Annotated in this window: 52 protein-coding genes and 1 pseudogene (2 of these 53 only partly in view); 44 read left to right on the top strand and 9 right to left on the bottom strand. The window is 64.0% G+C overall.

Annotated features, from left to right (window positions below; all coding sequences use genetic code 11):
• Positions 1-84, top strand: the end of a protein-coding gene (locus KZZ07_RS16715) for a LysR family transcriptional regulator (RefSeq protein WP_219515940.1). It extends 936 nt beyond the left edge of the window; 84 of the gene's 1,020 nt are visible here — the last part of the coding sequence; the start codon falls outside the window, past its left edge; the stop codon is at positions 82-84.
• An 87-nt stretch (positions 85-171) separates the two neighbouring features.
• Positions 172-1,152, top strand: a complete 981-nt coding sequence (locus KZZ07_RS16720; RefSeq protein ID WP_219515941.1) for a GNAT family N-acetyltransferase — start codon at positions 172-174, stop codon at positions 1,150-1,152.
• 36 nt (positions 1,153-1,188) lie between these two features.
• Here the strand turns inward: KZZ07_RS16720 and KZZ07_RS16725 are convergent, their stop codons facing one another.
• Both KZZ07_RS16725 and KZZ07_RS16730 read right to left on the bottom strand, forming a co-directional pair.
• Positions 1,189-2,478 (bottom strand): NAD(P)/FAD-dependent oxidoreductase, encoded by a 1,290-nt coding sequence (locus KZZ07_RS16725; RefSeq protein WP_219515942.1) that lies wholly within the window; start codon positions 2,476-2,478, stop codon positions 1,189-1,191.
• Positions 2,479-2,493: 15 nt separating this feature from the next.
• On the bottom strand, positions 2,494-3,159 hold the full coding sequence (locus tag KZZ07_RS16730) for a haloacid dehalogenase type II (RefSeq protein ID WP_219515943.1): 666 nt from the start codon (positions 3,157-3,159) through the stop codon (positions 2,494-2,496).
• A 217-nt stretch (positions 3,160-3,376) separates the two neighbouring features.
• Between KZZ07_RS16730 and KZZ07_RS16735 the strand changes: the two genes are divergently transcribed.
• From KZZ07_RS16735 to KZZ07_RS16780, 10 genes are all read left to right on the top strand, one after another.
• On the top strand, positions 3,377-3,745 hold the full coding sequence (locus tag KZZ07_RS16735; protein ID WP_219515944.1) for a cupin domain-containing protein: 369 nt from the start codon (positions 3,377-3,379) through the stop codon (positions 3,743-3,745).
• 14 nt (positions 3,746-3,759) lie between these two features.
• A complete protein-coding gene (argE, locus tag KZZ07_RS16740; protein ID WP_219515945.1) occupies positions 3,760-4,872 on the top strand; it encodes an acetylornithine deacetylase in 1,113 nt (370 codons plus the stop codon).
• Between the two features lie 134 nt (positions 4,873-5,006).
• Entirely contained in the window at positions 5,007-5,852 is an 846-nt protein-coding gene (locus KZZ07_RS16745) for a GNAT family N-acetyltransferase (RefSeq protein WP_219515946.1), read from the top strand.
• 17 nt (positions 5,853-5,869) lie between these two features.
• Complete coding sequence (locus KZZ07_RS16750) at positions 5,870-7,243, top strand: aspartate aminotransferase family protein (RefSeq protein WP_219515948.1); 1,374 nt, start codon at positions 5,870-5,872, stop codon at positions 7,241-7,243.
• A complete protein-coding gene (locus KZZ07_RS16755; RefSeq protein ID WP_219515949.1) occupies positions 7,243-8,154 on the top strand; it encodes a 2-hydroxyacid dehydrogenase in 912 nt (303 codons plus the stop codon). The genes KZZ07_RS16750 and KZZ07_RS16755 overlap by 1 nt, the downstream gene beginning before the upstream one ends.
• A 236-nt stretch (positions 8,155-8,390) precedes the next feature.
• A complete protein-coding gene (locus tag KZZ07_RS16760; protein ID WP_219515950.1) occupies positions 8,391-9,122 on the top strand; it encodes an HAD-IA family hydrolase in 732 nt (243 codons plus the stop codon).
• Positions 9,123-9,187: 65 nt separating this feature from the next.
• A complete protein-coding gene (locus KZZ07_RS16765; RefSeq protein ID WP_219515951.1) occupies positions 9,188-10,798 on the top strand; it encodes an ABC transporter substrate-binding protein in 1,611 nt (536 codons plus the stop codon).
• Between the two features lie 78 nt (positions 10,799-10,876).
• The gene (locus KZZ07_RS16770; protein WP_219515952.1) at positions 10,877-11,836 is read left to right on the top strand and encodes an ABC transporter permease; all 960 of its coding nucleotides are present in this window, start codon (positions 10,877-10,879) and stop codon (positions 11,834-11,836) included.
• On the top strand, positions 11,833-12,699 hold the full coding sequence (locus KZZ07_RS16775) for an ABC transporter permease (RefSeq protein ID WP_219515953.1): 867 nt from the start codon (positions 11,833-11,835) through the stop codon (positions 12,697-12,699). Before KZZ07_RS16770 ends, KZZ07_RS16775 begins: the two co-directional genes overlap by 4 nt.
• Positions 12,699-14,375, top strand: coding sequence for an ABC transporter ATP-binding protein (locus KZZ07_RS16780; protein ID WP_219515954.1), 1,677 nt, complete (start codon positions 12,699-12,701; stop codon positions 14,373-14,375). The genes KZZ07_RS16775 and KZZ07_RS16780 overlap by 1 nt, the downstream gene beginning before the upstream one ends.
• A gap of 26 nt (positions 14,376-14,401) precedes the next feature.
• On the opposite strand, the gene KZZ07_RS16785 is transcribed toward KZZ07_RS16780, so the two are convergent.
• The gene (locus KZZ07_RS16785; protein ID WP_219515956.1) at positions 14,402-14,896 is read right to left on the bottom strand and encodes an Lrp/AsnC family transcriptional regulator; all 495 of its coding nucleotides are present in this window, start codon (positions 14,894-14,896) and stop codon (positions 14,402-14,404) included.
• Between the two features lie 182 nt (positions 14,897-15,078).
• A complete protein-coding gene (locus KZZ07_RS16790; protein ID WP_219515957.1) occupies positions 15,079-16,185 on the bottom strand; it encodes an NAD(P)/FAD-dependent oxidoreductase in 1,107 nt (368 codons plus the stop codon).
• Positions 16,186-16,295: 110 nt separating this feature from the next.
• Here KZZ07_RS16790 and KZZ07_RS16795 point away from each other — a divergent pair, with 110 nt between their 5' ends.
• The 8 genes and pseudogenes from KZZ07_RS16795 (at position 16,296) to KZZ07_RS16830 (ending at position 27,159) form a co-directional block, all read left to right on the top strand.
• Entirely contained in the window at positions 16,296-17,192 is an 897-nt protein-coding gene (locus KZZ07_RS16795; protein WP_219515958.1) for a LysR family transcriptional regulator, read from the top strand.
• A gap of 99 nt (positions 17,193-17,291) precedes the next feature.
• A complete protein-coding gene (locus KZZ07_RS16800) occupies positions 17,292-19,346 on the top strand; it encodes a hydantoinase/oxoprolinase family protein (protein ID WP_219515959.1) in 2,055 nt (684 codons plus the stop codon).
• Positions 19,347-19,351: 5 nt separating this feature from the next.
• Positions 19,352-21,337, top strand: a complete 1,986-nt coding sequence (locus KZZ07_RS16805; RefSeq protein WP_219515960.1) for a hydantoinase B/oxoprolinase family protein — start codon at positions 19,352-19,354, stop codon at positions 21,335-21,337.
• Positions 21,334-21,648 (top strand): (2Fe-2S)-binding protein, encoded by a 315-nt coding sequence (locus KZZ07_RS16810; RefSeq protein WP_255564409.1) that lies wholly within the window; start codon positions 21,334-21,336, stop codon positions 21,646-21,648. The genes KZZ07_RS16805 and KZZ07_RS16810 overlap by 4 nt, the downstream gene beginning before the upstream one ends.
• Entirely contained in the window at positions 21,645-23,018 is a 1,374-nt protein-coding gene (locus KZZ07_RS16815; RefSeq protein WP_219515963.1) for an FAD/NAD(P)-dependent oxidoreductase, read from the top strand. Before KZZ07_RS16810 ends, KZZ07_RS16815 begins: the two co-directional genes overlap by 4 nt.
• Before the next feature lie 115 nt (positions 23,019-23,133).
• Entirely contained in the window at positions 23,134-24,597 is a 1,464-nt protein-coding gene (locus tag KZZ07_RS16820; RefSeq protein WP_219515964.1) for an aldehyde dehydrogenase family protein, read from the top strand.
• 34 nt (positions 24,598-24,631) lie between these two features.
• Positions 24,632-25,678, top strand: a pseudogene (locus tag KZZ07_RS16825) (tartrate dehydrogenase).
• Positions 25,679-25,680: 2 nt separating this feature from the next.
• Entirely contained in the window at positions 25,681-27,159 is a 1,479-nt protein-coding gene (locus KZZ07_RS16830; protein ID WP_219515965.1) for an NAD-dependent succinate-semialdehyde dehydrogenase, read from the top strand.
• A 319-nt stretch (positions 27,160-27,478) separates the two neighbouring features.
• Here KZZ07_RS16830 and KZZ07_RS16835 read toward each other — a convergent pair whose 3' ends face one another.
• Positions 27,479-28,252, bottom strand: coding sequence for a DeoR/GlpR family DNA-binding transcription regulator (locus KZZ07_RS16835; RefSeq protein WP_219515966.1), 774 nt, complete (start codon positions 28,250-28,252; stop codon positions 27,479-27,481).
• A gap of 246 nt (positions 28,253-28,498) precedes the next feature.
• On the opposite strand from KZZ07_RS16835, the gene glpD reads away from it, so the two are divergent.
• The 8 genes from glpD (at position 28,499) to glpK (ending at position 37,801) form a co-directional block, all read left to right on the top strand.
• Positions 28,499-30,097, top strand: a complete 1,599-nt coding sequence (glpD, locus tag KZZ07_RS16840; protein WP_219515967.1) for a glycerol-3-phosphate dehydrogenase — start codon at positions 28,499-28,501, stop codon at positions 30,095-30,097.
• 13 nt (positions 30,098-30,110) lie between these two features.
• A complete protein-coding gene (locus KZZ07_RS16845) occupies positions 30,111-31,199 on the top strand; it encodes an ABC transporter ATP-binding protein (RefSeq protein WP_219515968.1) in 1,089 nt (362 codons plus the stop codon).
• Between the two features lie 10 nt (positions 31,200-31,209).
• Positions 31,210-32,313, top strand: a complete 1,104-nt coding sequence (locus KZZ07_RS16850; protein WP_219515969.1) for an ABC transporter ATP-binding protein — start codon at positions 31,210-31,212, stop codon at positions 32,311-32,313.
• On the top strand, positions 32,313-33,182 hold the full coding sequence (locus tag KZZ07_RS16855; protein WP_219515971.1) for a carbohydrate ABC transporter permease: 870 nt from the start codon (positions 32,313-32,315) through the stop codon (positions 33,180-33,182). Before KZZ07_RS16850 ends, KZZ07_RS16855 begins: the two co-directional genes overlap by 1 nt.
• A gap of 3 nt (positions 33,183-33,185) precedes the next feature.
• A complete protein-coding gene (locus KZZ07_RS16860; RefSeq protein WP_219515972.1) occupies positions 33,186-34,037 on the top strand; it encodes a carbohydrate ABC transporter permease in 852 nt (283 codons plus the stop codon).
• Positions 34,038-34,142: 105 nt separating this feature from the next.
• Complete coding sequence (locus KZZ07_RS16865) at positions 34,143-34,415, top strand: DUF2160 domain-containing protein (RefSeq protein ID WP_043138128.1); 273 nt, start codon at positions 34,143-34,145, stop codon at positions 34,413-34,415.
• 88 nt (positions 34,416-34,503) lie between these two features.
• Positions 34,504-36,216 carry an ABC transporter substrate-binding protein gene (locus KZZ07_RS16870; protein ID WP_219515973.1) on the top strand — a complete coding sequence of 571 codons (1,713 nt, stop codon included), beginning with the start codon at positions 34,504-34,506 and terminating at the stop codon, positions 36,214-36,216.
• Positions 36,217-36,322: 106 nt separating this feature from the next.
• On the top strand, positions 36,323-37,801 hold the full coding sequence (gene glpK, locus KZZ07_RS16875; protein WP_219515974.1) for a glycerol kinase GlpK: 1,479 nt from the start codon (positions 36,323-36,325) through the stop codon (positions 37,799-37,801).
• Positions 37,802-37,860: 59 nt separating this feature from the next.
• On the opposite strand, the gene KZZ07_RS16880 is transcribed toward glpK, so the two are convergent.
• Together KZZ07_RS16880 and KZZ07_RS16885 are read right to left on the bottom strand one after the other, a co-directional pair.
• Positions 37,861-39,039: a nuclear transport factor 2 family protein gene (locus KZZ07_RS16880; protein WP_219515975.1), complete on the bottom strand. Its 1,179-nt coding sequence runs from the start codon at positions 39,037-39,039 to the stop codon at positions 37,861-37,863.
• Positions 39,040-39,111: 72 nt separating this feature from the next.
• Positions 39,112-40,188 carry an ester cyclase gene (locus KZZ07_RS16885; RefSeq protein ID WP_219515976.1) on the bottom strand — a complete coding sequence of 359 codons (1,077 nt, stop codon included), beginning with the start codon at positions 40,186-40,188 and terminating at the stop codon, positions 39,112-39,114.
• 219 nt (positions 40,189-40,407) lie between these two features.
• On the opposite strand from KZZ07_RS16885, the gene KZZ07_RS16890 reads away from it, so the two are divergent.
• The 16 genes from KZZ07_RS16890 (at position 40,408) to KZZ07_RS16965 (ending at position 55,844) form a co-directional block, all read left to right on the top strand.
• The gene (locus tag KZZ07_RS16890) at positions 40,408-41,646 is read left to right on the top strand and encodes an ABC transporter substrate-binding protein (protein ID WP_219515977.1); all 1,239 of its coding nucleotides are present in this window, start codon (positions 40,408-40,410) and stop codon (positions 41,644-41,646) included.
• 98 nt (positions 41,647-41,744) lie between these two features.
• Positions 41,745-42,773, top strand: a complete 1,029-nt coding sequence (locus tag KZZ07_RS16895; protein ID WP_219515979.1) for a carbohydrate ABC transporter permease — start codon at positions 41,745-41,747, stop codon at positions 42,771-42,773.
• A 13-nt stretch (positions 42,774-42,786) separates the two neighbouring features.
• The gene (locus tag KZZ07_RS16900; RefSeq protein ID WP_219515980.1) at positions 42,787-43,668 is read left to right on the top strand and encodes a carbohydrate ABC transporter permease; all 882 of its coding nucleotides are present in this window, start codon (positions 42,787-42,789) and stop codon (positions 43,666-43,668) included.
• 12 nt (positions 43,669-43,680) lie between these two features.
• Entirely contained in the window at positions 43,681-44,730 is a 1,050-nt protein-coding gene (locus KZZ07_RS16905; RefSeq protein ID WP_219515981.1) for an ABC transporter ATP-binding protein, read from the top strand.
• A gap of 2 nt (positions 44,731-44,732) precedes the next feature.
• Complete coding sequence (locus tag KZZ07_RS16910; RefSeq protein WP_219515982.1) at positions 44,733-45,230, top strand: ester cyclase; 498 nt, start codon at positions 44,733-44,735, stop codon at positions 45,228-45,230.
• Positions 45,227-46,558: a histidinol dehydrogenase gene (gene hisD, locus KZZ07_RS16915; RefSeq protein ID WP_219515983.1), complete on the top strand. Its 1,332-nt coding sequence runs from the start codon at positions 45,227-45,229 to the stop codon at positions 46,556-46,558. The genes KZZ07_RS16910 and hisD (KZZ07_RS16915) overlap by 4 nt, the downstream gene beginning before the upstream one ends.
• The gene (locus KZZ07_RS16920; RefSeq protein ID WP_219515984.1) at positions 46,555-47,310 is read left to right on the top strand and encodes an SDR family NAD(P)-dependent oxidoreductase; all 756 of its coding nucleotides are present in this window, start codon (positions 46,555-46,557) and stop codon (positions 47,308-47,310) included. Before hisD (KZZ07_RS16915) ends, KZZ07_RS16920 begins: the two co-directional genes overlap by 4 nt.
• Positions 47,310-48,326 carry a LacI family DNA-binding transcriptional regulator gene (locus KZZ07_RS16925; RefSeq protein ID WP_219515985.1) on the top strand — a complete coding sequence of 339 codons (1,017 nt, stop codon included), beginning with the start codon at positions 47,310-47,312 and terminating at the stop codon, positions 48,324-48,326. Before KZZ07_RS16920 ends, KZZ07_RS16925 begins: the two co-directional genes overlap by 1 nt.
• Positions 48,327-49,349, top strand: coding sequence for a nuclear transport factor 2 family protein (locus KZZ07_RS16930; RefSeq protein ID WP_219515986.1), 1,023 nt, complete (start codon positions 48,327-48,329; stop codon positions 49,347-49,349).
• On the top strand, positions 49,346-50,356 hold the full coding sequence (locus tag KZZ07_RS16935) for a nuclear transport factor 2 family protein (RefSeq protein ID WP_219515988.1): 1,011 nt from the start codon (positions 49,346-49,348) through the stop codon (positions 50,354-50,356). The genes KZZ07_RS16930 and KZZ07_RS16935 overlap by 4 nt, the downstream gene beginning before the upstream one ends.
• A 217-nt stretch (positions 50,357-50,573) precedes the next feature.
• Positions 50,574-51,539, top strand: a complete 966-nt coding sequence (locus KZZ07_RS16940) for a cupin domain-containing protein (RefSeq protein WP_219515989.1) — start codon at positions 50,574-50,576, stop codon at positions 51,537-51,539.
• 6 nt (positions 51,540-51,545) lie between these two features.
• The gene (locus KZZ07_RS16945; RefSeq protein WP_219515990.1) at positions 51,546-51,992 is read left to right on the top strand and encodes a hypothetical protein; all 447 of its coding nucleotides are present in this window, start codon (positions 51,546-51,548) and stop codon (positions 51,990-51,992) included.
• Entirely contained in the window at positions 51,989-53,110 is a 1,122-nt protein-coding gene (locus KZZ07_RS16950; protein ID WP_219515991.1) for a cobalamin-independent methionine synthase II family protein, read from the top strand. Before KZZ07_RS16945 ends, KZZ07_RS16950 begins: the two co-directional genes overlap by 4 nt.
• Positions 53,107-53,808: an alpha/beta fold hydrolase gene (locus KZZ07_RS16955; protein ID WP_219515992.1), complete on the top strand. Its 702-nt coding sequence runs from the start codon at positions 53,107-53,109 to the stop codon at positions 53,806-53,808. Before KZZ07_RS16950 ends, KZZ07_RS16955 begins: the two co-directional genes overlap by 4 nt.
• Positions 53,801-54,496 (top strand): RraA family protein, encoded by a 696-nt coding sequence (locus KZZ07_RS16960; RefSeq protein ID WP_219515993.1) that lies wholly within the window; start codon positions 53,801-53,803, stop codon positions 54,494-54,496. Before KZZ07_RS16955 ends, KZZ07_RS16960 begins: the two co-directional genes overlap by 8 nt.
• Position 54,497: 1 nt before the next feature.
• Positions 54,498-55,844, top strand: coding sequence for an amidase (locus KZZ07_RS16965; RefSeq protein WP_219515994.1), 1,347 nt, complete (start codon positions 54,498-54,500; stop codon positions 55,842-55,844).
• Here the strand turns inward: KZZ07_RS16965 and hisD (KZZ07_RS16970) are convergent.
• Both hisD (KZZ07_RS16970) and hpaR read right to left on the bottom strand, forming a co-directional pair.
• On the bottom strand, positions 55,826-57,121 hold the full coding sequence (gene hisD, locus KZZ07_RS16970; protein WP_370631196.1) for a histidinol dehydrogenase: 1,296 nt from the start codon (positions 57,119-57,121) through the stop codon (positions 55,826-55,828). The genes KZZ07_RS16965 and hisD (KZZ07_RS16970) overlap by 19 nt on opposite strands.
• A gap of 163 nt (positions 57,122-57,284) precedes the next feature.
• Positions 57,285-57,671, bottom strand: the 3' portion of a protein-coding gene (hpaR, locus tag KZZ07_RS16975; protein WP_219515996.1) for a homoprotocatechuate degradation operon regulator HpaR. Its footprint extends 90 nt past the window's final position; the window shows 387 of its 477 coding nt (coding positions 91-477); its start codon lies off the right edge, out of view — the gene reads right to left on this strand; the stop codon is at positions 57,285-57,287.

A 57,671-nucleotide genomic window follows, 5' to 3' on the forward strand; every position in this document is an offset into this window, starting at 1 on the left:
GACGCGGTGGCCGCTATGGGGGCGGGACCAAGGGTCATGCAGCAGGCGCAGCAGATTGTGTGGGATGGCCCGGGTATTCGGTAGAAAAAACCAATGTTCCCGTCGCATATTGAGAGTGTCGCGGTCCACGGCCGCCTTGCGCGTTAGAATGCTAGACAGAAAGTGTGTTTCATGCAGTCCGGGAACGGCGATGTCAGAGTTGGACCAGGCAGCCTGTTCGAAGGCGCTGCTGACAGCGCGAAACGCTATGCAAACTTCATGGCGAAATCGACTCCGGAAGATGAAGAGCGGTTCCGGATCGACGCCTACGACGCGACGATCCGCGAGATCACGCCAGATGACCGGGCCTTGCTGCACGAATTGACGCTTTCGGTCTTCTGGCGGCACCGGGCGCGCGATCTGGACGAGTTCATCGCACTCGGCAAAGGATACATCGCCCTGGACGAGATCGGCCGTCCGCTGGGATCGGCGATGTATTTTCCCGTGGGATCGGATTTTGCCATGTGCGGGATGATGGTCACCACGCCACGCCTGCAGGCGCTTGGGGCCGGTCGCCGGTTGCTGCGCCGTATCCTGAGGGATTGCGAAGGCCGGGACCTGCGGCTTTCGGCCACGAAATCCGGTTATTGGCTGTATGACTCCGCCGGGTTCATCCCCGTGTCGACCATCTGGCAGCAAGAGGGGGTCGCCCGCCCCCTCCGCGTCCCGGATCCCGTGCCCGGGTTGACCGTTCGTCCCCTGGACCCGTCCGACCGCGATGCGATTCATGCGCTGGACACACAGTCCTATGGCGCGCATCGGGCAGAGATTCTGGACAGGATGCTGGAGCTGTCCGAGGGCGTCGTTGCCGACCGCGACGGAGAGGTGTCGGGCTTTGCCCTGATGCGCCCCTTTGGCCGTGGCTGGGTCATCGGACCGATCGTGGCCGAGGATGACCAGATGGCGATGCATCTGTGCACGCCGCTGGTCCAGCGGCGTGAGGGGCAGTATCTGCGCGTGGATACCCCCCGGCAAGACGAGCAGTTCAAGGCCTTCCTGTCCGCCGCCGGACTGGGGGTCGTCGATACCGTGACCGAAATGCGCATCGGCCCTGTCCGCCGGTCGACGGACGGGGCCATGCTTTACGGGCTGGCAGCGCACTCTCTGGGGTGATCGGGGCCGCAGCGGGTCCCGATGTCAGGCCCGATTTCAGGACAGGCGATCCTTCAGCCCGAACCAGAGCCCGACAAGCGGAAGAAACCAGGGCTTGCCACTGTGCAGCGGAATCCGCGGCCAGTCCAGCCCGGCCAGCGGGTTGCTGTCGGGTCGTCCCATCGCAATGTCGGCCAGAGACTGGCCGATCAGGGTCGACATCTGCGCACCGTGGCCGGAATAGCCCATGCCGTAGATCATGCCGTCTGCCTCGCCCGCGCGGGGGAAGCGATCCTTGGTCATGCCGACAAGCCCGCCCCAGCAATAGTCGATGTCGACATCGGAGAGCTGCGGAAAGATCCGGTTCAGAGATTGTCGCAGGATCGCGCCCGACTTGGCATCGGATTGCTGGTCAGACACCGCAGAGAACCGTGCGCGACCGCCAAAGATCAGCCGGTTGTCGGGGGACAGGCGAAAGTAGTTCCCGATGTTCATCGAGGTGACGCAGGTGCGGTTCCCGGGCATCGTGGCGGCGATTTCCGCCTCTGTCAGCGGGCGTGTCGCGACGATGAAGGACCCGACGGAAATGATCCTGCGGCGGAAGTAGGACAGGGGGGCGCCGGGATAGGTCGCCGAATAGGCCCCGGTTGCGGCGATGACCCGCTCTGCCCGGATCGTGCCCTTTGGCGTGGTCAGCTCCCAGCCGGTTCCGCTGCGCGTGCGTCCCGTGACGGGGGCATCTTCCCAGATCAGCGCGCCGTGACGATGTGCGGCGGTTGCAAGGCCCTGGACGTAGCGGCCCATGTGCATCATCGCGGATTTGCCATAGAGCATCGCGCCGTGGAACGCCTCCGAGCCGATTTCCCCTTTCAGATCGGCCTTGTCGATCCAGCTTGCATCCGGGTCCACCTCACGGTTGAGCAGGTCGGCGCTGGCCCGCATCCCGGCCACATGCGAGGGTTTCGAAGCCAGCTTGAGCTTGCCCGAGCGGCGAAAATCGCAGTCAATTCCCTCTTCTTCGATGACCCCTTCGATCATGTCGATCGACCGGTCGTAGGCCTTGTAGAGCGCATGGGCCCGTTCGGCGCCGAAATGGGACTTGGCCTCGGCATATCCGTGGGCCATGCCGTTGTTCAGATGGCCGCCGTTGCGCCCCGATCCGCCCGCGCCGATATGCTGCGCCTCCAGCACGGCGACGCTGACACCCTCGCGGGCCAGTTTGCGCGCCGCGTTCAGGCCGGTGAACCCGCCGCCGATCACGGCAACGTCGACCCGGCCCGTGACCGGGCCGGCTTGTGCATCCGCGAAAGGCGTCGCGCTGTCATGCCAGTATGACATGTACTTCATGGGGAAATCCGATCCTTACAGGCCGACGAGCGCCGCCAGACCAGAGACATCCTTCATCTCGGTATAGCCGTAGTAGGGGTTGGCCGGTTCATGGCCACGGTTGACCCAGACCTTGTTCCGTATCCCCAGATCATGCGCCGTCATCAGGTCATAGCGAAAGCTGGACGACACGTGCAGCACGTCTTCGGGACCGCAGCCCAGCATGTCGAACATATACTCAAAGGCCCGCATCTGCGGCTTGTAGGCCTGGGCGCTTTCGGCGGTATAGACATGGGCGATCGGGGCGCCCAGCTTGGCGATGTTGTACGGGATCTGCTCGTTCATCGAGTTGGTCAGCGCCACCAGCGGGATCTTGTCGGCGATCTTGGCCAGTCCGGCAGGCACGTCCGCGTGAGGGCCCCATGTGGGCACGCGGTTGTAGATCTCGACGGCAATTTCCGGGTCAAAGGCGATGCCGTTGCGTTTGCAGGTCCGTTCAAGCGCGTTGTGCACCAGATCGGCATAGGGTTTCCACGCGCCCAGGACTTCATCCAGCCGGTAGGCCGTGAAATCGGCGATGAAGGTGGTCATCTGCTCTTCGGTCAGGATGTCGGCGTAATGCGCACGCGCAGCGCCCGCCATGTCGAAGTTGATCATCGTTCCGTGGCAGTCGAAGGTTATGAATTTGGGGCGGAAGGTCATCTTTGTCTCCAGGTACTGTGTTCCCATCTTTGCCGGGTTTTGACCGAAGCGCTTGCCGCGTTTGCCGAATAAAGAGCACGAAATGGCGTATCGCAGGGGGCATGCGGCACGACCTGCCGCCTGCGCGGCATCTTCGGTCCCGGCGGATGGGCGCGTGCGGGCAGACTGTTGGCAACGACCACCGCGCGCCGCTGGCGCCCTACCGGAAGGCCCTGACATGTCCCAATTCGGTCCGATCGACCACGCCCCTGCATTCGAGCCGCGCCGGGATGTCGCCGCGCCAGACCGCCTGATCGAAGGGACGCCCGCCTTTCAGACCTGGGAGCTGGATACCGCGCTGGCGGAGGCCGGGAAATGGGGCAAGATCCGCACCGGCATCTGGGAGGCGACACCAGGCACGACCCGGTCGATGAAGGGAGAAACCTTTGAATTCTGTCACATTCTGTCGGGTCGCGTCGAAATCGGCGAAGAGGGCGGCGAAACGCGGTCTTTCGGGGCCGGGGACAGTTTCGTCCTGAAGCCGGGGTTCGTGGGCACATGGAAGACTGTCGAGACTGTGCGCAAGATCTTTGTCATCGCGTCCTGAGAGGAGGAATAGCAATGGACCTTTCCGCTGCCGATCTGCTTGACCGTCTTGTCGGGTTTCCCAGTGTCGTGGGCACGCCCAACGGCGATTTGATGGATTTTGTCAGCGGCTATCTCTCCGCCCATGATGTGCCGCATACCCGGCTTCAGGGGCCGGAGGGAGACCGCTCCAACCTGTTTGCGACCATCGGCGATGCCGCGCGCCCGGGGTATATCCTGTCCGGGCATGTGGATGTTGTCCCGGCGAAAGAGCCGGAATGGCACGGCGATCCCTTTGTCATGCGCCGCAAAGAGGGCCGGATGATCGGGCGCGGCACCTGTGACATGAAGGGCTTTGTCGCGGCGGTGCTTGCCGCCGTTCCCGAGTTGCGGCGCATGGACCTCACCGCGCCGATCCACATCGCGCTGTCCTATGATGAGGAGGCGGGTTGTCGCGGGGTGCCGCATATGCTGATCGCGCTGCCCGATCTCTGTGCCGCGCCCTTGGGCTGTATCGTCGGTGAGCCGACCGGACTGGTTCCAGTGCTGGCCCACAAGGGCAAGGCCGCGCTGCGGCTGCAGGCTTCGGGGCGCGCGGGGCACAGCTCTCGGCCCGATCTGGGGCACAACGCGATCCACGCCCTGCTTCCGGCGCTAGAGGCCGCGGTGGCGCAGGCCTCTGCGCTGCGGGCGGGTCCGCAGGATGACCGCTTTGCCCCGCCTTATTCGACGCTCCAGATTGGCACGGTCCAGGGCGGGCAGGCGATCAATATCATCCCCGAGGCCGCAGAGGCGGCGATAGAGGCGCGCGCCATCGCCGGGGTCGATCCAAAGGTGGTGCTTGCCCCCGTTCTTGACGCGCTTGGCGAAGATGTCACAGCCGATTGGTTGTCCACCTATCCGGCGCTTGCGCTGGCAGCGGATCATCCGCTGGCCGCGCTGCTGCACCGGATTTCCGGCAGTGCGCCACTTGGGGCGGTCAGTTTCGGGACCGAGGCCGGGTTGTTCCAGCAGGCAGGCGTGCCCGCGATTATCTGTGGCCCGGGGGATATTTCCCGCGCGCATCGGCCCGAGGAATACCTGACAGAGGCGGAGCTTGCGGGCGCGGTGGAGATGATCCTGTCGCTGGGCCGGGCGCTCAGCGCATGAGATCCGAAAGCTACCGGCATTTCCTGCGGCGACCTCCCCGGCCTGAAACCGAAACTGCTGCCCGAGCCCGGGATCAAGCCGAAACTGCCACCGGCCCAACGCTAGGCTGACTGCGAACAAAGCGGATCTATTCCATGACGATTGCCAAGACCGACAGCGGCTCGCTGTCCGGGGCGGAGATCGCCCTTGCAGACTTCACAGCCGATCACATCGCCGGCGCCATGCGGCTGTCGCAGGATGTCAGCTGGCCGCATCGCGCCGAAGACTGGGCGCTGAGCCTGTCGCTGTCCAAGGGCGTTGTCGCCCTGGCCAATGGGCAGGTGGTCGGCACGGCCCTGTGCACAGCCTTTGGTCCGGTCGCAACGCTGAACATGATCATCGTCGATGCCGCGCTGCGCGGTCGTGGGCTGGGCCGTGCCCTCATGGAGCGCGTGATCGCCTTGGCCGGGCCGCGCGAAATGCGGCTGGTGGCGACGGCGGAGGGCTTGCCGCTCTATGAAAAGCTGGGGTTCAAGGCAGAGAGCAGGATCTTCCAGCATCAGGGCATCGCCCGCGCGCCGGTCGGGGACAACACCGTGACCACCGGCTCTGTTGCCAAGATCGGGCGCCTGGCGAAGATGGACGAGGCCGCCTCTGGCCTGTCGCGCGAACCCCTTTTGGCAAAGATCGCCGGGAACGGCTGGGTCCTTGTCGCGGAGCAGGGGTTTGCCCTGATCCGCGACTTTGGGCGCGGCAAGGTGCTTGGCCCTGTGGTAGCGCAAGAGACCGCAACGGCACAGGCTCTGGTGACCGAGGCGGCACACCGCTGTGACGGCCAGTTTCTGCGCATCGACCTGCCCGAGGGCAGGGGTCTTTCCGATCTTGTCGAAACGCTTGGCCTGGCATCGGCCGGTGGCGGGATCGCCATGCGGCGCGACGCCCGGACCGCGCAACCCACTGATTACAAAACATTCGCCCTTGTGTCGCAGGCACTGGGCTGACCCTGACGGAGACTGATATGTTGACCAATTCCCTTGTCGAGCTGGACCGCCAGCACCTTGTTCACCCGTTGTCCTCCTTTCGCGGGCACGAAGACCGCGGCGTGCGCGTTCTGCGCTCGGCCAAGGGGGCCAGGGTCACGGATGCCGAAGGGCGCGAACTGATTGACGGGTTTGCCGGGCTGTGGTGCGTCAACGCGGGCTACGGTCAGGAAAGCGTGGTTGAGGCAGCCGCCGAACAGATGCGGACGCTGCCCTATGCCACCGGCTATTTCGACCTCGGGTCCGAAGCGCCCATTCGCCTTGCCGCCGCACTGGCCGAGCGCAGCCCGGGCGATCTGAACCATATCTTTTTCACGCTCGGCGGATCCGACGCGGTGGACAGCACGATCCGCTTTGTCCGCTATTACTGGCATTCCAAGGGGATGCCCGAACGTGATCAGTTCATCTCGGTCGAACAGGGGTTTCACGGATCGTCCACAATGGGCGCCGGGCTGACGGCGCTGCCCGGGTTCCATGACGGGTTTGGCGTGCCCTATTCCTGGCAGCACAAGATTTCGTCGCACTACCTCTATCGCAACCCGCTGGGCGACGATCCGCAGACGGTCATCGACGCCTCGGTCGCCGAGCTGCGCGCCAAGGTCGCGGCCATCGGCGAAGACAAGGTGGCGGCATTTTATGTCGAGCCGATTCAGGGGTCGGGGGGCGTTCTGGTGCCGCCCAAGGGTTGGATCAAGGCGATGCGCGATGTTTGCGCCGAGCTGGGCATCCTGTTCATCGCGGATGAGGTCATCACCGGCTTTGGCCGCACGGGCCCGATGTTTGCTTGCGAAGACGAAGGGATCGTGCCGGACCTGATGACCTGCGCCAAGGGTCTGACCTCGGGCTATGCGCCGATGGGCGCGGTGTTCATGGCAGACCACGTCTATGAGACCATCGCCGACGGGGCAGGGGCCAAGGCCGTGGGCCACGGGTTTACCTATTCCGCGCATCCGGTCTCTGCCGCCGTGGCGCTGGAGGTTCTGGCGCTCTACGAAGGCGGGTTGTTCGAAAACGGCGTCAAGGCCGGGGCGCGTCTGATGGCCGGATTGGAGAGCTTGCGCGACCACCCGCTTGTCGGCGACGTGCGCGGGCGGGGCATGCTGGCGGCGGTCGAGCTGGTGACGGACAAGGTCGCCAAGACCCCGTTGCCCGCCGAGGTGCAGCCCGGCACACGGTTGTTTGACCGGGCGTGGGAGCAGGGGGTGATCATGCGCTGCTTTGCGCATGGCGTTTTCGGCTATGCGCCGCCGCTGTGTTGCACCGATGCCGAGATCGACGCCATCGTCGAGCGCACGCGCACCGTGCTGGATCTCACGCTGGAAGACCCCGAGATACGGGCCGTCCTACGCTGATGGCGCTGCTGTTTCTCTCGACACCTGAACGGGCCGAGGTCTGGCAACCGATCTTTGCCGAGGCGGGCGAAGAGCTGATCGTGGGCGAGGCGGCGGTGAGCGATCCCGCCGCCGTGACCCATATCCTGTGCTGGAAGCCGCCGGACGATCTGGCGCGCTATCCCAATCTCAGGGGGGTGATCAGTTCCGGCGCGGGGGTCGATCAGATGCCACCGATGCCCGACGGTGTGGCGCTTGTGCGCACCCTTGCCCCCGGCATCGAGGAAATGGTCCGCGACTGGGTGGTCATGGCCACGCTCATGCTGCACCGCGACATGCCGCGTTACCTGCAACAGCAGGGGCTTGGACAGTGGTCGGCGCATCCGGTTCCGCTGGCCCGTGGCACCCGTGTCGCGATCATGGGGGTGGGCCGGATCGGCCAGCTGGTGGCCCGGACACTGGGCGATATGGGCTTTGCGCTGTCGGGCTGGTCGCGGTCCGGTCGCGCCGTCGAGGGGATGACGATCTTTGGTGCGGATGATCTAGGGGCTTTTCTGGCACAAGCGGACATCCTTGTCTGCCTGCTGCCGCTGACGGCTCAGACGCGCGGGCTGCTGAATGCCGATCTTTTCGGGAAACTGCCCGCCGGGGCCAGGCTGGTGCATGCCGGGCGCGGGGCGCACCTGGACATGCAGGCGCTGAAATCAGCGCTGGACCGGGGGCAGCTCACTTCGGCCATGCTGGACGTGACAAACCCCGAACCGCTGCCTGCGGATCACTGGGCCTGGGGCGACCCGCGGGTCTGCATCACGCCACATGTGGCGGCAAGCACCGATCACGCCGAAGGCGCGCGCCATGCTCTGGAGGTGATCCGCGCGGATCGAAACAACATGGATCTTCCGGGTCGAGTCGACCCGCGCAAGGGGTATTGAGGCGCTGTTGCGGGGGCAGGATATATGCCGCCGCGTCCGGCAATACAGAAGAATATGCTGCGGCTTCCCCGGAATTCAGATTCTTTGCGGGCTGTTTTCGGGGGAGGCTGATGGGAACGGACAACAGGCCATGCCGACCTCGGACTGCAATATGCCGAACGGCCGTCCGGGGCGCGGAGATGCCGGCCAGAGCCTGCGGCGTCACCGGGGCTTTCTATAGACAGGGGACAACCAAGATGGCAACCGCCACCGAGACGAAACCGCTAACAGCTTTCCGTTACGTCAGTTTTGACGTGGTCGGCACGCTCATCGACTTCGAAGGCGCGATCAAGTCCGGACTGGCCGACATTGCCTCGAAGGAGGGCATCGAGCTGGATGGCGAAGCGGCTCTGTCGGTCTACCGTGACGCGCGCTACGACGCCGAGGCCCAGAGGTTCCCGGATGACCTGGGGCGCTGCTATGGCCGGATCGCCGCGGCCTTTGGCCTGCCGGATACGCCGGACTACCGCCAGCATATGGTTGATGCCGTAGGCGATGCCAAACCTTTTGCCGACAGTGCCGGGGCGCTGGCCCGGCTCAAGACCCGCTACAAGCTGATCGCCATGACCAATGCGCAGCGGTGGGCCTTTGACAAATTCGCCGCCAAACTGGGCAATCCGTTCTGGGCGGGTTTCACCGTCGATGAAACTGGTGTCGAGAAACCCGATCCGGCTTTTTTCGAACAGGTCTTTGACCATGTCGCGACGGATGGTGGCACCAAGGGTGACATCCTGCACACGGCTCAGAGCCAGTACCATGACATCGGCATTTCGCGCGAGCTGGGCATGACCAACGCCTGGATTCAGCGCCGCCACGGGCAGGATGGCTATGGCGGCACGATCGAGCCCGCGCAGTTCACCGAACCGGATTACCACTTTCACGCGCTGAGCGACCTGGCCGACGCGGTGGAGGAGGCCTTTGACGCTTAAACCGCCGTTTCGAAGCGGAGCGAAGACCCCAAGATCCAAACTTTCAAACCAGCAGGGAAACTGACATGACAAAGACACCGACAAACTGGACCGGCCGCGACGATGCAGCGGTCGAAAACATGATCCGCCGCGGCGCATCCCGCCGTGATCTGCTTCGGATGCTGATGGCATCGGGCGTGACCGCCGCCGTGGGCGGATCGGTCCTGATGAAAGCCTCGGCCGCCGTTGCCCAGACACCGAAGAGTGGTGGCACGCTGAAGGCGGCGGGCTGGTCCTCGTCCACTGCGGATACGTTGGACCCGGCCAAGGCCACGCTGTCGACCGACTATGTGCGGTGTTGCGCCTACTACAACCGCCTGACCTTCCTGAACAGCGAAGGCGCCGTCGAGATGGAACTGGCAGAGAGCATCTCGTCGGACGATGCGCAGACCTGGGAAGTAAAGCTGAGGTCCGGCGTCGAGTTCCACGATGGCAAGACGCTGAACGCCGAAGACGTCGTCTATTCGCTCAAGCGCCACCTCGATCCCGCGGTCGGCTCCAAGGCCAATTCCATCGCCAAGCAGATGGCCGAGATCAGCAAGCTGGACGACCTGACGGTCAAGATCGTGCTGGAAGAGCCCAACGCCGACCTGCCGACGATTCTGGCGCTGCACCACTTCATGATCATCGCCGCCGGCACCACCGACTTCAGCAATGCCAACGGCACCGGCGCCTTCGTCAGCGACTCTTTTGAGCCGGGCGTGCGGTCGGTCGGTGTGCGGAACGAGAACTATTTCAAGCCGCAGGGCGCCTATCTGGATGCGTTCGAATTCTTCGCCATTCCCGACAACAACGCCCGTGTGAACGCGCTGCTGTCCGGGGACATCGAACTGGCCGCGGCCGTCAACCCGCGTTCCTTGCGGATGATCGAAGGGCAGGACTCGGTGCGTGCCTCGATTTCGACCTCGGGCAACTACACCAACCTGAACATGCGCCTCGACATGCCGCCGGGCAACCAGATGGATTTCGTGGACGGGATGAAGTCCCTGATCCACCGTGAGCAGATCCAGAAGTCGGTGATGCGCGGCCTGGCCGAGATCGCCAACGACCAGCCGGTTTCCCCGGCCAACCGTTACCACAACCCCAACCTCGCGCCCCGCGCCTACGATCCCGAAAAGGCCAAGTTCCACTTCGAGAAGGCCGGGCTGCTCGGGACGGAAATCCCGCTGGTCGCCTCGGAGGCCGCCGGGTCTTCGATCGACATGGCGACGGTGGTCCAGCAGGCCGGTTCGAAGATAGGAATGAACTTCAAGGTCGATCGCGTGCCCTCCGATGGCTATTGGTCGAACTACTGGCTGAAGGCTCCCGTGCATTTCGGCAACATCAACCCGCGCCCGACGCCAGATATCCTGTTCTCGCTGCTCTACGCATCGGACGCCCCCTGGAACGAAAGCCAGTTCAAGTCCGAGAAGTTCGACAAGATGATGGTCGAGGCGCGCGGCCTGCTGGACGAGGAACAGCGGACCGCGATGTACTGGGACATGCAGGAAATGATCGCCAATGAGGCAGGCACGGCCATTCCGGTGTATATTTCCAATGTCGACGCCGTCACCAACAAGCTGGGCGGTCTGCAGACCAACCCGCTGGGCGGCATGATGGGCTATGCCTTTGCCGAATACGTCTGGCTGAACGCCTGACGACACCATGAACGTCGAGGCCGCGCGGGAAACCGCGCGGCCTCGGTCGAGGACCGTCCCCGAACCAGAGGTGCCTTTTTGCCCCGATCCCTATTGCCATATTTCCTTGTCCTGCAACGGTTGGGCATTGCCCTTCTGACACTGGTCATCGTGTCCTTCGCGGTGTTCTTTGCCACAGCTCTGTTGCCCGGCGACGTGGCCGAGATCCTGCTGGGGCAGGCGGCAACACCCGAAGCCGTGGCCGGCCTCCGCGAGGCAATGGGGCTGGATGAGCCCGCGCTCTCCCGCTTTATTGGATGGCTGGTCGGATTGCTTCACGGTGATATGGGCACATCCTACGTGAACAACATGGAAGTGGCCGATTTGATCGGTGGACGCCTGTCGAACTCGTTGCGCCTTGCGGGGGTGACGACGCTGGTTTCGGTGCCCATCGCACTGACGCTGGGCATTTGCGCCGCCATGTGGCGCGGGTCGATCTTTGACCGCGTGGTTTCGATCCTGACGATTTCGGTCATCTCGGTGCCCGAATTCATGGTCGCCACCTTGTCGGTCCTGATCTTCGCGGTCTGGCTGGGCTGGTTGCCGGCCCTGAGTTATGGCGTCGACGTCGACTCCTGGTCGGCGGTCCTGCGCGCCTATGCCATGCCGGTGATCTCGCTGTCCTTCGTGGTGTCGGCCCAGATGATCCGGATGACCCGTGCCGCGGTCATCGAGACGATCAACACGCCTTATGTCGAAATGGCGCTGCTCAAGGGGGCGTCGCTGCCGCGACAGGTCCTGCGCCATGCCTTGCCGAATGCGCTTGGCCCGATCGCCAATGCGGTGGCCCTGTCGCTGAGTTATCTTGTCGGTGGCGTGATCATCGTCGAGACGATCTTCAACTATCCCGGTGTGGCCAAGCTGATGGTCGATGCCGTGTCCACCCGCGACCTGCCGCTGATCCAGTCCTGTGCCATGATCTTTTGCGTCAGCTACCTGTCGCTGATCACCCTGGCGGATGTGATCGCGGTGCTCTCCAACCCGAGGCTGCGCAGATGACACCTGTTTCCGAAACCACCCGCGTATCCGAAGACACCAAGCCCAGCGGTCCGACCTTTGTTTTCAACTGGGTTGGGCGCGTCGGTCTGGCTGTGATCCTGTTCTGGGCGCTCGTGGCCCTCGCCGGGCCTTTCCTGTCGCCCTATCCCCCGGGCGAGATCGTCGACTGGGACTATTTCGGTCCGGTGTCGTCGGACTACTGGATGGGCACCGACTATCTGGGCCGGGACATCTTTTCCCGCATCATCATGGGCGCGCGCTATACCGTCGGCATCGCGCTGGCCGCGGTGACGCTGGCCTGTACCATCGGCGTGGTGCTGGGCATGATCGCGGCCGTGGCTGGCGGCTGGTTCGACATGATCCTGTCGCGCTTTCTGGATGCCTATAACGGCATTCCCTCGCTGCTGTTCGGCCTTGTCGTCGTGGCCGCCGTGGGGTCGTCCATTCCGGTCCTGGTGCTGACGCTGACCGCGATCTACATGCCGGGATCCTACCGTTTCGCGCGGGCTCTGGCCGTCAACATCAACACGATGGACTTTGTCACCGTGGCGCGTGCCCGTGGCGAAGGAACGCCCTACCTGATCACGCGCGAAATCTTTCCCAACATCCTTGGGCCGGTCCTGGCGGATCTGGGCCTTAGGTTCGTGTTCATCGTCCTGGTTCTGTCCGGCCTGTCCTTCCTCGGGCTGGGCGTGCAGCCGCCCAATGCCGACTGGGGGGCGCTGGTGCGCGAAAATATCGAAGGTCTCAGCTTTGGCGCGCCGGCAGTCATCTTTCCGTCGGTTGCCATCGCCTCGCTGACCATCTCGGTGAACATGTTCATCGACAACCTGCCAACCCGTATCCGTGACAGGAGTGAATGATGACCGGGACACACACCAAGCCCCCCCTCGTCAGCGTCCGTGATCTGAAAATCGGGGCGGTCACGGATTCTGGCCGCGAAGTCGAGATCATCAAGGGGGTGGATTTCGACATCGCCCCCGGTGAGATCCTGGCCCTGATCGGTGAATCCGGGTCGGGCAAGACCACGATCGCGCTGGCGCTCATGGGGCATACCCGGACCGGCTGTTCGATCGATGGCGGCCAGATCCGTATCGGGGACAATGACGTGACCGCGATGAGCCGCAGGGCCCGCGCGCGGATACGCGGAACCGAGGTGTCCTATGTTCCGCAATCCGCAGCGGCGGCCTTTAACCCGTCCATGCGGATCATCGACCAGGTGATCGAGACGACGGAAATTCACAAGCTGATGCCCAAGGCGCAGGCGCGGAGCAAGGCCGTCGAGCTGTTTCGCGCCCTTGCGCTGCCCGATGCGGACACCATCGGAAACCGGTACCCGCACCAGGTCTCGGGCGGACAGTTGCAACGCCTCTCGGCGGCGATGGCCCTGATCTCTGATCCGCAACTCGTGATCTTCGACGAGCCGACAACGGCGCTGGACGTCACCACCCAGATCGAGGTCCTGAGGGCGTTCAAGTCGATCATGGCCCAAGGCGGCTGCGCCGGGGTCTATGTCAGTCACGATCTTGCCGTGGTGGCGCAGATCGCCGATCGGATCGTTGTCCTGCGCGGTGGAGAGGTTCAGGAGGAAGGCACCACAGAGCAAATCCTGACGGCGCCGACGCACCCCTATACCAAGGAACTGCTGGCCGCCTTCGAACCTTTGCCGCACCAGTCTGTGGCCATCGCGGAGGCGGAGGACCAGTCTCCGATCCTCGAAGCGCGGAACCTCTTTGCGGGCTATGGCGCGATGCGCAATGGCGAACCTGCGGCCAAGGTTCTGCAGGATGTGTCCTTTACCCTGGAGCGGGGACGCAACCTCGGCGTGATCGGTGAATCCGGGTCCGGAAAATCGACCCTTGCCCGGGCGCTCGCGGGGATCCTGTCGCCCTATTCCGGCGAGGTGCTGCTGGACGGCCACCGGCTTCATCCTGATCTCACCGGGAGAAGCAAGGAAGACCTCCGCCGGATGCAGATCGTTTTCCAATTGGCGGACACGGCGCTGAACCCGGGGCATTCGGTCGGCAATATCCTGGCCCGTCCCCTGACATTCTATCATGGGCTCAGGGGCAAGACGCGCGAAAAGCGGGTCATCGAGCTCTTGGACATGGTGCATCTGCCCGCGAACATGCGGCACCGGGCCCCCAGTGAATTGTCCGGCGGGCAAAAGCAGCGGGTCAACCTGGCAAGGGCGCTGGCGGCGGAACCGGAACTGGTGCTCTGTGACGAGATCACATCCGCGCTGGATACCGTTGTTGCCGCGGCAATCCTGGATCTGCTCAAGGAACTGCAAACCGAACTGGGACTGAGCTATATGTTCATCAGCCACGACCTTTCGACGGTCGAGGCGATCTGCGATGACGTCCTGGTCATGTTCAAGGGCGAGGTCGTAGAGGCCCTGCCTGCGCACGAGATGTCGGAATTTGCGACACATCCCTATTCGCGGCTTCTGATTTCCTCGATCCCGCGGCTGGACACCGGCTGGCTTGCCGGGCTGGAACAGGATCCCGAGCTCATTGCGCAATTCGCCAACCGATAAGCGGGACCGGCGGCGCGCCTGCGCCGTCAGATCCTGTCGCTGAACAGGTCGGTCAGGGGAAGCTGGGTTTTCACGAATGGGGTCTTGATCACGACGAAGCTGAAGTACTTGTCGATGCCGATGTTCCGGTCAAGCAGGGCCTCGATGGTGCTCTGATAGGTCGAGATCGACGAGGTCACGAACTTTGCAAGATAGTCGTACCCGCCCGATACCAGGTGGCATTCGACGCAGGCCGGCACGTTTTCCAGGGCGTCCTGGAACCGCGCGAAGTCAATCTGCCGGTGGTTTTTCAGTGTGAACTCGGTAAAGACGGTCAACGTATCGCCAAGGCTTGCGATGTCAATCAGGGCGGAATAGCCGATGATGTACCCGGCTTTCTGCAGTTTCTTGACCCGCATCAGGCAGGGTGAGGGCGACAGGTTGACCAGTTCCGCAAGTTCGACGTTCGTGATGCGGCCATTGCGTTGCAACTCGGCCAGAATCTTGAGGTCGATGGGGTCCAGCTTGTACCGGGGTGTCATCTGCTATCCTTGGCCTCCTGGCGCATTGTGAACGTCAGGCGCTCTTTATACTCAAGCACATTCTATCCGAACTCTCGTCTGACAGCCGGTATCTGGCACAAGCGACTGGTCCGGGTCGAAAAGGGTTCGCAGAACACCCGGAGACAGCCATCCCAGTGGGGCAAGGTGTCGAAATCCTGACCTCACGCCGCGAACCGCCTGATGTCGAATGGTGTCAGCGGGGTTTCGCAAGAACCGGTTGCGATCAGTTCAGCCATCGCATCCCCGACACCGGGGCCAAGCTGAAAGCCGTGGCCGCAAAACCCGAAGGCGTGGAACAGGCCCGGCGTCGTGCCCGATGGCCCCATCACCGGCAGATCGTCCGCGACATAGCCTTCGCAGCCCGACCATTGCCGGATCACCGCCACGTCTCGAAGGGCGGGCAAGAGCCTGACGCCCTTGTGCAGTTGCGTGGCCAGGCGGGTGTGATCGACCTTGGCGTGACCCGTTTCGGGATCGACCGGGACCCGGGCAACGCCGCCACCAAAGACGATATTGCCCCGCTCGACCTGCCGCAGGTAGGCGCCGATGTCCTGTGACCACATGCCGACGACGGGCAGGATGCGATGGGGCAGGGGCTCTGTCACGGCCATCTGTGGGCCAAACATGGTCAATGGAACGTCCTCGCCGAACTGCGCCGCGACAGCCTTGCCCCAGGCCCCCGCACAGTTGAGAAGCATGGCGCTTTCCAGAACGCCCCGGTTGGTCCGCAGGGAGAACCCGCTTTCGGTCCTGGAGATGTCGCGCACCTGGGTCAGGGGCATCACCCGCGCCCCGAGACGCTCTGCCGCCGCCGCAAAAGCCGGAGACACAAGGCGGGGGTTGGCCGATCCGTCCCTTGGGGAGAATGAGGCGCCGATGGCATCCGCGCCAAGCCCGGGAAACTGGCGGCGAACCTCTTCGGCCCCCAGCTCTTCGATGTCCAGCCCCCAAGGGCGGGCCGCTTCGGCAAACCGCCGCATGTCCTCTTGGCTGGCGGTATCGAAGATCAGGCGCAGGTGCCCGGTGGCGCGAAATTCGACATCGTGGCCCAGAAGGCTCTCGGCCTCGGCCCAGAGCGCACGCGACCGATGGGCCAGCGGCAATTGCGGCAGGAAGCGCCCGGTGCGGCGGATGTTACCGAAAGAAGCCGTGGTGGCCCCCGCGCCGATTGGCCCGCGATCGACCAGCGTAACGGACAGGCCGCGCCGCGCCAGGAAAAAGGCGGCGCTGGTTCCCATCAGGCCTGCACCCAAAACGATCACATCCACGATCAGCCCCTTTCCCGCGAGAATTCTTCCGGCTCAGCAGAGCGCACGGAGTGCTCCTGCGTCAAAGATCGGTTATGACATAGAGCATAAGGCAAACTTATGGAGTGGACATGCGCGCACGGCAGCTAGAGGTCTTTACAGCGGTGATGCGGGTCGGAACCGTGACCGGGGCGGCGGAAGTGCTGAACATCTCGCAACCAGCGCTGAGCCAGATCCTGCTGCATTGCGAGGATGACCTGGGGTTCAAGCTCTTTGCCCGGGAAAAGGGCCGATTGCGCCCGACGGCCGAGGCGCTGGAGATCTATCCAGAGGCGGAACGGCTGTTTTCCGGGCTGGAGGGCCTGCGCCGCAAGACACAGGACCTCCGGTTGGGGCGGGCCGGATTGGTCCGTGTTGCGGCCTCGGTCCCGCCGGCGATGTCTGTGCTGCCAGAGATCCTTGCCGGATACAGGGCGCGGTATCCTGACGTTCTTTTGCGGTCTCATGTCGCCCCGATCGCGACTCTGATCGCAATGCTGCGCGCAGGGGACGCCGCGCTGGCGCTGGCTATGGACGACAAGGCGCCACCGGACATCGACGTGGAACGCTTGGGGGCGACGACGTTCTGCTGCCTCTTGCCAGAGACGCATCCTCTTGCGGCGCGGGAAACCGTCTCTTTTGCCGATCTTGCGGATCAGACCCTGATCTCCTACCGCGCCGAGACCCGTCCCCGGGACGAGTTGGACAAGGCCGCGCAGCGGCAGGGACAAGCCTTTGCCGCGCAGCTTGAAATCGAGGTCTCCATATCCGCGGTCGGCTTTGTGCAGGCCGGGCTGGGAATTGCGGTTGTCGATGCGCTTTTGCCTTGGGGACAGTTCGACGGGGTCACGACCCGCCCCCTGCACGACGGGCCGGCACTGCCTTTGTCCCTGCTGACGCTCTCGGGCAAGGCGCTGTCGCGCGCCGAAGAGGGGATGCGGGACGAGATCCGCAAGTTCAGCAAGATGCGGCTGCCCTCACTGCCATAAGTGCGGCTTATAGCAGGCCGAGACATGGGTCTTGGACCTGCATCGTTCCTTCTGGTGGGCTGTGCGCAAAGCACTGACCCCTTGGAAAGGACGTTTCACATGGATGGCGCAGGACAGCCGAAACCCGACTGGAAAATCGGGGTCGATATCGGCGGGACTTTCATGGATTTCTGTGCGCTCGAGACCGTCTCGGGCCGCGTCGCCTCTCTCAAAGTGCTGACAACGCCGGATAATCCGGGGGCGGAACTGCTGGATGGGATGCGCCTTCTGACGGAGCGCGAAGGGCTGGACCCGGCCTGTGTGACGCGTTTCGTGCATGGCACCACGGTCGGCATTAATACCGTCATCCAACGGAAAGGCGCGAAGCTGGCGCTTGTCACCAATGCCGGGTTCGAGGATGTGATCGAACTGGCGCGCCTGCGGATGCCGGATATGTACTCGCTGTTCTGTCACAGGCCGGATCCGCTGGTCTCCCGCGACATGGTTTTCGGGATCAAGGCCCGGATGCGGGCGGATGGCTCCCAGCCGGATGCGCCCGATGCCGCCGATGTGGCGCGCGTCGCGGCGCGGGCCAAGGCCGCCGGGGCCGAGGGCGTCATCGTCGCGCTGCTGCACAGCTGGCGGGACGACGCACAGGAGGCTGCGGTCAAGGCGATGATCGCCGAGGCGGCCCCGGAGCTTTTTGTCTTTACCTCTTCCGAGGTCTGGCCGGTGATCCGGGAATATGAGCGCAGCTCGACCGCGATCCTGAACGGCTACGTGCATCCGAGGGTTTCCGGATATCTCGGTGCGTTGGAGTCCAGCCTTGACTCGCAAGGTGTCCCCGCCCGGGCGATGCTGACCCGGTCCAACGGCGGTCTGATGAGCGCCGCACAGGGGCGCCGCGATTGCGTGTCCATGCTGCTGTCCGGCACTGCCTCCGGTGTGATCGGGGCCTCGTGGCTGGCGCGTCAGGCCGGGGAGCAGCGGGTGCTGACGCTGGATATTGGCGGCACCTCTGCGGATTTCGCGCTGATCGTCGACGGAGAGGTCCAGTATGGCACCGACGAGCAGGTCGGTGAGTTCCCGCTGCACATCCCTTCCGTCTCGGTCAGTTCCATCGGCATCGGGGGCGGATCCATTGCCTCGCTGGATGCACAGGGCGTGCTGCGCGTGGGGCCGGAATCCGCGGGGTCAAATCCCGGTCCGGCCTGTTATGGCCGGGGCGGCACCCATGCGACCGTGACCGATGCGATGGCCGTCTGTGGCTGGCTGGGTCATACGGAAATGGCCTATGGCCAGTTGACGATGAATGTGGACCTGGCGCGTGAGGCGGTTGCTGGCCTCGCCGACCGTTTGGGCCGCAGCGCCGAAGAAACGGCGCAGGCGATCATTGATATCGCGGTGTCGGAAATGTTCGTCGAGGTCGAAAAGATGGCCTCGCGCAGCGGCGTCGATCTGCGGGACTTCGCGCTCATGCCGTTTGGCGGTGGCGGGCCGATGCTGGGCGCCTTCCTGGCGCGGGAGTTGGGATTGGCCCGGGTGATTGCGCCCCGCAGGCCGGGCGTTGTCTCGGCCCTCGGGGGGCTTGTGGCGGATCTTCGCGGCGAGTTCATCCGCACGGTCTTTGCTCCGCTTGATACCGACGCCCTGCCGGGGCTGAGGGCGGATTTCCGGGACCTTGCGGATGAGGGCCGTGCCTGGCTGGAGGCACAGGCCTATCACGGACCCGCAGAGCTGCGGCTGTCCGCCGACATGCGTTACGCCGGGCAAAGCTACGAAATCGAGGTCCCGCTGGAGGCCGACTGGCTGGAGGCGACCGACCGTATCGCGCAGGCGTTCCACGACACCCACCTGCGGATCTACGACTTCCAGGATCCCGAAGGCCAGATCGAGATCGTGAACCTGCGCCTGTCGGCTCTTGGCGCGACGTCCAAGCCGCAGTTTCCTGCCAGTTCCGGACCGATGATGGAGGCGCCTAGCGCACGTCACGTTCCCGTCTGGCTGGACGCCTGGAAAGAGGTTCCGATCTATGACCGTGCCCAGCTTGGCAGCGGGGCCACCTTTGACGGACCGGCCATCGTGGCACAGGAGGACACGACCTTTGCCGTGCCCTCCGGCACCCGCGCCAGCGTCGACAGCCACCTCAACATTCAACTTGAGCTAGGGGAGTGAGCCACATGTCCGACAAGATGACCCTGCAGGTGCTGGCGAACCATGCCCGCGCAGCGGCCGAGAACATGGCCCACACGTTGCACCGCACCGCCCATTCCGCCTTTGTCAAGGAAACTCAGGACTTTACCGTCCTTCTGATGGACAAGGCGGGAGAGACATTTGCCGTGCCGATGGACCTTGGGGCGACATGGTATCCGGGGCTGTGCCACGGACCGGCGATCGAGATGATCGACGATTATCGCCCCGGCGACGTGGGCTTTACCAACGATCCATACTCCGGCCACGTCGCCACGCACACGCCGGATACGCATCTGTGGAAGCCGATCTTTGCCGAGGATGAGATCGTCGCCTGGGCTGGCGGGCATATCCACAACACCGACATGGGCGGCGCCGTCCCGGCGTCGCTGTCGCGGTCGCTGACCGAGGTCCATCAGGAAGGCATTCGCTTCCCCCCGATGAAACTGGTGAACGAGGGGGTGTTCGACCAGCAGATCCTGCGGATCATGCAAACCAACGTACGCAAACCGGCGCTGAACATCGGCGACATGAAGGCGCTTGTCGGCGCGTTGAGCACCGGGGACCGCAAGGTTCAGGCGATGATCCAGCGCTTTGGCAAAGCGGGGTTCATGAATGGCGTGCAGGCGCTGAAGGACCGGTCTGAGGCGCAAGCTCGAGATATCCTGACGTCGATCCCGGACGGCGAATATGTCTTTGCCGACTACGCCGACGAGGATAGCGACGAGGCAAACCCCTGCCGCCTGAAGCTGACCCTGCGCATCACCGGCGACAGCGCCGTTCTGGATTTCACCGGGTCGGACCCGCAATTGGCGTCTTCGCTGAACGTGCCCTCGGGGGGGAATCCGCGCCACACGATCCTGCTGGTCGGGGTCTATTATGTTCTCTACACGCTCAACCCGCAGCTTTTGCTGAACAGCGGCATGACACGGCCCTTCACCTGTCTCGCGCCGCAAGGCACGGTCCTCAACCCGGTTGAACCTGCCGCCGTGGGCATGCGGTCGCTGACCTGTGCGCGCCTGCGGTCGGTGATCTTCGGCGCGTTCTCGCAGGCCGTGCCCGAACGGATGCCGGCCGCGCCCGCCGGAAACAACTGCATTGTCAATGTCATGACCCGCGATGAACGCTCGCAAAAGACGGTGATCGCGGCGGTGAACCCGGTGGTGGGCGGCGGCGGCGGGATGCCCCATCGCGACGGCACCAACGGATCGGGGGCGGATGCGGCCTACCTCAAGAACACGCCGATCGAGATCACCGAAACCGAGGTGCCGGTGGAGTTCGTGAAATACGGCCTGGCCCGGGACAGCGGCGGGGCCGGGTACTGGCGGGGTGGCCTTGCGACGGAAATGGCCTTTCGGGTCTTTGCGCCGGACACGCGGATCACGGCGCGCAACCGGGACCGCTCGTTCTTTCGCCCCTGGGGGGTGCTGGGCGGCCATGCGGCAGGTTTGTCGGACATGATGATCAACCCCGATACGCCGCAGGCGCGACCGCTGGGCAATGTCGATACAGCGATCCTGGAGCCGGGGGACGTGCTGGAAATCCGCTCTGCCGGCGGCGGCGGTCGCGGTGACCCTCTGCAGCGCCCGGTTGAGCGTGTCGCGCTGGATGTGTTGCGTGGATACGTCTCCAGTGAGGCGGCCCGGACCGCCTACGGCGTGGTGATCACGGATGGGACAGTCGACGAAGCCGCAACCGCGGCGCTGCGCAAAACCATGTCTCCGCACAAGGGCCATTTCCATTTCGGCCCCGAGCGCGAAGGCTATGAAGCCCAGTGGACGCCGGAGGCCTACGATCTGCTCACCCGGATTCTGGCGGATCTGCCCATTCACTGGCGGTTCTTCACCAAGACCGAAATCTTCCGCCGGATGACGGATCGGGCCGGGGCAGATGGCGTCGCGGCAGCCTTTGCCGAGACCTGCGAGAGGTTCCCGGCGTTGCCCGCCCCGGCGGGATGGGCCGAGGCGGCGGAATGACGGGCCGGATTGTTCGGCTGGCCGAAACGGCACGTCCCGAGGTCTCGTTTACCTTTGACGGGGCTATGCTGACCGGGCTGGACGGGGACACTGTCCTGACCGCGATCCTGCAGGCGCGTCCCGACCTTCGGCCCTCGGAATTCGGACCGGAGCGGCGCGCGGGGTTTTGCCTGATGGGCGCCTGCCAGGATTGTTGGATCTGGCAAGAGCAGGGCCCGCGTCTGCGGGCCTGTTCGACCCCTATTGTAGCAGGCATGGCCCTGCTGTCCGAGGCGCCCCGGCATTGGCCGGGTACGGAGGCCGCGCCATGAGCCGCATCCTGATTGTCGGGGCGGGGCCGGCGGGCATTCGCGCGGCAGAGAGATTGGTCGAGGCCGGGCTGCATCCGGTGATCGTGGACGAGGGCGCGCGCGCAGGCGGGCAGATCTATCGCCGCCCCCCGGCGGGGTTTACCCGCACGGCGGCGCAGCTTTACGGCTCGGAAGCCGCCAAGGCCACGGCGTTGCACAGCCGGTTTGACGCCATGTTGACCGCGGGGCAGGTGACCTGCCATGCGCGCAGTTCGGTGATCGCGCTCAGCGCGGGGGTGGCGCATGTCACGGGGCCAGAGGGTGCGCAGCAGATCGGTTTTGACAAGCTGATCCTTGCCACCGGGGCAATGGATCGGCTGGCCCCTGTTCCGGGATGGCAAAGCGCGGGTGTCTATAGTCTGGGTGCCGCGCAGATTGCGCTTAAATCCCAGGGTGTTGCGCTGGGGGCGCGCATGGTTCTCGCCGGATCGGGACCGCTGCTGACCCTTGTAGCCTCGCAGCTGATCCGGGCCGGGGCGCAGGTCGCGGCGGTGCTCGACACGGCACCGCTTGCCGATCAACTCGCGGGCGGTGTCGGCATGGCGCTGGCCCGCCCTTGGGTGACTTTGCGCGGGGCGCTGATGCGCGCGCATCTGCGGCGCGTTTACCATGCGGCGGTGCGGCTGACAGGGATCGAGAGTGATGCCAACGGGCCGACGGCGGTCTGGTGGGTGGACAGGGCTGGGCGCGCGCGCAGCACGCCTTGCGATGCGGTGGCGCTTGGCTGGCATCTGCGGGCGGAAACCCATCTGTCTGACCTCGCGGGGGTCTCGATGCGCTGGGATCCGCAGTTTCATCAATGGCTTCCGCAGGCGGATGACTACGGGCGCGCGGCGAAGGACGTCTACCTTGCCGGGGATGGTTTGCGCATTCTCGGGGCGGATGGCGCGGAACTGGCCGGAAAGCTGGCGGCCACTGCCTGCCTCCAGGATCTTGGCCGTCCCGCGCCCGATGTGGCGCAGGACCTCAGACGCCTGCGCCGGATGCAACGGTTTGCCAAAGCGCTGCAACGCGCCTTTCCCTGGCCCGCCGACATGCTGCGCAGCCTGCCGGATGATGCCATTCTGTGCCGCTGCGAAGGTATCAGCGCCGGCGATCTGCGCGATGCTCTGCCGCTTGCTGGGGCGGATGCCAACCGAGGCAAAGCGCTGTCACGGGTGGGCATGGGGCGCTGTCAGGGGCGCTATTGCCAATTGGCCGGGGCAGAGGTGCTGGCCGCAAAGGCCGGTGTGCGCGTCGCGCAGGTCGGCCGCCTGCGCAGCCAGCCGCCGGTGCGTCCGGCCCCGATAAGCGCCTATATGAGTGACGCCCGGAAGGACGCCGCCGAATAAACTGCCGCCGCGCGCCTTCATGAAGCGGATGATGCTGTGCGAATGGCACCTTTAGCAGGTGTTTTGGTCAGGTTTGCAGGAGGATGCAGGCATCCCTGTCATCAAGAGGTAGCCGATGTCCTTTGCCTTTGATCCCGCCGTTCTGAAACTGCCGAGCGCGCATTTCATCGGCGGGGCCTACGTCGAGACGCCCTTCACAATCGACATTCTCTCCCCTTCGACAGGTGAGGCCGTGGGCGCCATTCCTTGTGCCGGTGCAGATACCGTCGACCAGGCGGTCAGAACCGCGCGCGAGGCGCTGGAGCGGTCCGGATGGGCGAAGATGCGGCCACGGGACCGCCGCAATGCGCTTTGCGCCTGGGCCGACTTGATGGAGGCAGAGGCCCGGACGCTGGCGGCGCTGGAGGCGGTCTGTTCCTCTCGTCCCTTCGCTCAGGTCGTGACCGGCGATATCCCCGTGACCGCCGAGCAGATCCGCTTTTTCGCCGAGTTCGCCGACAAGGAAGGCGGCACCCTTGCACCGGTCTCAACGGATCATTTCGGCTATGTCTCGGACGAACCATACGGCGTCATCGGGGCCATCACGCCGTGGAACTTCCCGATTTCCATGGCGGGCTGGAAGCTGGGCCCGGCCCTGGCCGCAGGCAATGCGGTGGTCCTGAAACCCTCTGAAATGACGCCATATTCGACGCTCTACATGGCGGAACTGGCCGTGCGGGCGGGTATTCCAAAGGGTATCCTGAACATCGTGCTGGGCGACGGGCCGACCACCGGGGCCGCGATCACCGGTCATGCGGGCATCGACAAGGTGTCCTTTACCGGATCGACCCGTGCTGGCGGGGCCATCATGGAGAATATCGCGCGCAGCGGCATCAAGCCGATGACGCTGGAGCTTGGCGGCAAGAGCCCGATGCTGGTCTTTGCCGATGCCGATCTCGATCTGGCGGCCGATTGCCTCGATCGCGGCATCATGTCGAACGCCGGTCAGGCCTGCGTGTCCGGCTCGCGCATGATCGTGGCCGAAGAGATTGCCGGGGCGCTGGCCGACAAGCTGAAGGCGCGGTTTGCCCGGTATCGCCCGGCCCATACCCTCGCCATGCAGCCTGGATTTTCGCCGATCATCTCGGAAAAGCAGCTTTCGCGGATCGACAGCATTGTGCAGGCGGCTGCGGGGCAGGGGGCAGAGGCGATCTGCGGCGGTGCCCGTTTCGATTGTGACGGCAGCTATTACCAGCCCACCCTGATCACCGGCGTTGATGCCGAAAGCCCTGCCGTGCGTGAGGAAATCTTTGGCCCGGTTGCGAGTTTCCAGACCTTTACCACCGAAGACGAGGCAATGGCTCTGGCCAGCCACCCGACCTATGGCCTTTGTGCGGGGCTGTTCACGCGGGATCTCAGCCGTGCGATGCGGCTGACCCGCAGGCTGGAGGCGGGGACCGTCTGGGTCAACCGCTATGGTCGTTCGCGTGATCACATCCTGCCGACAACAGGCTGGAAATCCAGCGGTCTCGGCTCTGACCTGGGGCGCGAGGCCTATCGCGCCAACCGGCGGACCAAGTCAGTGCTGATCGACCTGTAACCGGCCCTCAACCGTCCCCATCAAGGAGAACCACATGACCACCTACAAACTTGCGCTTGTCCCCGGGGATGGGATTGGTGTCGATGTCACCGACGCGGCGATGGCCGTTCTGGATGTCGCGGCCCGCCGCTTCGGATTCTCGTTGGAGACCGAGACTTTCCCTTGGTCCTGCGATTTCTACCTCAAGACCGGTGCGATGATGCCCGAGGATGGCATCGACAGGCTGCGCCGCTTTGACGCCATTTTCCTCGGTGCCGTGGGCTGGCCCGACACCGTTCCGGATTCCGTCTCGCTGCACGGTCTGTTGCTGCCGATCCGCAAGGCCTTTGACCAATATGCGAACATCCGGCCGCATCGTCTGTTGCCCGGTGTCGAAGGCCCGCTGAAGGCCTCGGCCTTCGATATTCTCTGCATCCGTGAGAATACCGAGGGCGAGTATTCCGGGGCCGGCGGCCGTGTTCACCAAGGCAAACAGAACGAGGTCGCCGTTGAAACCTCGATCTTCACCCGGTCCGGCGTCGAGCGGATCCTGCGGTTCGGGTTCGAGCAGGCCAAGGCCCGGCGCGGGCACCTGACCTCGGTCACGAAGTCCAATGCGCAGAAATATTCCATGGTGTTCTGGGATGAGGTCACGCGGGAACTGGCGGCGGAATACCCGGAGGTGACGGTCAGCCACATGCATATCGACGCGATGGCGGCCAAGATGGTCATGGCACCGTAGGACCTGGACGTCGTTGTGGCCTCGAACCTCTTTGGTGACATTCTCACCGATCTTGGCGCCGCCATTCAGGGGGGGCTCGGCTTTGCCGCTTCGGCCAATATCTGCCCCGACCGCTCTGGTCCGTCCATGTTTGAGCCGGTGCACGGCTCTGCCCCCGATATCGCCGGGCAGAACATCGCCAACCCGATCGCGGCGATCTGGTCCGGGTCGCAAATGCTCGACCATCTCGGCGAGGCGGAGGCCGCCGCCGCTGTTCTGCGCGCCGTTGAAGCAGCCACCGCGCAAGGCATCGGAACCCGCCCGGGACAAAACACCACCGATGACATCACCAAGGCGATCTGCGCCGCACTGGAGGCATGACCATGAATATCCAAGACACACCGACCCCCGATCTGCGCGGTTTGCTCTCTGACCCCGACCTCTTCCGCGAGGCGGCCCTGATTAATGGCAAATGGCTGGAGCGGGCCGATATGCCGGTGCTGAACCCGGCCACGGACAGCCCCGTTGGATATATGCCCGATTGCACTGCGGACGAAACCAGCGCCGCGATTGAGGCCGCTGACAAGGCGATGGCGGGCTGGCGCAAGCGGTCCCATCTGGAGCGTGCCGACATCCTGATGCGCTGGTATCAGCTGATGCTGGACCATGCGGACGACCTGGCGATGATCCTGACGGCGGAGCAGGGCAAGCCGCTGGCCGAGGCCCGGGGCGAAATCCAGTATGGCGCGTCCTTCGTGCGCTGGTTCGCCGAAGAAGCGCGGCGGATCAACGGACAGATTATCCCCTCGCCGGTGGCCGGCAAGAAGATCCTGGCGATGAAAGAGCCGGTCGGTGTTTGTGCGATCATCACGCCGTGGAATTTCCCGAATGCGATGATCACGCGCAAGGTCGCGCCGGGTCTGGCGGCGGGCTGCACGATGGTGATCAAACCGTCCGATTTCACGCCGTATTCGGCCCTGGCCCTGGGCGTTCTGGCGGAGCGCGCGGGTCTCCCGGCAGGGGTGCTGAACATCTTGACCGGCCGGCCCGAGGCAATTGGCGCGACCCTGACCGCATCGCCCGTGGTGCGCAAACTGTCCTTTACCGGATCGACGCGTGTCGGCGCGCTGTTGGCGGAACAATGTGCGCCGACGCTCAAGAAGATGTCGCTGGAATTGGGCGGGAATGCGCCTTTTATCGTCTTTGACGATGCCGATCTGGACGCGGCGGTCGAAGGCGCGATGGCGTCCAAGTTCCGCAATGGCGGTCAGACCTGTGTCTGTGCCAACCGGATCCTCGTGCAATCGGGAATCCACGACGCCTTTGTCGCCGCCCTGGCCAAACGCGTCGACGCGCTCAAGGTCGCGGACGGGACCGAGAGCGGCGCCGAGATCGGCCCGATGATCAACGCGGCGGCGATCCGCAAGATCACCACCCATGTCGAGGATGCCCTGGGCAAAGGCGCTGAGCGCGCCACGGCGCAGCGCAGTCTGGGGGCGCAATTCGCCGATCCGGTGGTCCTGACCGGCGCCACGCTGGACATGCAATTGGCGGGTGAAGAAACCTTTGGCCCGGTGGCACCGATCTTCCGGTTCGAAACGGAAGAAGAGGCGCTGACCATCGCCAACGGCACGCCCTTTGGGTTGGCCGCCTACTTCTATACGCAGAACATGGCCCGGGCTTTCCGCGTCGGAGAGGCGTTGGAGGCTGGGCTGGTCGGGCTGAACACCGGCCTGCTCAGCCATGCCGAGGCGCCTTTTGGTGGCGTGAAGGCCTCGGGTCTCGGACGGGAAGGGGCACAGGAAGGCATCGAGGAATACCTGGAAACCAAGGCCTTTCACTTTGGCGGGCTGGATAGTTGAGACCAATCGGCGTCGCTCCGGGATACTGCGGGCTTCGGACAGGGTAAAACCTTGCCGGACCTGGATCCGGGGCGGAGGCTTTTTTCCTCGAACGGTGATCCCGGTTGGAATGCTCTTCTCCGCTCGCTGCCGCGACAATAGGAGCGGCCAAAGCGGGTGTTCCTGTCAGGTTGCCGACCGGGTCGTACAGATTGGATGCCAAGACGGCGGATCAAAATCCCCCCTTTCGAGCCGGGGAGGCGCTACCGGAACCTCTCTGACAACAATGCCTCTATCCCTCAGGTGACAAGGCTGCCGGCACTGTCACAGCATCCATGCGTCAGCCGTCCGTCTGCGCTGTTGTCACGACCCGGGTTCCCCAGGATTGGCAGGCCGTGGCGAGGCCGGGGGGCAGCGGTGCATCGGTAAAAAACGCGTCCAGGTCAGCCAGCGAGGCGATCCGCGCAGGGGCGCTGCGAGAGAACTTGGTGTGGTCGGACACCAGGAAGGTCTTGCGCGACTGTCGCAGGATTGCCTGGCTGACGCTGACTTCCTGGATGTCGAAATCAAGCAGGTCGCCATCGCGGTCCAAGGCCGAACAGCCGATCACCGCCAGGTCGAACTTGAACTTGCGGATCGTCTCGGCGGCGAGATTGCCGATCAGGCCGCCGTCCGACCGGCGCAGCTGTCCGCCTGTCACGATGATCTCGCAGCCGGAATTGCCCGCGAGGATGTTGGCCACGTTCATGTTGTTCGTGACCACCATCAGGTTTTCATGGTGCTTCAGCTCTTCGGCCACGGCCTCGGTCGAGGTGCCGATGTTCAGGAACAGAGAGATGCCGTTGGGGATCTCCTCGGCGCAGGCGCGGGCGATGGCGCGCTTGGCCTCCTGGTTGAGCGACCGGCGTTCGCCGTATTCGATATTGGTCGTCCCTGAGGGCAGGACCGCGCCACCATGCACCCGTTCCAGCCGCCCGGCCTCTGCCAGCTCGGTCAGGTCGCGGCGGATGGTCTGCAGTGTGACACCGAAATGCGCGGCGAGCCCTTCGACCGTCACCTTGCCTTCGCGGCGCGCGATGTCGAGGATATCAGGTTGCCGGAAGGATTGGGACACGGTCGGGGCTTTCGGGTCTGGGCGTCTTTTGTGTGATACGGTCCAGCCTTCCCCGAAACGCGCGAAAAGACAACCGGTCGGATCTGGAAACGCCCTTCCGTGGTTCGTTTTCTGCAAAAGCGAAACCTTTTGAGGCTCGAATTTTTGTGAAAATCTGAGCAATCGAACAAAAACGAACAGTAATCTGTTGCCCGGCGCAAATTTCTTGGTCATAACTGTCGCAGAGACGCGCATGGGGGGATTCGCGTGGGACGATCGACGGACAAGACGGTTTCTGACCTGTTCATCATCGGCGGTGGCATCAACGGATGCGGCATCGCGCGGGATGCGGCGGGGCGTGGATTGTCTGTCACCCTGGCCGAGATGAACGACCTTGCTTCGGCGACCTCCTCTGCCTCGACCAAGTTGTTTCACGGCGGGTTGCGCTATCTCGAATACTTCGAGTTTCGCCTGGTGCGCGAGGCGCTGATCGAGCGTGAGGTGCTGCTGCGGGCGATGCCGCATATCAGTTGGCCGATGCGCTTTGTGCTGCCATATCATAAGGATATGCGGTTCGACTCCGAAACGCCGACGTCGAAGCTGCTTGGTCTCTTCATGCCCTGGATGAAGGGGCGGCGCCCGGCCTGGCTGATCCGGCTGGGGCTGTTCCTCTATGACAACCTTGGGGGGCGCAAGATCCTGCCCGGGACCACAACGGTGGACCTGACCAAGGGGGCGGAAGGGGCGCCGCTGGAGGACAGGTTCGAAAAAGCCTATGAGTATTCCGATTGCTGGATCGAGGATTCCCGTCTGGTGGTCCTGAACGCACGCGACGCAGAGGCGCGCGGCGCGCATATCATGACGCGCACCAAGGTGCTTGGCGCGAGTTGCGAAGATGGTCTGTGGCGCATCGAAACGCGCAATACCGAAAGCAATGCAACCCGAACGCATTACGCGCGGATGCTGGTCAATGCCGGCGGTCCCTGGGTGGGCGATATCATCCAGACCAAGGCGCGGCTGAACTCGCGCGAAGGCGTGCGCCTTGTCCGGGGCAGCCACATCGTGACCAAGCGGCTGTACGATCATGACAAGTGCTATTTCTTTCAGGGGACGGATGGGCGGATCATCTTCGCCATTCCCTACGAGACGGATTTCACCCTGATCGGCACCACCGATGCCGACCATGACGATCCGTCCACGAAACCCGAGTGCACGCCCGAAGAACGCGACTACCTGCTGAATTTCGCCAACCGCTATTTCAAGCGCGACCTGACGGCAGAGGACGTCGTCTGGACCTATTCGGGCGTCCGCCCTCTCTATGACGATGGCGCCAGCAGCGCGACGGCGGCCACCCGGGATTATACGCTGAAGGTCGATACCAGTGCCGGTGCGCCGATGCTGAACGTCTTTGGCGGCAAGATCACCACATATCGCCGGCTGGCAGAAAGCGCGCTGGAGAAAATCGGCACGCAGCTTGGGGTCACCAAGGGCGCCTGGACGGCAGGTGTGCCCTTGCCCGGCGGGGATTTCCCGGTGCGCGGAGTAGAGAGCCTGATCACAGATCTCAAAGCCTCCTATCCGTTCCTGAGCGAATTCTGGGCCAGGCGGCTGGTGCGGGCCTACGGGACGGAGGCGACCAAGGTTCTGGGGGACGCCAAGGAGGCCGCCGACTTGGGGCGCGATTTCGGCGCGACCCTGACCGAGTCCGAAGTGACCTGGCTGATGACCCATGAATACGCCCGCACCGCCGAGGACGTGGTCTGGCGCAGAAACAAGTTGGGGCTTCGGCTGTATGCCGGTCAGATCGAGGCCCTGGATGCCTGGATGGCCCGCAACCGTCACAGAACGCCCGCAGCAGCGGAATGAGGAGGAGGACCCGATGACGCTGGAACTGAAAGGCGTATCGAAGACCGTGGAGGGGCAGACGCATATCCACCCCACCGACCTGATGCTTGAAAAGGGCACGATGAACGTGCTGCTTGGGCCGACCCTGTCGGGCAAGACATCGCTGATGCGTCTGATGGCGGGGCTGGACGTTCCGGCGACGGGGCAGGTGATCTGGAACAGCGAGGATGTGACCGGCCAGCGCGTGCAGGACCGCAAGGTGGCGATGGTCTACCAGCAGTTCATCAACTACCCGTCGATGAGCGTTTACGACAATATCGCCTCTCCGATGAAGCTGATGGGCGCGGACCGCGCCGAGGTCGACCGCCGCGTGCGCGAGACCGCGGACCTGATGAAGCTGACACCCATGCTCGACCGCAAGCCGCTGGAGCTGTCCGGCGGCCAGCAGCAGCGCTGCGCGCTGGCGCGGGCGCTGGTCAAGAACGCGGGGCTTGTGCTGCTGGATGAACCGCTGGCCAACCTGGATTACAAGCTGCGCGAGGAGCTGCGGGTGGAAATCCCCAAGATCTTCGAGGCCTCGGGCAGCATCTTTGTCTATGCGACCACCGAACCGGAAGAGGCGCTGCTGTTGGGCGGCAATGTCGCCACGCTGTGGGAAGGGCGTATCACGCAGTTCGGACCCACGCCATCGGTGTACCGCCAGCCGATCGACGCCACCACGGCGCGGGTGTTCAGCGACCCGCCGATGAACTTCCTGCAGATCTCCAAGACCGGCGATCGGATCATGTTCGGCGACGGGCAAAGCGCGGCCGCGACGGGCAAGATCGCCGAGCTGGCAGATGGCCGGTACACGGCTGGGTTCCGCCCCAATCACCTGGAAATCGGCAAGCATGCCCCGGATGCGATGGAGTTCAAGGCCGGGCTGAACGTGACCGAACTGACCGGGTCTGAAACCTTTGTGCACCTCGATCACCACGGCGAGCGCTGGGTCGGCCTGATCCACGGCGTGCATGACCTGACGCTGGGCGAAGAGCTGAGCGTCTGGCTGGACCCGCGCCATGTCTACATCTTCGGTGAGGACGGCCAGCTGGTCGCACCCGCCGCCTATGCGCTTGCGGCCTGAGGGGGACAGAATGGCCAAGATCACACTCGACAACCTGGCGCATTCCTATCTGCCCAACCCGGCCAGTGAGGATGATTTCGCGCTGAAGGAGCTGAACCACGACTGGGAGGATGGCGCCGCCTATGCGCTGCTCGGGTCCTCGGGCTGTGGGAAATCCACGCTGCTCAACATCATTTCGGGGCTCTTGCACCCCAGCCAGGGACGTATCCTGTTCGACGGCAAGGACGTGACGGGCGCGCCGACGGCAGAGCGCAACATCGCGCAGGTGTTCCAGTTCCCGGTTGTCTACGACACCATGACCGTGCACGACAACCTGGCCTTTCCGCTGCGCAACCGTGGCCGGGATGAGGCCTATGTGGCCGAACGCGTGCAGGAAATCGCCCGCATGATCGGCATGGAGGACATGCTGCGGAAAAAGGCGCGTGGCCTGACGGCAGATGCCAAGCAGAAGATTTCGCTGGGCCGCGGCATGGTGCGCAAGGACGTCAACGCGCTGCTTTTTGACGAGCCGCTGACCGTGATCGACCCCCACATGAAATGGGAACTGCGTACCCAGCTGAAAAAGCTGCATCACGATTTCGGCCACACGATGATTTACGTCACCCATGACCAGACCGAGGCGCTGACCTTCGCCGACAAGGTGGTGGTGATGTATGACGGCCGCGTGGTGCAGATCGGCACGCCCGAAGAGCTGTTCGAGCGGCCCGAACATACCTTTGTGGGCTATTTCATCGGCTCTCCGGGGATGAATGTCATTCCGGCCAAGGTTGATGGCGACAAGGCCTATATCAACGGCTCTTTCGTTGAGTTGGCGCAGGGGTACGGGGGCCTGAACGGCAAGGTCGAGATCGGCGTGCGGCCTGAATTCGCCCGTCTGAGCCAGACCGAGGGCCTGCCCGTCAAGGTGCGCCGCGTCGAGGACGTGGGCCGCCACAAGATCATCCGGGCCGAGTTCTTTGGCACCGACATCAACATCATCGCCGGAGAGGACGAGCGCGTGAGCGCCGACATGAACCGCGTCACCTTCGATGCGGATCATGTCAACGTCTATGCCGATGACTGGCGCGTCGCACCCGCCGGTGCGCAAAACGGACCTGTGGGGAGTGCGGCGTGATGGAAAAGACAGTCAACCAGAAGGCATGGTTCCTTGTCCTGCCGGTTCTGCTGCTGGTGGCCTTTTCGGCGGTGATCCCGCTGATGACAGTCGTCAACTATTCGGTTCAGGACACGTTCGGGAACAACCAGTTCTTCTGGGCCGGTCTCGAATGGTTCAAGGAAATGCTTGAATCGGAGCGCATGTGGAACGCTCTTGGCCGCCAGTTGATGTTCTCGGGCATCATCCTGGCCATCGAGATCCCGCTGGGTATCTTCGTGGCGCTCAACATGCCCAAGGGCGGTTTCTGGGCCTCGCTCTGCCTTGTGCTGATGTCGCTGCCGCTGCTGATCCCCTGGAACGTGGTGGGCACGATCTGGCAGATCTTCGGCCGCGTGGACATCGGCCTCTTGGGCTACACGCTGGATGCGCTGGGCGTGAACTACAACTATACGCAGGACACCGTTGCCGCCTGGATCACCATCGTCGTGATGGATGTCTGGCACTGGACCTCGCTGGTGGCGCTGCTGGCTTATGCCGGGCTGAAATCGATCCCCGACGCCTATTACCAGGCGGCCAAGATCGACCAGGCGAGCCGCTGGAAGGTGTTTCGCTTCATCGAGCTGCCCAAGATGATGGGCGTGCTGATGATCGCCATCCTGCTGCGCTTCATGGACAGTTTCATGATCTACACCGAGCCTTTCGTCGTCACCGGCGGCGGCCCCGGCAATGCGACAACGCTGCTCTCGATCGACCTGGTCAAGATGGCGCTGGGACAGTTCGACCTCGGCCCCGCGGCGGCGTTCTCGCTGATGTATTTCCTCGTGATCCTGCTGATCAGCTGGGTGTTCTACACGGTGATGGTCAACCTCGACAACCGGGAGGGCTGAGTGATGGCCGACGTGAGTGCAAACCAATCGACGGCGCGCAGAGGCTCGCTGCCCCGGATCAACAGCCGGGCCGTGGTGATGACGCTGTACCTGCTGTTCCTGCTGTTGCCGATCTACTGGCTCTTGAACATGAGCCTGAAGACCAACACGGAGATCCTGAACGAGTTCACGCTCTGGCCGCGTGACCTGACCTTTGCCAACTATGCCACGATCCTCACCGATCCGGCCTGGTACATGGGCTACGTCAACTCGCTGATCTACGTGGTGATGAACACGGTGATCAGCCTCGCGGTGGCTCTGCCGGCGGCCTATGCCTTTTCGCGCTATCACTTCATGGGCGACAAGCACCTGTTCTTCTGGCTGCTGACGAACCGGATGGCGCCGCCAGCCGTCTTTGCGCTGCCGTTCTTTCAGCTCTATTCCTCGGTCGGTCTGTTCGACACGCATATCGCCGTGGCCCTGGCGCACTGCCTGTTCAACGTGCCGCTGGCCGTCTGGATCCTTGAGGGCTTCATGCGCGGGGTGCCCAAGGAAATCGACGAGACCGCCTATATCGACGGCTACAGCTTCGGCTCCTTCTTCGTGAAGATCTTTACCCCGCTGATTGCCAGCGGCATCGGGGTCGCGGCCTTCTTCTGCTTCATGTTCTCATGGGTGGAACTGCTGCTGAGCCGGACGCTGACCACGGTGGATGCCAAACCCATCGCCGCGATCATGACGCGGACACAGGGCGCGTCGGGCATCGACTGGGGCGTGCTGGCGGCGGCGGGCATCCTGACCATCGTGCCGGGCGCGCTCGTGATCTACTTCGTCCGCAACTACATCGCCAAGGGCTTTGCCCTGGGGAGGGTGTGATGACAGCCGCCGCAAAGGCGCGCATGCGCCAGGCCCTCCCGAGGTCGGGCCTGGCGCATGCGCGCCGGTTGCACCGCTTGGCTTTCATTTCAAAGGAGACCTGACATGGACTGGATGGCATGGACCTGGCCGACCGCGATCTTCTTCATGGTCATCGCCACGCTGCTGATCACCTTCACGGTGCTGGCGATCAAGTTCCCGGAAACACCCCGCACGGGCATCTTGCGGATCGAGACGACGCGCGGTGACCGGCTCTTCATCACGCTTCTCGGCTCGGCCTTCATCAACCTGGCCTGGCTTGGATTGGTCGGCGCAAACCAACCTTACGCGCTGATTGTCTGCCTGATCTACGCCGCGGCGGTCTTCCGCTGGGTGTAGCGACGGGCGCGGGGCCGGGACCAGAGGAGACCCGGCCGCGATCTGCTTGTTCCTCAGTCAATGGTTCAAAATGGGAGGAAACCAACAAATGAACCTCAACCTCAAGACAACCACGGCAGCGCTGCTGATCCTCGCGGGTCCGGCCTTTGCCGACATGGACGCGGCGCGCGCGTTCCTGGACAGCGAGATCGGCGATCTCTCTGCCCTGCCGCGCGACGCACAGGAAGCGGAGATGCAATGGTTCATCGACGCCGCAGCACCCTTCTCGGGTATGGAGATCAAGGTCGTCTCCGAGACCATCACCACGCATGAATACGAAGCCCAGGTGCTGGCCCCGGCGTTCACCGCCATCACCGGCATCAAGGTCACCCATGACCTGATCGGCGAAGGCGACGTGGTCGAGAAGCTGCAGACGCAGATGCAATCGGGCCAGAACATCTACGACGGCTACATCAACGACTCGGACCTGATCGGCACCCACTGGCGCTATCAGCAGGTGCGCAACCTGACCGATTGGATGTCGGGTGAAGGCTCCGACGTGACCTCGCCCACTCTGGACCTGGACGATTTCATCGGCCTCAGCTTTACCACCGGACCGGACGGCAAGGTCTACCAGTTGCCGACGCAGCAGTTCGCGAACCTCTACTGGTTCCGCTACGACTGGTTCAACGATCCCAAGAACCAGGAAGACTTCAAGGCCGCCTATGGCTACGACCTTGGCGTTCCGGTCAACTGGTCGGCTTATGAGGATATCGCCGAGTTCTTTACCGGCCGCGACCTGTCGCACATGGGTGTCGATGGCGACATCTTCGGCAACATGGACTACGGAAAGAAGGACCCCTCGCTTGGCTGGCGTTATACCGACGCGTGGATGTCGATGGCCGGCATGGGAGACATCGGTGAGCCCAACGGCCTGCCGGTCGATGAATGGGGCATCCGCGTCAACGACCAGAGCCAGCCTGTCGGCTCCTGCGTTGCGCGCGGTGGCGCCACCAACGCTCCGGCAGCGGTCTATGCCGTGACCAAGGCGATTGAGTGGCTGGAGAAATACACGCCCCCGGCTGCCGCGGGCATGACCTTCTCCGAGGCGGGTCCGATTCCGGCGCAGGGCAACATCGCCCAGCAGATGTTCTGGTACACCGCCTTCACCGCCGACACGGTCAAGCCGGGCCTGCCGGTGATGAACGAGGACGGCACGCCCAAGTGGCGCATGGCGCCCTCTCCGCATGGCGTCTACTGGAAAGAAGGCCAGAAAGTCGGCTATCAGGACGCCGGGTCCTGGACGCTGATGAAGTCGACCCCGGTCGACCGTGCCAAGGCGGCCTGGCTCTATGCCCAGTTCGTCACCTCCAAGACAGTGGACGTGAAGAAAAGCCATGTCGGCCTGACCTTCATCCGCGAATCCACGGTGCAGCACGACAGCTTTACCGACCGTGCGGACAAGCTGGGCGGCCTGGTCGAGTTCTACCGCTCGCCCGCGCGCGTGGCCTGGTCGCCGACCGGCACCAACGTGCCGGACTACCCCAAGCTGGCACAGCTGTGGTGGCAGAACATCGGTGACGCCATGTCGGGCGCAAAGACCCCCCAGCAGGCACTGGACGCGCTCTGCGCCGACCAGGAACGCGTGCTGGAGCGCCTTGAGCGTGCCGGTATCCAGGGTGACATCGGTCCCAAGCTGAACGACGAGCGTGACGCCGAATACTGGTTCGACCAGCCCGGCGCGCCCTATGCCAAGCTCGACGACGAAGACGAAGAGCCCAAGACTGTCAGCTACGATGAGCTGATCAAGTCCTGGCAATAAGCCTTCCTCCCCGGTCGGGGCCCTTCGGGGCCTCGACCACCCCATTTTTCCCAGATAAACGGTGCTGCGACAGCGCAGCCTGAAATCGCTTTGAGGAGAGGCGGTCATGACCCATATCCTGGCCATCGATCAGGGCACGACATCCACCCGCGCCATCGTCTTTGATCCATCCATGTCCGTCGTCGCCTCGGCGCAAGAGGAATTCCCCCAGCACTACCCGGCTTCGGGCTGGGTCGAACATGATCCGGCGGACCTCTGGGCCACTACCGCTGCCACCTGCCGCGCGGCTATCGAAAAGGCGGGCGGGGCAGGGATCGCCGCCATCGGCATCACCAACCAGCGCGAAACCACGCTGGTCTGGGACCGCAAGACCGGCAAGCCCATCCACAATGCGATTGTCTGGCAGGACCGGCGCACCGCCGACCTGTGCCGTCGCCTGAAGGATGAAGGGTTCGAGGACGCGGTGACGGGCCGAACGGGGCTCTTGCTCGACCCCTATTTCAGCGGCACCAAGCTGGCCTGGCTTCTGGAAAACGTGGATGGCGCCCGCGCCCGGGCCGAGGCCGGAGACCTTTTGTTCGGCACCGTCGATACCTGGCTGGTCTGGAACCTGACCGGCGGCGCGGTGCATGTGAGCGACGCCACAAATGCCGCGCGCACCATGCTCTATGACATCCGCAAGGGCAGCTGGTCACAGACGATCTGTGACCGGCTGGGGGTCCCCGTGTCGATGCTGCCAGAGGTCCGCGACAGTGCCGCCGATTTCGGTCAGACCCGACCGGACCTGTTTGGTCGCCCGATCCCGATACTGGGGATCGCCGGAGATCAGCAGGCGGCCACGGTGGGGCAGGCCTGTTTCGCGCCGGGCATGTTGAAATCCACCTATGGCACGGGCTGTTTTGCCCTGATCAACACGGGCGACAAACCGGTCCGCTCGCAGAACCGCCTGCTGACCACCATCGCCTATCAGCTGGACGGCAAGCCGACTTACGCGCTCGAAGGGTCGATCTTCATTGCCGGGGCGGTGGTGCAATGGCTGCGCGACGGGTTGAAGATCATCCGCGAGGCGAAAGAGACCCAGCCGCTGGCCGAGCGGGCGGATGACGCGCAGAACGTGGTGCTTGTACCTGCCTTTACCGGGCTGGGCGCGCCCTATTGGAACGCCGAGTGCCGGGGTGCTGTCTTTGGCCTGACGCGCAATTCGGGCCCGGCCGAACTGGCGCGTGCGGCATTGGAAAGCGTGGGCTACCAGACCCGCGACCTGCTGGCGGCCATGCAGGCGGACATGGGCGGGGTCAGCGATGCCGTCCTCAGGGTGGACGGGGGTATGAGCGCGTCCGACTTCGCCATGCAGTTCCTGTCCGACATCATCGGCGCCAGGGTAGACCGGCCGCAGGTACTGGAAACCACGGCGCTGGGCGCGGCATGGCTGGCCGGTCAGCGCGCCGGGATCTACCCGGAGCAGGCCGAATTCGCGGCAGGCTGGGCGCTGGAGAAAAGCTTTGCCCCGGCGATGGACGAAGCGACGCGGCAGGACAAATACGCCGCCTGGCAACGCGCGGTCGAGGCGACGATGCGTTTCTGAGACCGTTCAGAGCGGGGCTGTCTGCACAGCCCCGCCGCGTCGGTAGAGGGCTGCCGGGCTCAGTCCTCGGCCTCATCCAGAACAGCGCTGTCGCGGTCGGCCATCTGCGCCAGCTTGATCTGCATCAGCACCGACATTTCGTCGTAGTTCGTCCATTCATCGACGATGCGGCCGTTCTTGATGTGGAAATGGCTCATGCCCATGATCTGCACCCGCTTGCCAGTGGGGGCGCCCAGTTCTTCCATCACGCCCCAACCGAGGTGATGCCCCTCAACCAGCCAACGTACGGCGACCTTGGTGCCGCCTTCCTCGCAGGGGACCGAACAGATGTGCTGCGGCATGTAGAACCCGTCCGGCACAGTGGCATAGAGGCCGACCGTCTGGTGCGTGACGGCGCCGTGGCCGTACAGCTCTTTCATCAGCGGGCCGTGGTACTGGACCGTGGGGGCATAGACGTCCCGGATCTTGCCGAACATGCGCTTGTTGTGGATCTCGTGCAGCCATTCCAGGATCTCGCGTTCCAGGTCCGTGTTGGCAATCTCGGTGTCGGGCGCGGTCTCGGGCGGGTACTGGCCGATGAGCCGGCGGTTTTCGCCCATGTCCACGGCCAAAAGGCCCTTTTCGAAATAGGGGCGGGCCAGGGTTTCGGCATAGGCCTGCGCGTCCAGGCCGATCTGTTTCACTTGCGCCATGCTGTCGACCACCAGCCATTCGCGGTAGATCATGTTCTCGTAGATCATGCAGTCTGCGATGGTGCGGGCAACAAAGGTCCGGCCAGTGGGTTTGCCATAGATGCCCGGCTGGGTGTGGCGCCCTGTGCCGGTGACAAGGTGCGAGGTGTAGAACCCGTCGTCCTCGTTGCCGTTCCAGATCACCTGGGTGGCCATGCCGCGGCGTTCGGGCAGCATGAACATCCGCCGGATCGTGTCATGAACCACGTCCTCGCGGTTATAGATCGTGCCGGTGGCGTGATAGACGACGCAGTTGTGCGTGTAGTGGGTATAGATCAGCCCCACGTCGCGTTCGTCCCAGATGCGATGCGTGCAGCGGACGATGTAATCCACGATGTCGGTATAGATAGGATCAAATCCCCGCATCGGCTGCGCGCGCTCGCGGTCTTCGGGGACGAGGTCGACGAAGTCGCGGCGCTCGACCTGCAGCACCGATGCCGGGGGGGTCTTGGGCGTACCCTTGCCCCCGGGGGTCGTTTCGCTTGCGGGCTGGTCCTTCGTGGCCATCTCTCTGTCCTGACGTTGCGGGTTCACTTTCGCGGAATGAAGCATGTCGTGCATACGATTGCAACCATATCGTCACTCCAGCCCGGCGCCCCGTCGGAAATGGCTTTGCATGCGATCCATGACGTCGACACCCATCTGCATCAGCAGGTCGAGGATATCGAGCGGCACCCAGTTTTCGCGAATCAGTCCCTGGTGGTGCAGGTAGAAATCCATCACCCGCATCATCACCGGCCGCCCCGTGGCCGCGAGCCCCAGGAAGTCCGGGCCGTCGTGCGTGGCGAAGACGCTGGGCCAGCCGCCAGTCACCGAGTAGGGGCCGTCGCCCACGCGGATATAGTGGCCGCCCTTGTGCTGTGCCTTCAGTTCGGCGATCTCATCCCATTGTCCGCCGCCCTTGCGCCCGGGAAAGGCGCGGCGGAAAGGCAGCTGGTGATAGTCGACAAAGCCCTGCAGGCCGCGTGTCGTCCCGATGCCGGACGGCCCGTACCACATCATCCTGGGGTGCCAGTGCTCTTTCTGCGGCATGGTCAGAAGTCCCTCGCGGCCATGCTCTCCGAAATCGTCATAGGCGGCCAAAGTGCCATGCATGGCCAGCGTTTGCGCAATACTGGCCGCACCTTGCCCCGGGTCCTGCGGGGTAAAGACCAATCCGTCGCCGCTGATTGGTCCGGGCCACATGCTTTCCGTTCCCAGGCTGGGGGCCAGCGGCCAGAAGCCGGCCTGCCGGATCACGTCCAGTACATCCCACAGGCAGTTGGTCTGAACGATCTTGCCGTCCCGGATTTCGTGCACCTCGCCGTAGCGCAGGTAGATGGGGCGGCCGGTTGCGGGAATGGTCAGCCAGTCCTGCCGGAAGGTGCCGCAATAGTGGCCCATCATGGCGACATAGGTGCGGCCCTCGTACGTTCCGCCCATGACGATCAGGTCGCGCCGTTCAAGGTCGGGCAGGGCGGTCATCAGGGGCCGCCAGAGCGAATCGGCAAGGAAGTCCAGCCCCGCGCCCTCGTTCATCGGGTGCGCGGCGCGGACCTCGACCTCCGGGTGATAAAGCGCGGCGATCCGGGCGCCCAGATCCTCCTCTCCACCTTCGCAAAGTGCGGACAGGTCCTTGTGCAGATTGATTTTCAACGCGGTGATGTCAGTGGTCATCCTGGTCTCCTTTGCGGGCATTCTGGTGTTCTCAGGAATTTATTGCAATCGTATTCAGTGATTGCTACGGTAAAGGTGTTCCGGGCCCGGGTCCGGGGCGACGCAAGGCAAAGAAACATGACAAGCGCGCCACCCCGGACGGCAATGGGGCTGGGGTGTAAATCGGGAGGCCGTCCGGGTGGCCGGAGGGTGCGCACTGTTCCAACAGGAGAGATCGGAATGAAGTTCAATGTTAGGGCAACGGTCGCCGCGGGTGCGTTGATTGCATCGGCGGGTGTCGCCTGGGCCGACTGCGGCATCGAGAGCGGGTCTGTCCGCATTCTGTCGAATGACTTCGACGCATTGCACGCGGTGGCCGACTGGGCCGCGAAATGTGCCAGCGACAAGGTTGAGGTCACGAAGAACCACACCGAGGAACACAAGAACATCCAGGTGCCCGCGCTGACGACCGACCCTGCCAGCTATACCGTTGCCGTCGTCGCCACCAACTCCATCGTGCCGCTGCTCAGCGACGGTCTGATCCGACCGCTGGACGAATACGTCGAGAAATGGGGCGGCCAGCTGCAGGACAGCCAGAAGATCGTCGTCGACGGCAAGATCATGGCGATCGCCTTCATGGCCAACGCCCAGCACATGTTCTACCGCGAAGACCTGCTGAAAGAGCACGGCATCCCCGTGCCCACCAGCTACGCCGAGATGTTCGCCGCTGCCGAAAAACTGCGCGAGGCGGGCGTGATGCAGACACCGATTTCGTCCAACTACATGCCCGGCTGGAACATCGCGGCGGAGTTCGTGAACACCTATCTTGCCACCGGCAACGACTTCTTCAAGCCCGGCAGCGCCGAACTGGCGATCGACAACGAGGACGGACTTCTGGTTCTCAACAACATGAAGAAGATGCTGGACTACATGAGCCAGGACTGGGCCACCTTCGACAGCAACACGCAAAAGCCGATCTGGGAAGCGGGTGAAGCGGCTCTGTCGATCTCGTGGGGGTCGCGCGCGGGCGCCTATATCGCCGATGACAACCCCGCGCCGGAAATCGCCGCCAATACGGCCTTTGCCGCGGCACCCACGATCGGGGACTACACCATTCCCTCGGCGGCTCTGTGGTGGGATGGGTTTACCATCGCCAAGAATATCTCGGACGAGGATGCCGAGGCGTCTTTCCGCGCGATGATGAACGGTCTGTCGCAGGATATGCTGGCGGCCAACATGGACGCGGCGGTCTGGCTGATCGACGGCTATGAGCCGACCCCCGCCGCCAACGGGGTGATCGCCGACCTGCAGGCCGGCGCGCGGCCCTATCCGATGCTGCCCTACATGGGCCTGTTGCACACTGCGCTGGGGGATAACCTGGCCGAGTTCCTGCAGGGCAAGGAAAGCGCGGAACAGGCGCTGGCGGATGTGACCGCTGCCTATACCACCGCCGCCACCGAAGCCGGCTTTCTGGACTAGGGACGCTCCGGCCGGGGTCGCCGCTGGGCGGCCCCACTCACCCCAATCAGCGGAACGGATGACCTCGTGCCCCTGTCGGGCGCGACAAGGGGGAAGTCATGCCTCACAAGACGTTCATGGCCTTTATCTGGCCATCACTCCTGGCGATGGTTCTGTTCATCGCCCTGCCGATCCTCTCGGTGGGCTACCAGTCGCTTTTCATCGAGCACAAGCAGATCCTAATCGAGGCCGAAACCTGCGGGCCGTTCGGCTGCAACAAGGAGGTCGCGGTCGATGTCGAGGCGATGGCCGAACTGCGGGCCGAACAGCCCGCAGGTCGGTTCAACGGGTTGGGGACCTATACCAACGCCAGCCATCTGGCCTTTGACGAGATCGGCGAAATCTTTGCCACAAGCGAGAATTTCGGCCAGATCCGCACCCGGATCATGAACCTGCCCTTCTACAAGGCGCTGATCTTTACCCTGGCCTATACCTTTATCGTGACGCCGCTGGTGATCATCCTCGGCTTCATCATCGCGGTGGTGGTCAATTCCATCCCGAAAATGCTCAAAGGGCCGGTGATCTTCTTCTCGCTGCTGCCGATGCTCGTGACGCCGCTGGTGGGATCGCTGGTGCTGTTCTGGATGATCGACAGCCGGGGCATCATCGGGGCTGGGTTGCAGGCGCTCTTTGGCGATCCGACCCTGTCGCTCAAGGCGTCGCCGACGCTGACCTGGGTCACGCTTTTCGTCTACGGTGTCTGGCACTCCGCGCCCTTTGCCTTTGTCGTCTTCTACGCGGGCTTGCAGACAGTGCCCAAGGACACGCTGGAATCGGCGATGGTGGACGGGGCCAGCCGGTGGGAGCGGGTGCGTTTCGTGACCATACCCTACCTGATGCCGCTGGCGACCTTCATCGCGCTGATGCAGCTGATGGACAACTTCCGCATCTTCGAGCCGATCATCGGTTTCTCGGCCGCGGCCAGTGCTACCTCGCTCAGCTACCTGATCTACAACGATCTTCGCGCTGCTGAATCGCCGCTCTTCGGCTCTGCCGCGGCGACCTCGATGCTGACCATCGTCGGCGTCATCATCCTGCTGTTGCCGGTGCTGCGCCGCAACTGGCGCGAATTCAACCGCAAGACCTGAGGGAGGGCCGGTCATGTCCGATCTTGCCAACAAGAAACCGCCATCGCTGGTGGCCCTGTCGACGCTCTTTGTTCTGTTCTGGCTGGTTGTTGCTGCATTTCCCTTTCTCTGGACGATGTGGGGCTCCTTCAAGGTCGAGGGCGACTTCTTTTCCCGCGCCGACTGGATGAACGCGATCACCGGCCCGGTGACGGAACGCCAGCATGGCGGACCCTTTACGTTGGACGGCTATCGCGGCGCCTGGGTCGAGCAGGAATTCTGGCGCGCGGTGGTCAACACCGGCATCGTCGTCTTCTTCACCGTGGTGATCTCGCTGACACTGGGCACACTGGGCGGCTACGCGCTGGCGCGGTCGGGGTTCAAGTATACCTTCTGGCTGCTGATGGCGGCGCTGGTGTTCCGGGCGATGCCGCATGTGACACTGGTCTCGGGCTACCTGCTGCCCTTCTTCCAGATGAACATCTGGGGTTACCTGCCCACGACAATCATTGTGCTGGTGGCGATCAATCAGCCCTTCACCCTCTGGATGCTGCACAGCTTCTTCCTGTCGATCCCCAAGGATCTGGACGAGGCGGCGATGGTCGATGGCTGCACGCGGTTCCAGGCCTTTCGCCTGGCGATCATCCCGGTGATGTGGCCGGGCGTGGTGACGACGGGGCTGTTCAGCTTCCTGCTCGCCTACAACGATTTCACCGTCACCTCGATGCTGCTCACGCAGGAAAACGCGACGATGATCCCCAAGATCAACTCCTTCCTCGGCTCGACCCAGGAAGAGGGCAAGGTGATGTATGCCGTCGCCGCCGTCGTCTCGGCCATCGTGCCGCTCTTCGTGCTCATCCTGTTCTTCCAACGTCAAATCGTGAGCGGCCTGACCGCTGGCGCCGTCAAGGGATAAGGGGCTTTCACAATGGCCAGACTGCAACTCAAGAACGTGAACAAGCGCTGGGGCTCCTTCGTCGGCGTGGACAATTTCGACCTCGACATCGCGGACCAGGAATTCCTTGTCCTGCTGGGGCCCTCGGGCTGTGGCAAGTCCACAACCATGCGGATGATTGCCGGGCTGGAGGATGTGACCGACGGCGAGATCTGGCTGGGCGACCGGGTGGTGAACAAGCTTGAACCCAAGGACCGGGATATCTCGATGGTGTTCCAGTCCTACGGGCTGTATCCGAACCTCAGCGTCTATGAAAACATCCGCTTCCCGCTACGGGTGCGCAAGGTGCCCAAGGACCAGCATCACGAGATGGTCATGAAGGCCGTCGAGATGGTCGAATTGCAGGATTTCATGCATCGCCGTCCGGCCGAACTGTCCGGCGGTCAGCGCCAGCGCGTCGCCCTGGGCCGCGCAATCGTGCGCAAGCCCACGGTCTTCCTGATGGATGAGCCGCTGTCGAACCTCGACGCCAAGCTGCGGGTCAGCACGCGGGCGCAGATCAAGAACCTGCAATCCAAGCTCAAGACGACAACCGTCTACGTCACCCATGATCAGATCGAGGCCATGACCCTGGCCGACCGCGTGGTCGTCATGAACAAGGGCAAGATCCAGCAGGTCGGGACACCGACCGACATCTACGACAACCCGGCCAACACCTTCGTCGCCAGCTTCATCGGCTCGCCAGCCATGAACCTTGTCGAGGGCAAGCTGGAAGGCGGCGTCTTTCAGGGCGACGGCATACGGGTCGAGGGTCTGCCAACCGGACCCTCGGGCAACATCACCCTTGGGTTCCGGGCGGAGGATGCCGAGATCGTCGATGGCCCGGGCGAGATTTCCGCGCCGATGTACTCCATCGAACTGCTGGGTGAGGCCTCTATGATCACCTGGCGGCTGGGCGGGGCGCTGGTCTCGATCAAGACCAACAAGGAGTACCGGGCCGAGATCGGCGACACGGTGAACGCGCGCATTCCCGCCGCGATCTGCCACCTTTTCGACACCGCAAGCGGAGAAAGGATCGCATAGCAATGACCCCAGAGGAGCAGGCCGAGGCGACCCGCCAGGTCATCATCCGCATGGAAGAGGCGCTGGGCGCCAATTCCAACGACATGGGCCAGCATTTCCACGAGGATTTCCGCTGGATGGGCAACCGGGGCTGCGGCACGAAACCGGGGCTCGACGCCTTTCGCCGCAATTGGCAATTGCCGCTGCGCGCCGCCTTTACCGAGCGGGACTACAAGACCGAGAAATTCATCTGCGAAGGCGAATGGGCGTCGTGTTTTGGCCATATCGAGGCCACCCATTCCGGCACCTTCATGGGCATCGGACCCACCGGCAAGCGGGTGACGATCCCCTACATGGATTTCTGGAAAGTGACCGAGGGGCGCATCGCCGACAACTGGGTGTCGGTCGATTTCGCCTCTGTCCTGGCCCAGTTGGGCCGGGATGTATTCGATGGGCAGGGCTGGGAGCATTTCGACGACGGCACGCTCACGCCGCCCAGTGCAGAGAAGGAAGCGACATGACCATCACCTATCTCAAGCGCGGCAAACCAGAGGCCGACCGCGCCGAAGATGACGCAAAGACGGCTGCCGTGGTGGCCTCTACGCTCAAGGATATCGAGACGCGTGGTGACGCCGCGGTGCGCGAATTGGCGGTCAAGTTCGACAAGTATGACCGTGAGAGCTATCGCCTGACGCAAGGTGAGATCGAGGCGATCATCGCCAAGGTCAGCCCGCAGGACCTGGAAGACATCAAGTTCGCGCAGGAGCAGGTTCGGAATTTTGCGCAGGCACAGCGCGACTCGATGCTGGACATCGAGGTCGAGACGTTGCCCGGCGTGATCCTTGGTCACAAGAACATCCCGGTGCAATCGGTGGGCTGCTACGTCCCGGGCGGCAAGTTCCCGATGGTCGCCTCGGCGCATATGTCCGTGGCGACGGCCAAGGTGGCGGGTGTGCCGCGCATCGTTGCCTGTACGCCGCCCTTCAACGGAGAACCCAACCCCGGCGTGATCGCCGCGATGCATCTGGGCGGCGCGGATGAGATCTATGTGCTGGGCGGCATCCAGGCGGTGGGCGCGATGGCGCTGGGCACCGAGAGCATCGCGCCGGTGCATCTGTTGGTCGGTCCGGGCAATGCCTTTGTCGCCGAGGCCAAGCGCCAGCTTTTTGGCCGCGTCGGCATCGACCTTTTCGCTGGCCCGACAGAAACTATGGTGATCGCGGATGAAACCGCCGCCGATGCCGAGCTTTGCGCCACCGATCTGCTGGGGCAGGCGGAACATGGCTACAACAGCCCCTGTGTTCTGCTGACCAATTCCGAGAGGCTGGCCAAGGCAACACTGTCCGAGATCGACCGCCTGCTGGGGATCCTGCCCACCGCTGAGACCGCGAAGGTCAGCTGGCAGGATTATGGCGAGGTCATCGTCTGCGACACCTATGACGAGATGCTGCAAATGGCGGACGAGATCGCCAGCGAACATGTGCAGGTGATGACCGACCGCGACGACTGGTTCCTCGAACACATGACCTGCTACGGCGCGCTTTTCCTTGGGCCACGCACCAATGTGGCCAATGGCGACAAGGTGATCGGCACCAACCACACCCTGCCGACCAAGAAGGCGGGGCGCTACACCGGCGGGCTCTGGGTGGGCAAGTATCTGAAGACCCACAGCTATCAGAAGATCCTGACCGATGAGGCCGCAGCCCGGATCGGCGCCTATGGTTCGCGGCTCTGCCTGCTTGAGGGCTTTGTCGGCCATGCGGAACAATGCAACGTCCGGGTCCGCCGCTATGGTGGGGTAAACGTGCCTTACGGCGCGCCTGCGCAAATCGTGGAGGCGGCGGAATGAGCCTGCCGCGCACACCGTCGTTGCGCCTCGACGGCAAGCGTGCGCTGGTCACCGGTGCCTCTTCGGGCATTGGTCAGGCCTGTGCCGTGGCGCTGGCCGAGGCGGGCGCGCATGTCATCTGCGCGGCGCGCGGGGCAGACCGCCTGAACGAGACCGTGGCGGAAATGCGGGCCGAGGGCTGGAGCGCCGAGGCGTTGCCGCTGGACATCGCCGACCTCTATGCGATGCAGGCCGCGCTGGCGGATCAACGGTTGGACGTGGTGGTCAATTCCGCCGGTCTCGCCCGCCACAGCCCGGCGCTGGAGACCACGCCCGAGGACTACGACGCGGTCATGGGCGTCAACCTGCGCGCGGCCTACTTCCTGTCGGTAGCGGCGGCGAAAGCCATGCCCGAGGGCGGCGGCTCGATCATTCATATCAGCAGCCAGATGGGCCATGTCGGCGGTATCGACCGCGCGGTCTATTGTGCGTCGAAACACGGGCTCGAAGGCATGATCAAGGCGATGGCCATCGAATGGGGCAAACGCCGCATCCGCATCAATTCGATCTGTCCGACCTTCATCCGCACGCCTTTGACCGAAGGCACCTTCGACAACCCCGAGCGCGTCGCCTGGATCCAGGAAAAGATCAAGCTGGGCCGGGTGGGCGAGGTCGAGGACATCATGGGGGCGGTGCTTTATCTGGCTTCTGACGCCTCGGCTCTGGTAACCGGCACCTCTATGTTGATCGACGGGGGCTGGACGGCGGACTGATGACAAATGAACGGGTGACATCGATACAGGTGGCGCGCCGCGCCGGGGTAAGCCAGTCGGCGGTGAGCCGGGTCTTTACCCCCGGCGCCAGCGTGTCCAAGGCGACGCGGGAAAAGGTGCTCAAGGCCGCCGAGGAACTGGGCTATCGGCCCAATGTTCTGGCCCGCGCGATGATCACCGGCCGGTCGCGCATTATCGGCCTGGTCGTCGCCTACCTCGAAAACCAGTTTTACCCGGAAGTGGTCGAACGCCTGTCCGTGGCGCTGCAGAATGAGGGCTATCATGTGCTGGTCTTCATGTCCTCGCCCACGGTGGGCGACGTGCAGGATGTGATGCGTGAAATCCTGGATTACCAGGTGGATGGCATCGTTCTTGCGTCTGTCTCGATGTCCTCGGTGCTGGCGCGCCGTTGCCACGATCACGGCATTCCCGTGGTCCTGTTCAACCGCGAACAGGACGACCCTGGCATGTCTTCCGTGACCACGAACAACTACCTCGGCGGACGCGAGATCGCCGCGCATTTCGCCGCCGACGGGCACCGGAAAATCGGTTACATCGCCGGGCTCGAAGAGGCCTCGACCCAGCGTGACCGCGAGGCGGGGTTTCGCGACGGGCTGGAAGAGGCGGGGCTTCCATTGGTCGCGCGCGAACTGGGCAACTTCGAATATGCCCGCACCCGTGCCGCCGCGCTGGAGATGTTCGCGGGGCGCGACTACCCCGACGCCGTCTTTGTCTGCAACGATCATATGGCCTTTGCCGTGATGGACGCGATCCGGTCCAAGCTGGGTTTGCGTGTGCCCGATGACGTGGCGGTGGCGGGCTTTGACGATGTGCCGATCGCTGCCTGGCCTGCCTATGACCTGACCAGCTATCGCCAGCCGATCAACCGCCTCGTCGCCCATACGGTCGACATCCTCCTGCGTCGGATCGCCGACCGCGAGGCCCCGCCCGAGCGCATCATGATCGACGGCGAGCTCAAACGGCGCGGCTCTACACGCAACATCGGAGAGACCTGAATGCGGGGATTCGATCCGAAATGGCAGGACGTGCCGCATTTCATCATCGGCATCACCAAGGAGATCTGGGAGGATCGCGAGATCGGCTCGCTGCGGCACCGCTACGCGGATGGGCTGATCGTGCGCTCTCCAGCCTCTGTCGTGGTGGACAATTCAAACGTGATCGCCGCGACGATGGCAACGCTCGCCGAATTCCCCGACCGCGAGTTGCTGGGCGAGGACGTGATCTGGTGCGAGGATCCGGAGGGGACGACGGAGACGTCGGATGCCTTTCTATCGTCGCACCGGCTGATCTGTACCGCGACGCACAGCCATCCGGGCATGTACGGCGCGCCCACCGGGCGGCGCGTGGCCTATCGCATCCTGGCCGATTGCGCGGTCCGCGAGGATGCCGTCTATGACGAATGGCTGGTGCGCGACCAGTCCGCCATCCTGTCGCAGTTGGGCTTTGACCTGGTCGACTGGACCCGTGACCTGATCTCGCGCGAGGGTGGCCCGGAGGCCTGCGTGCCGCCGATGACTCCAGCGACGGATGTGGCCGGCCCCTATGACCGGCAGGGCAATGACAGTGAATGGGGCCAGCGCTATGCGGAGGTGATCAGCGCGATCATGGCCGCCGAGATGAACGTGATCCCGCGCGCCTATGACCGGGCTGTCAGCCTGCATTACCCCGGCGGTCAGGACGGGTTGGGCTGGGGCGATGCGGATCGGTTCTGGATGGGCCTGCGCGCCGCCTTTCCCGCGGCGGAATTCCGGATCGAACATGTGGTGGGCCGCGACGATCCGCTGATGCCGCCGCGCGCCGCCGTCCGCTGGAGCCTTCACGGTACACATTCCGGATGGGGCCGCTTTGGCCGCCCGACCGGGGCTGAGGTTTACATCATGGGGATCAGCCATGCTGACTTCGGCCCCTTCGCCGGAAATGGCCGCTGGGGCGATCCCACAGTGCGCCGCGAATTCACCCTGATCGACGAAACTGCGATCTGGAAACAGATCCTCCTGCAAACCGGAGCACATGAATGAAGGGGTTTTCCGACAAGTTCAGCGATCTGCCCGACTATATCCTCAAGATCACCAGGGAGATCTGGGAGGATCGCGGGCTGGCCACGTTGCACCATTACTATGGTCGCGACATCCCGATGCGCTTTCCCTCGGGGTTGGTGACGGGCAATGCCGGTGTCATCGACGGCACACTGGCCACGCTGGCCGAATTCCCCGACCGGCAGTTGCTGGGTGAGGATGTGATCTGGTCCGAAGGTCCGGAAGAGGGGCGTTACCTGTCCTCTCACCGGCTAGTGACGATGGGAACCCATACCGGCCACGGTGCCTTTGGTGCACCCACGGGGCGGCAGTTTACCATTCGCGCGATTGCCGATTGTGCCGCCAAGGGGGACGTCATTGACGACGAATGGCTGATCCGTGACGTGGGGGGCATCGCCCGGCAGCTTGGCTGGGACCCGGTGGAGTACGCCCGCTACCAGATCGAGACAGAGGGCGGTCCGGATGCCTGCCAGCGTCCCTTCCACCCCAGCCACGACGTGCAGGGCCCCTATACCGGGCGCGGCAATGACAGTGAATGGGGCGCGCGGCTGGCCGATATCCTGACCCGGATGATGGAGAAGGATTTCACCGTCATCCGACAGGACTACGACCGCGCGGTGCGCACCGAGCACTGGGGCGCGCGCGGCGGCTGGTCATATGACTTTGCCGAAACCGACTGGATGCGCCTGCGGTCGTCCTTTCCGACCGCGAAATTCGAGATCCATCACCAGATCGGTCGCTCGGACCCCGGTACGCCCAACCGCGCCGCCGTGCGCTGGTCGCTGACCGGCCCGCATTCCGGACACGGTTCTTTCGGCGCACCCACCGGGGCCGAGGTGCATGTCATGGGTATCACCCATGCGGAATGGGGCGAGTGGGGGCTGCGCCGCGAGTTCACCTTGATCGACGAGGTGGCGATCTGGAAGCAGATCCACCTGCACACCGGCGACGTCACCCTCCGGGCCGCACCGCAGACGGAGGCCGGATGACATCGGTTCTTTCATCCGGGACGGTCTGGCAGGGGGCTGAGAGCAGGGCGCGCGCCATGATGGCGCGTGCGCGCCGCCTGCGACCCCTGCATGGGTTCCTGGCCAGCCGTCGCGCGCGGCGGCTGAACAATCGCCCGCCCGGGGCGCTGAACAACTCCCATCGGATTTGTTCAACCCGCCGTGCCTGACAGCGCGCGGCAACCAGAGGAAGACCCACATGACACCGCAAGACATGTCCGCCCGCATCGTGCGCTACGGCGAGCTTCAACCCTGCAAGACAGCCTTCATCGACGCCCATACGCCCGGCTCGAACCAGAAGGAAAACTTTACCATCATCGGCGGCGGCGTATCCGAGTCGCCCGATCAGCACGTCCACATCACCATCCCGCACGGGTTCAACATCGGTGCCGCCGGTCAGCCGCCGAAATGCCGCAACTCGATGCACAACCACCGCACGGCAGAGGTGTTCTTCATCCTCTCGGGGCGCTGGCGCTTTTTCTGGGGCGAAAAGGGTGACGCGGGCGAGGTGATCCTTGAAGAGGGCGATATCTTCAACATCCCCACCAACATCTTTCGCGGGTTCGAGAATATCGGCACCGACTACGGGATGATCATGGCGATCCTCGGCGGCGAGGATGCCGGCGGCGGCGTGATCTGGGCGCCGCATGTGATCGAGGACGCCAAGGATCACGGGCTGATCCTGGGTGAGAACGGCAAGCTGTACGACAGCAAGAAAGGCGAGAGCCTGCCCGAGGGCGTGAGACCCATGCCGCTGCTGACCAGCGAAGAACTGGCCAAGGTCGATTGCCCCACCACGGCGCAGGTGATCGGCGGCTACGTCCGGCGCTATCTGGACATGGTGGCGCTGGCCAACGATGGCGCGGTCAAGGTGATCGGCGAGACCGGCCTCATCCGCGACAAGCCGGGCTTCGAGGTGGATTTCCTGACCCGTGCCAATGCGACCGGGGAAAAACATGCGCATGACAAGCCCTCGGTCCTGATGCCCGTCAAAGGGCATTGGCGCGTGGACTGGGATGGCGGCAGCGCCATCCTGGCGCCCGGTGATACCATGAGCGTGCCGGAAAACCTTGCCCATTCGGCGGTGCCCTCGATGACCGGCGAGGCGGCGATGTACCACGTCATCGCCACCGACGATCCGGCGGGCCGGACCTGGCAGGGCTGACCGTCAATGCGGGTCGTTTTCGCCTTTGCGCTTTTTCTGGGCCTGTCCTGGGCGGTGTCGGACATCCTGTCCGGTCATGCCCGGGAGGCGCTTGTCGGGCTGGCCATCGCCCTGGTGAGCGGCGCGCTCTTGTGGCGCGATCTGCGAGACCCGGAAAAGACGCGCAAGGGCGGAGAAATGGCGAAGATCACCTTCACCTTTGAGCCGGGTGAGGGGATCGGCCCGCCGGGCACATATGCCCGCATCGACACATACCGGCGGGTCGCCTGGTCCGTCGCGTTGGACCGGGCGCCGCGGCGCGAAGATCTGGACATGAACGGTATCGTGCGCCGGGGCTGGGTCTGGCTGGACGCGGACGGATTGCCGCAACGCGTCCGCATCGACAGCGGCATGACCTGGGAAAGCTGGCCGGTGCTGGGTGCCGTGCCTTTGAACAAGGAACTGAAACCATGAGTATTCTGTCGACGCATGTCGGGTCTTTGCCGCGCACCCAAAAGGTGGTGGATTTCATTTTTGCCCGCGAACAGGGGCAAGGCTATGACGCCGACGCCTTTGATGCCGCCATGTCCGAGGCGGTGCAGGACACCGTCCGCAAACAGGTTCAGGCCGGGATCGACATCGTCTCGGACGGCGAGACCTCGAAGATCAGTTACGCGACCTACGTCAAAGACCGTTACACCGGCTTTGACGGTGACAGCCCGCGCAACGCGCCCGCCGACCTGAAGCTTTTCCCCTCTTTCCTCAAGCGTATCGCCGACGATGGCGGAACGCCGCAATATGCGCGCCCCATGTGCGTGGGCGAGGTGAAATCGAAAGGGCAGGGCGAACTGGAAAAGGACATCGCCAACCTTAAGGCGGCGATGACAGCGCATGGGGTGGAGCGGGGGTTCATGAATGCGGCCTCGCCCGGGGTCATCTCGCTGTTCCTGCAGAACGATTTCTACAAGACGCGCGAGGCCTACCTGGCCGCGCTCGCCGACGCGATGAAGGCGGAATACGAAACGATCGTGGCCTCGGGCCTTGACCTGCAACTGGACTGCCCCGACCTTGCCCTTTCGCGGCACATGCTGTTCACCGATCTCAGCGACGCGGAGTTCGTCAAGGTGGCCGCCGCCCATGTCGAGGCGCTGAACCACGCGCTGGCGGACGTGCCCGAGGACAAGGTGCGCATTCACATCTGCTGGGGCAACTACGAGGGGCCGCATGTCTGCGATATCCCGATGGCGCAGATGTTCGACACGCTGATGTCGGCCAAGGCGCGCTACGTGCTGTTCGAGACATCGAACCCGCGCCACGGCCATGAATGGACCGTATTCCGTGACCGCAAGAATGACATCCCCGAGGGCAAGGTGTTGGTGCCCGGGGTGGTGGATACGACCACCAACTTTGTCGAACACCCTGACCTTGTGGCGCAGCGCATCCAGCGCTTTGTCGATATCGTCGGCGCCGAGCGGGTGATCGCCGGGTCCGATTGCGGTTTCGGGACCTTCGCGGGTTTCGGCGCGGTCGATCCCGATATCGCCTATGCCAAGCTCGCGGCCCTGTCCGAGGGGGCGAAACGCGCCTCATGACCCCGCTTGTCCTGCTTCCGGGCATGATGTGCGACGCACGGCTCTTTGCGCCGCAGGTCGCCGCGTTTTCCGGCACCCACGCCGTGCATTGCGCCCCGATCGGTGGGCATGACAGCATGCAGGCACTGGCTGCTCATGTTCTGGCCCATGCCCCGCCGCGCTTTGCGCTGGCAGGGCTCAGCATGGGCGGCATCGTCGCGATGGAGGTCCTGCGTCAGGCGCCCGACCGGGTGGCGGGCCTTGCGCTGCTTGACACCAATCCCAAGGCGGAACTGGAAGACGTGCGCGCGCGCCGCGTGCCGCAGATGGACAAGGTGCGCGCAGGGCACCTGGACGTGGTGATGCGCGACGAGATGAAGCCGAACTACCTTTCCAACGGTCCGCGCCGGGCGAAGATCCTCGATCTGTGTATGGAGATGGCGTTGTCGCTGGGGGCTGAGGTCTTTCTCAATCAGTCCCGCGCGCTGGCCGACCGTCCCGACCAGCAGGAGACGCTGCGCGCCTACCAGGGCCCCGCGCTGGTGCTCTGTGGGCGCGATGACGCCCTGTGCCCGGTGACGCGGCACGAACTGATGCATGAGCTGATCGCCGGCAGCACCCTGCGCGTGATCGAGAACGCGGGGCATCTGCCCACCCTTGAAAAACCTGACGAGACCACTGCCGCGCTGGCGGCCTGGCTGGAGAAATGTGATGGATGACACCCTTCTGGCGCTCTTGCGCAGCGTCGACACGCCCACTGTCTGCAATGCCATCGAGGTTGCCCAAGGAAAGCGCGGCTTTAACGGGTTCACGCGGGGCACGATGCTGTGCTCGGACCCCGAGGGCGGGGCGATGGTGGGCTACGCGGTCACGGCGAAAATCTCGGCGCTGGCGCCGCCGAAAGAACCCGCCGACGTGATCCGCGCCCGCCGCATGGCCTACTACAAGGCGATGGCGGAAGGGCCGAAGCCCTCTGTCGCGGTGGTCGAGGACGTGGATTACCCGAACTGCATCGGCGCCTATTGGGGTGAGGTCAACACCACGGTCCACAAGGGCTTTGGCATGTCGGGCGCGCTGACCAACGGTGTGATGCGCGATCTGGGGGATCTGGCGCCGGGGTTCCCGGTGGTCGCGGGGTCCATCGGGCCAAGCCACGGTTTTGTGCATGTCACCGAACTGGGCACGCCGGTCGAGGTCTTCGGCCTCAGGGTGAATCCCGGCGACCTGGTCCACGCGGACCGGCACGGCGCGCTGGTGATCCCGGCGGATATTGTCGGCCAGATCGCGGCGGCGATTCAAAAGATGCTGGACACAGAACACCTGGTTCTTGGGCCTGCGCGAGAAGAAGGCTTCGATTTTGCCAAGTTCGAGGCGGCCTGGGCCGCCTTCGAGAAGGCCCGGACCTGACGTGCCCGCGACAAACCCCTGTGACCTCAGCATTGCCGAGGCAGGTGCCGCGCTGCGCGGTGGCAGCCTGACATCCGTTGCGCTGACCCGCGCCCACATCGACCGGATCGCCAGCCGTGACGCTAAGGTTGGCGCCTTTACTCATGTGGCCGAGGCCGAAGCCCTGGCCGCGGCGGAGAGCGCAGACAATGAACTGACCGAGGGCAGGGACCGGGGGCCGCTGCATGGCATTCCCTTTGCCATCAAGGACATCATCGACGTTGTCGGCTGGCCGATCCGGTGGGGGTCGCGTGCGCAAGCGGGACGGATCGCAACCGAAAGCGCCCCGGCGGTTACAGCTCTGCTGAATGCGGGGGCGGTGCCCCTGGGGGCGGTTGCCACCTATGAAATGGCCACCGTCGGCCCGGACACCACCGCATTGACACGTCCTCCGCTCAATCCCTGGAACCCCGCTTACATCACGGGCGGCTCCTCGTCAGGCTCGGCGGCGGCTGTGGCGGCGGGGTTGGTGCGCCTTGCGTTGGGCACGGATACCGGTGGATCGGTGCGCAGCCCCGCTGCCTATTGCGGGGTTGTCGGGTTGAAACCGACCTATGAAGCGATCTCGCGCAAGGGGGTTATGCCGCTCTCACCCTCGTTGGACTGTGTCGGTCCACTGGCGCGCAGCGTCTGGGATGCGGCGCTGGCCTTTGCGGCGCTGACCGGGGGCGTCTGGCAGGCAAGCGGTATCGACGGTCTGTCGCTGGCCTATGGCCGTGGCTGGGCCGAGGATGCTTCGGCGCATCCCGTGCTCCTCCCGCTCCTTGACGACGCGGCCTCGGTGCTGAGCCTGTGCGGTGCGAGGGTCACGCTGACAGACCTGCCGGACTATGCCCCGATCGAGGCGGCGGGATCCGACATCCTCCTGTCCGAAGGATGGGCGGCGCATGGCGCAACGGTCGAGGCCGATCCGGGGGCCATCGGTGACATGGCCCGGGCCAGCCTGCGCAGCGGCCAAGGGGTGACGGGCGAAAGGCTTGCCGGGGCACGCGCCAGTGTGGCGCCGCTGACAGAGGCGCTGGACGCGGTATTCGCGCGCCACGCCGCGCTGATCCTGCCCACCACGTTGGCCCCGGCGCCACCCTTTTCGGCCTTTGCCGCCGGTGAACCCGTCTGGACGGCGATGCGCACGATCCCCCTTAACATGACCGGGCACCCGGCTGTGTCGGTGCCGATGGGGTTTGCCAATGGCCTGCCGCTGGGGCTGCAGATCGTCGGGCCGAAGGGCGGTGAAGACACCATCCTGCGGATCGGCGCCGCCTTCGAGGCGGCGACCGATCATTCTGTTCTTCAGCCGCCGCTGACCTGAAGCCGGTCAAGGCGCAGTTGCGCGGCCCGGCGGTGGCCGTCCAGCCCCTCGCTTGCGCTCTGGCGGACGGCGGGCGGGGCCACCTGGCGGACGCCCTCGGGCGCCATCCACTGATGCGTCGCCACCTTGACATAGGCGCCGACCCAGAGCCCTCCGGTATAGCGCCCCGCCGCCATTGTCGGCAGCGTGTGGTTGGTGCCGCAGCACTTGTCGGAATAGACCACGCTGGCCAGTTCCCCGATGAAGAGCGAGCCGTAGTTGCGCAGTTTCAGGGCAAATGCCTTGGGATCGGCAGTGTGGACCTGCAGGTGCTCGGCGGCGATGTGATCCGAATAGGCGATCATCGCGGCCTCGTCCGCGCAGACGGCGATTTCGCCGTAGTCGTCCCAAGCCTGCCGGGCGGTGTCCGCCGTCGCAAGCTCCTGTAACTGGCGGACCACCTCCGCCTCGACCTTCTCGGCGAGGTCCGCATCTGTGGTGATCAGGCCGACGCGGGTGCGCACGTCATGTTCGGCCTGCGCCAGCAGGTCGGTGGCGATCATCGCCGCGTCGCCGGTGCTGTCGGCGAGAGTATAGATCTCCGACGGGCCGGCCAGCTGGTCGATGCCGACAGGGCCGAAGACCTGCCGCTTGGCCTCGTTCACGAAGGCATTTCCGGGACCGACGATCTTGTTCACCGCCGGAACCGTCTCGGTGCCAAAGGCCATCGCGGCGATCGCCTGCGCGCCCCCGATACGAAAGATCCGGTCCGCCCCCGACAGGTGACACCCGGCGATCATCGCCGGGTGGGCATTGGGCGGCAGGCAGGCGATGATCTCGTCCACGCCGGCGACCTTGGCCGGAACGATGGTCATCACCGGGGCCGAAAGCAGAGGGTAGCGCCCGCCCGGCACGTAGCAGCCCACCCGCTCCAGCGGGATGATGCGGTGCCCAAGGTGTACGCCCTCGCGAATCTCGACCTCCAGCGGCAACATGGTGGCCAGCTGAGCTTCGGCAAAATTGGTTACGTTTGCAATCGCGAACTCCGTATCCGCGCGGGTCTGCGAATCGAGGGCGTTCAAGGCTTCCTGTCGCTCTGCCTTGGTGACTTCGAAGGCGGTCAGATCGCTCTTGTCGAACCGGACGGAGAAGTCGGCGACAGCTGCGTCGCCTCGCGATTTAACCTCTGATAATACTTCGGAAACCGTGTTTTCAATGTCCGATGTTCCGCTTTCGGAGGAAAGCCTTGGCGCGCGGAGCCAGGTGACGCCTTCGACCGGAGGTTGCGAGGTTGGCACTGTCTGTCCTTTCGTGTTCAGGAGCATGGTCTATGCGGCTGTATTTTAATCCAGGACGATATTATTGCAAACGTATTCGTTCCTGCTCAAGACTGTCCTGTCTAGTGCCGTCTGTCGGGTGCAAAGGGGGGCTGGAGGGTCTTGGTCCGGTGCGTTGAGCGGGTCAGCCGCCGTTCCGGGGGTCTTCCTGCGTAGTCAGGTCGTCGGTCATGCGTTCCAGCGCATCGAGAAGATCGGCAATGCGCTCCGCGCCCAGCTTTGTCTCGATCTCGGCGTAGATCCTTGCACTGACCAGCCCGGCCTCGTGCAGCAGGGCATTGCCCTCTTCGGTCAGGCGGACAAGTGTCCGGCGTCGGTCGTTCTCGTCACGGCCCTGGGCGATCAGCCCGCGCGATTCCAGCGATTTCAGGATGCGCGTCAGCGATGGCGCCAGGACGCAGGCGGCGCGGGCCAGTTGCGTCGCGTCGATCCCCTCGGTCTCTTGCACGACGCGCAAGACGCGCCATTGCTGCTCTGTCACGTCGATGTTGCGCAGCATCGGGCGGAATCT

Source organism: Mameliella sp. CS4 (assembly GCF_019392335.1).
Lineage (GTDB): Bacteria > Pseudomonadota > Alphaproteobacteria > Rhodobacterales > Rhodobacteraceae > Antarctobacter.

Bases quoted from the DNA above. Each gene is read 5' to 3' on its own strand.
- KZZ07_RS16845 (WP_219515968.1), top strand. From the start codon at position 30,111: ATGACGCTGGAACTGAAAGGCGTATCGAAGACCGTGGAGGGGCAGACG.
- KZZ07_RS16890 (WP_219515977.1), top strand. From the start codon at position 40,408: ATGAAGTTCAATGTTAGGGCAACGGTCGCCGCGGGTGCGTTGATTGCA.
- KZZ07_RS16895 (WP_219515979.1), top strand. From the start codon at position 41,745: ATGCCTCACAAGACGTTCATGGCCTTTATCTGGCCATCACTCCTGGCG.
- KZZ07_RS16775 (WP_219515953.1), top strand. From the start codon at position 11,833: ATGACACCTGTTTCCGAAACCACCCGCGTATCCGAAGACACCAAGCCC.
- KZZ07_RS16765 (WP_219515951.1), top strand. From the start codon at position 9,188: ATGACAAAGACACCGACAAACTGGACCGGCCGCGACGATGCAGCGGTC.
- KZZ07_RS16745 (WP_219515946.1), top strand. From the start codon at position 5,007: ATGACGATTGCCAAGACCGACAGCGGCTCGCTGTCCGGGGCGGAGATC.
- KZZ07_RS16850 (WP_219515969.1), top strand. From the start codon at position 31,210: ATGGCCAAGATCACACTCGACAACCTGGCGCATTCCTATCTGCCCAAC.
- KZZ07_RS16945 (WP_219515990.1), top strand. From the start codon at position 51,546: ATGCGGGTCGTTTTCGCCTTTGCGCTTTTTCTGGGCCTGTCCTGGGCG.
- KZZ07_RS16885 (WP_219515976.1), bottom strand. From the start codon at position 40,188: ATGACCACTGACATCACCGCGTTGAAAATCAATCTGCACAAGGACCTG.
- argE (WP_219515945.1), top strand. From the start codon at position 3,760: ATGGACCTTTCCGCTGCCGATCTGCTTGACCGTCTTGTCGGGTTTCCC.
- KZZ07_RS16955 (WP_219515992.1), top strand. From the start codon at position 53,107: ATGACCCCGCTTGTCCTGCTTCCGGGCATGATGTGCGACGCACGGCTC.
- KZZ07_RS16760 (WP_219515950.1), top strand. From the start codon at position 8,391: ATGGCAACCGCCACCGAGACGAAACCGCTAACAGCTTTCCGTTACGTC.
- KZZ07_RS16865 (WP_043138128.1), top strand. From the start codon at position 34,143: ATGGACTGGATGGCATGGACCTGGCCGACCGCGATCTTCTTCATGGTC.
- KZZ07_RS16925 (WP_219515985.1), top strand. From the start codon at position 47,310: ATGACAAATGAACGGGTGACATCGATACAGGTGGCGCGCCGCGCCGGG.
- KZZ07_RS16900 (WP_219515980.1), top strand. From the start codon at position 42,787: ATGTCCGATCTTGCCAACAAGAAACCGCCATCGCTGGTGGCCCTGTCG.
- KZZ07_RS16725 (WP_219515942.1), bottom strand. From the start codon at position 2,478: ATGAAGTACATGTCATACTGGCATGACAGCGCGACGCCTTTCGCGGAT.
- KZZ07_RS16815 (WP_219515963.1), top strand. From the start codon at position 21,645: ATGAGCCGCATCCTGATTGTCGGGGCGGGGCCGGCGGGCATTCGCGCG.
- KZZ07_RS16960 (WP_219515993.1), top strand. From the start codon at position 53,801: ATGGATGACACCCTTCTGGCGCTCTTGCGCAGCGTCGACACGCCCACT.
- KZZ07_RS16950 (WP_219515991.1), top strand. From the start codon at position 51,989: ATGAGTATTCTGTCGACGCATGTCGGGTCTTTGCCGCGCACCCAAAAG.
- KZZ07_RS16830 (WP_219515965.1), top strand. From the start codon at position 25,681: ATGAATATCCAAGACACACCGACCCCCGATCTGCGCGGTTTGCTCTCT.
- KZZ07_RS16750 (WP_219515948.1), top strand. From the start codon at position 5,870: ATGTTGACCAATTCCCTTGTCGAGCTGGACCGCCAGCACCTTGTTCAC.
- KZZ07_RS16870 (WP_219515973.1), top strand. From the start codon at position 34,504: ATGAACCTCAACCTCAAGACAACCACGGCAGCGCTGCTGATCCTCGCG.
- KZZ07_RS16800 (WP_219515959.1), top strand. From the start codon at position 17,292: ATGGATGGCGCAGGACAGCCGAAACCCGACTGGAAAATCGGGGTCGAT.
- glpK (WP_219515974.1), top strand. From the start codon at position 36,323: ATGACCCATATCCTGGCCATCGATCAGGGCACGACATCCACCCGCGCC.
- KZZ07_RS16920 (WP_219515984.1), top strand. From the start codon at position 46,555: ATGAGCCTGCCGCGCACACCGTCGTTGCGCCTCGACGGCAAGCGTGCG.
- KZZ07_RS16730 (WP_219515943.1), bottom strand. From the start codon at position 3,159: ATGACCTTCCGCCCCAAATTCATAACCTTCGACTGCCACGGAACGATG.
- hisD (WP_219515983.1), top strand. From the start codon at position 45,227: ATGACCATCACCTATCTCAAGCGCGGCAAACCAGAGGCCGACCGCGCC.
- KZZ07_RS16735 (WP_219515944.1), top strand. From the start codon at position 3,377: ATGTCCCAATTCGGTCCGATCGACCACGCCCCTGCATTCGAGCCGCGC.
- KZZ07_RS16755 (WP_219515949.1), top strand. From the start codon at position 7,243: ATGGCGCTGCTGTTTCTCTCGACACCTGAACGGGCCGAGGTCTGGCAA.
- KZZ07_RS16935 (WP_219515988.1), top strand. From the start codon at position 49,346: ATGAAGGGGTTTTCCGACAAGTTCAGCGATCTGCCCGACTATATCCTC.
- KZZ07_RS16880 (WP_219515975.1), bottom strand. From the start codon at position 39,039: ATGGCCACGAAGGACCAGCCCGCAAGCGAAACGACCCCCGGGGGCAAG.
- KZZ07_RS16795 (WP_219515958.1), top strand. From the start codon at position 16,296: ATGCGCGCACGGCAGCTAGAGGTCTTTACAGCGGTGATGCGGGTCGGA.
- KZZ07_RS16930 (WP_219515986.1), top strand. From the start codon at position 48,327: ATGCGGGGATTCGATCCGAAATGGCAGGACGTGCCGCATTTCATCATC.
- KZZ07_RS16910 (WP_219515982.1), top strand. From the start codon at position 44,733: ATGACCCCAGAGGAGCAGGCCGAGGCGACCCGCCAGGTCATCATCCGC.
- KZZ07_RS16860 (WP_219515972.1), top strand. From the start codon at position 33,186: ATGGCCGACGTGAGTGCAAACCAATCGACGGCGCGCAGAGGCTCGCTG.
- KZZ07_RS16820 (WP_219515964.1), top strand. From the start codon at position 23,134: ATGTCCTTTGCCTTTGATCCCGCCGTTCTGAAACTGCCGAGCGCGCAT.
- KZZ07_RS16805 (WP_219515960.1), top strand. From the start codon at position 19,352: ATGTCCGACAAGATGACCCTGCAGGTGCTGGCGAACCATGCCCGCGCA.
- KZZ07_RS16785 (WP_219515956.1), bottom strand. From the start codon at position 14,896: ATGACACCCCGGTACAAGCTGGACCCCATCGACCTCAAGATTCTGGCC.
- KZZ07_RS16855 (WP_219515971.1), top strand. From the start codon at position 32,313: ATGGAAAAGACAGTCAACCAGAAGGCATGGTTCCTTGTCCTGCCGGTT.
- KZZ07_RS16720 (WP_219515941.1), top strand. From the start codon at position 172: ATGCAGTCCGGGAACGGCGATGTCAGAGTTGGACCAGGCAGCCTGTTC.
- KZZ07_RS16810 (WP_255564409.1), top strand. From the start codon at position 21,334: ATGACGGGCCGGATTGTTCGGCTGGCCGAAACGGCACGTCCCGAGGTC.
- KZZ07_RS16780 (WP_219515954.1), top strand. From the start codon at position 12,699: ATGACCGGGACACACACCAAGCCCCCCCTCGTCAGCGTCCGTGATCTG.
- KZZ07_RS16940 (WP_219515989.1), top strand. From the start codon at position 50,574: ATGACACCGCAAGACATGTCCGCCCGCATCGTGCGCTACGGCGAGCTT.
- KZZ07_RS16905 (WP_219515981.1), top strand. From the start codon at position 43,681: ATGGCCAGACTGCAACTCAAGAACGTGAACAAGCGCTGGGGCTCCTTC.